Raw genomic sequence first — 55,183 nt, forward strand, 5'->3', positions numbered from 1 at the left:
GTGCGCCGGTGACGGCGGATGACGTGCTTTTCTCCTTCGAGCTGCTGCGGGCAAAGGGGCGGCCGAATCACCGCTCCTATTACGGCAAGGTCGCGAAAGCCGAGGTGACGGGGCCGCGCGCCATTCGCTTCACCTTCGGGGTGGTCGACCGTGAGCTGCCGCTGATCCTCGCGCTCATGCCGGTGCTGGCCCGCCATGCGGTCGATCCCGAGCGCTTCGAGCAGACCAGCTTCACCCCGCCGCTCGGGAGCGGCCCGTACAAGGCGGTCGAGGTCAAGCCCGGCGAAACCGTCATCCTGGCGCGCGTTCCGGACTATTGGGGCCGGGAGTTGCCGGTCAATCGCGGGAACTTCAATTTCGACAGCCTGCGCTACGACTTCTATCGCGACGTGAACGCCCAGTTCGAGGCCTTCAAGCGCGGGCTCTACGACATACGCTTCGAGACCGACCCGGGCCGCTGGAAGACCGGCTACGACATTCCCGCCGTGCGCGACGGGCGGATCGTCCGCGAGGAGATCGAGACCGGCATGCCGAAGCCCTATTCGGCGCTGATCTTCAACATGCGTCGCGACATCTTCACCGACGTGCGGGTGCGGCAGGCCATGGTCGAGCTGTTCGACTTCGAATGGGCCAACGAGAATCTCTATTTCGGCCTCTACCGCCGCAACGGCAGCTTCTATGACGGCTCCGAACTGTCCTCGCTCGGCCGCCCGGCCGATGCGCGCGAGCGCGAATTGCTGACGCGCTTCCCCGATGCGGTGCTGCCGGAGGTGATGGAGGGTACCTGGCATGCGCCCCGCTCCGACGGCTCGGGCCGCGACCGCGAGCGGCTGCGCCGGGCACTGGAACTGTTCGCCGCCGCCGGCTGGGACCTGAAGGGCGGCACCCTCACCTCGCGCGCCACGGGCAGGCCCTTCGCGCCGGAGCTCGTGGTGGGGACGAAGGACCAGGAGCGGCTCGCCCTCGCCTACCAGAACATGCTGCGTCGAGCCGGCGTGAAGCTGAACATAAGGCTGGTCGACAACGTGCAGTTCGAGGCCCGCAAGCAGACCTACGACTACGACATGGTGCCCTATATCTGGGACCAGTCGCTCTCGCCGGGCAACGAGCAGTCCTTCTATTTCGGCTCGGCCGCCGCCGACACGCCGGGCACGCGCAATTTCATGGGCCTGAAGAGCCCCGCCGCCGACGCGATGATCGAAGCGCTGCTCGCCGCGCGCGAACGGACGGATTTCGTCTCCGCCGTGCGGGCGCTCGACCGGGTCCTGATCTCCGCGCGCTTCTCCGTGCCGCTTTTCTACACGCCAGGCCAATGGGTGGCGCGCTGGCGCAAGGTGGAGCGGCCGGCGCGGGTGGCGCTTTCCGGAACGCTGGCCGAGAGCTGGTGGCAGGGGGCGGGCTGATCCCGCCGCGCCGCGAACGCCGTTAAGGAGAGCGCTACCACGGCCGGCGGAAACCTCGCCGTCGGGCACATGAAGGGCTGGACAGCGCGGCCGGAACGCGGTCCTTAGGGAAGAACGTGACGCGCCGGTCCGGTGGACCTGCTGCGCGCCACCCTGTCGATGTCGCCGAAAATCGCGTCCTGGAGCCGGACCATGCGTTACGCCGTCATTTCCGCCGTCGCTCTCGTGATCGCGGGCGCCCTGCCTGCGGCCGCGCAGGAATCGATCACGGTGCATCCGAGGGCCCAGCCGGGGAACGGTGGTGGCCTCGAGATCACCATTCCGCCGATCAACAACCCGAACTACCTCGATCCCGGCCCGATGCCGAACGATCCCGGCACCGACAAGAGCCAGGACTACATGAACCAGGCTGGCGGCGACTACATGAACGACGCCGGTCCGGGCTCGGACGTCGATGCCGACATCCTGCCGGACAGCGACGGCGCCTATGGCAGCCCGATCGAGTGACGATACCGGGCGCCGGGCGGCTCACGCCGCCTTGGCGCCCTGCTCGGCGATCTTCGCCAGCTCCTTGAGAATGGCCGCACTGCCCTTGAGCCGTGCATTCGGGCTCGGCCAGTCCTCCGAGAACACGACCTTTCCGTCCGGGCGCATCTTCGCGACGACGTGAGGCTTGCCGACATAGGCGATGAAGCCGGCCGGGTTCGGGAACAGCCCGTCGCGGAAGGTGAGCACCATGCCGCGCGGGCCGGCATCGACCTTCTCCACATTGGCGCGGCGGCAGAGCGCCTTGATCGACACCAGCTTGAGAAGCTGCTCGACCTCCTCGGGGAGCGGGCCGAAGCGGTCGACCAGCTCGGCGCCGACCGACTCGATCTCCGCGTCCGTCTCCAGATCGGCCAGCCGGCGGTAGAGGCTGAGGCGGACATGCAGGTCCGCGACATACTCCTCCGGGATCAGCACAGGCGTGCCGATGGAGATGGTGGGCGACCACTTGTCGGCGACCGGCGCGGTGATGCCGGCCTTGAGGTTGGCGATCGCCTCCTCCAGCATCTCCTGGTAGAGTTCGTAGCCGACTTCCTTGATGTGGCCGGACTGCTCGTCGCCGAGCAGGTTGCCGGCGCCGCGAATGTCGAGGTCGTGGCTGGCGAGCTGGAAACCGGCGCCCAGCGTGTCGAGCGACTGCAGCACCTTGAGCCGGCGGTCGGCCTGGGCCGTCACCTGCTTTTCCGCCGGCAGGGTGAAGATGGCGTAGGCGCGCGTCTTCGAGCGGCCGACGCGCCCGCGCAGCTGGTAGAGCTGGGCGAGGCCGAACATGTCGGCGCGGTGCACGATCAGCGTGTTGGCGGTCGGAATGTCGAGGCCGGATTCCACGATGGTGGTGGAGAGCAGCACGTCGAACTGGCCGTCATAGAAGGCGGACATGATCTCTTCGAGCTGCGTCGCCGCCATCTGGCCGTGCGCGACGGCGACCCGCACCTCCGGAACCTGCCGGTCGAGGAAGTCCTTGACCTCGGCGAGGTCCTCGATGCGCGGGCAGACGTAGAAGCTTTGGCCGCCGCGGTAGCGCTCGCGCAGCAGCGCCTCGCGCACGATCAGCGGGTCGAAGGGGGTGACGAAGCTGCGTACCGCGAGGCGGTCCACCGGCGGCGAGGCGATGATGGAGAGCTCGCGCACGCCGGTCATGGCGAGCTGAAGGGTGCGCGGGATCGGCGTCGCGGTGAGCGTGAGCACATGGACCTCGGCGCGCAGCTGCTTCAGCCGCTCCTTGTGGGAGACGCCGAAATGCTGCTCCTCGTCGATGATGACGAGGCCGAGATCCTTGAAGGAGATGGTCTTGCCGAGCAGGGCGTGGGTGCCGACGACGATGTCGACCGTGCCGTCGGCGAGGCCCTTCTTGGTCTCCGACAGCTCCTTGCCCGTCACCAGCCGGGAGGCCTGCCGCACCACGATGGGCAGGCCCTTGAAGCGCTCGGAGAAGGTTTTGAAATGCTGGCGGGCGAGCAGCGTCGTGGGCACCACCACCGCCACCTGCTTGCCGCTGAGCGCCACCGCGAAGGCGGCGCGCAGCGCGACCTCGGTCTTGCCGAAGCCGACATCGCCGCAGACGAGGCGGTCCATGGGGTGGCCGGAGCCGAGATCGTCGAACACCGCCTCGATGGCGGCTTCCTGGTCCTCGGTCTCCTCATAGGGGAAGCGGGCACGGAACTCGTCGTAGAGCCCGGCGGCCGGGACGAGGCGCGGCGCCTCCTGGAGCTGGCGCTGCGCGGCGACCTTGATGAGCTCGGCCGCCATCTCGCGGATGCGGCTCTTCATCCGCGCCTTGCGCGCCTGCCACCCGCCGCCGCCCAGCCGGTCGAGCTGCGCCTCGGTATCCTCCGAGCCGTAGCGCGAGAGCAGCTCGAGATTCTCCACCGGCAGGAAAAGCTTGGAGCCTTCCGCGTAGTGGATCTCGAGGCAGTCGTGCGGCGCGCCCATCGCCTCGATGGTCTTCAGGCCGATGAAGCGGCCAATGCCGTGATCGACATGCACCACGAGATCGCCGGCGGTGAGCGAGGTCAGCTCGGCGATGACGTCCTGCGGGCGCCGCGCCTTGCGCTTGGGCCGCACCAGACGGTCGCCGAGAATATCCTGCTCGCCGATGACGGCGAGCGTGTCGGTCTCGAAGCCGCCCTCGATGCCCAGAACGGCGAGGCCGATGGCGCCCTTCGGCAGGGTGTCAGCGGCGTCGCGTGAGCCGATGGTCTGGGTGCCCTTCAAGCCGTGATCGGCGAGGACCGTCGCGAGGCGGTCGCGCGAGCCGTCCGACCACGCGGCGAGGATGGTGCGCTTCTTCGTGGCGAGATCGCGCAGATAGTCGGCGGCGATCTCGAAGAGGTTCACCTCCGGGTCCGCGCGTTCCGGCGCGAAGGAGCGCGCGGGGCGGCCGTCGAGGTCGATGACGTCCTTCGATTCCGGCAGGGCGAAGCCGGAGACGGCGACATTCGCCGCCTTCTGACGCCGGCCCTGCCACTCCTCGGCGGTGAGATAGAGCGCGTCGGGCGGGAGCGGCTTGTACGGGGCGCCGCCGGAGGCGTGCTCCATGCCGTGCTTGCGGGCATCGTAATAGTCGGCGATCTGGTCGAGGCGCGAGGCGGCCGCCTCATCCCCCTGCGCCTCCATGACGATGGGCGCGTCCGGCGCGTAGTCGAACAGCGTATCCAGCCCATCATGGAACAGCGGCAGCCAGTGCTCCATGCCGGGATAGCGACGTCCCTCGCTGACCGCCTCGTAGAGCAGGTCGCCGCGCTGGGCCGCGCCGAAGGCGGCGACATAGGCCATACGGAAACGGCGCATCGACTCGGTGGTGAGCTGCAATTCGCTCATCGGCACGAGATCGAGCGCGCGCATCTGCATGGCCGTGCGCTGGGTCTCGGGATCGAAGGAGCGGATGGACTCCAGCGTGTCGCCGAAGAAGTCGAGCCGCACGGGGGCCGGAAGTCCTGGCGGGAACAGGTCGACGATGCCGCCGCGCACCGCGTATTCGCCGGTGTCGCGCACGGTGGAGGTGCGCTGGAAGCCATTGATCTCGGCCCAGCCGACCACCTCGTCGAGCGACAGCGCGTTGCCAGGGGCGGCCGAGAAGGACTGCGTGGCCACCAGATCGCGCCGGGGCACGCGCTGGAGCGCCGCGTTCACCGTGGTGAGCACGATGGTGCCCGCTTCGCGTCCTTTCACCCGCGCGAGGCGGGCCAGCGTCGTCATGCGCCGGGCGATGATCGACGCGTTCGGCGAGGCGCGGTCATAGGGCAGGCAATCCCACGCCGGGAAAGGCAGAACCTCGACGCCGGGCGCGAAGAAGCCGAGCGCGCGTTCGAGTTCCGCCATGCGTTCGGTATCGCGACAGACGACCATCAGCGTCGGCCAGGGGGCGTTCTCCTGCGCGGCGATGGCGCGCGCGAGATCGGCCACCACCAGCCCTTCCATGCCGGCGGGCACGTTGGCGAGCGTCAGAGTCCGGCCGGCAGAAAGGCGCGAGATGATGGCGGAATGCGGAGTCTTCATATTTCGGGAACGCCCTCACCCGACAGATGGAACTGCCGGAAGCGGTGAAAAATGGGTGTGTCGAATTCCGGGGCAGGCTCGCCGCTGTTGATCCAGCCGAACAGGTCGGGATCCTCAACCTCGATGAGCAGCTCGAAATCGGCCACTTCCTCTTCGCTCAGCGCGGCGAGATAGGCATCCGCGAAGCGGCCCATCAGAAGGTCCATCTCACGGGTGCCGCGATGCCAGGCGCGGTAGAGGATGCGGCGGCGGCGGGCATCGAGCCCGGCGCTCGAACGGGTGGTTCCGGTCATGTGGGTTCTGTGCCCCAAAGGCTCAAGGCCGTGGAAGGCCGAGTGTTTAGCGCGGCACGCGGCCGATGTCAGGTAGGCATTGGGCGATGTCACGCGATGGGTATGTGGGGCGAGGCTGAAGAACCTTTGCTCGGGCCCGGATCGGCGCTGCAGGCGGAGCGCAAAGCCGGAACGGCAATGCCGTCATCCCCGGGGCTTGGCCTGGGGATCCACGACTTGCCGCGCACGCCGGGCTGAACGGAAGTCGTGGATGGCCGGGTCAAGCCCGGCCATGACGAGCGGCCCGCTACGTTGCGCACGGGCGCGCCTTCGTCCACCTTCCCCGCACCATGCGGCCCGACATCCTCAATCCCTATTTCGCGTCCATCACCGGCCTGCCCGGCATCGGCCCCAAGCTCGCCCGGCCTTTCAACCGGCTGCTGGGGCATGAGGAAGGCGCGCGGGTGCTCGACCTGCTGATGCACCTGCCCTCCTCCACCATCGACCGGCGGGCGCGTCCCACCCTGTCGCAGGTGGTGCCGGACACGGTGGTGACGGTGGAAATCCATGTCGACCGGCACGTACCCACGCCGCGCGGCTCGCGGGCGCCCTATCGCGTCTACGCGCATGACGAGACCGGCGACCTCGTGTTGGCCTTCTTCAAGGCCGAGCGGAGCTGGATGGAGCGCCTGCTGCCGGTGGGGGAGACGCGCTGGGTGTCCGGCACGGTGACGCTCTATGACGGCATCCCGCAGATGGTGCATCCCGACCGCGTGGTGGACGCCGCCGGACTCGCCAAGCTGCCACCCATCGAGCCGATCTACCCGCTGGTGGAAGGGCTCGGCCATGGCCATGTGCGGCGCGCGGTCGAGGCCGCACTGGCGCAGACCGCCGAGCTGCCGGAATGGCAGGCGGAGGCGCCGGTAATCGGCTTCCATGCCGCGCTGCGTACCGTGCACCAGCCGCACGACACGCTTGACGCGAACCCCGCCGGCCCGGCGTGGCGGCGGCTCGCCTATGACGAATTGCTGGCCGGCCAGCTCGCGCTCGCCCTGCTGCGGGCGCGCACGGTGAAGCAGGCCGGACGCCCGAGCATCGGCGACGGCGCGCTGGCGCGGCGGATCGAGGCGGCCCTGCCCTTCTCGCTCACCGGCTCGCAGGTGGAGGCGCTCAAGGCCATCCGCGCCGACCTCGCTTCTTCCGACCGAATGCTGAGGCTGCTGCAGGGCGATGTCGGCTCGGGCAAGACCGTGGTGGCGCTGCTGGCGGCGGCGACCGTCATCGAGGCCGGGCGACAGGCGGCGCTGATGGCGCCGACCGAAATCCTCGCCCGCCAGCACCTGAAGACCATCGAACCGCTGGCGCGGCAGGCAGGGCTGCGGGTGGCGCTGCTGACCGGACGCGAGAAGGGGCGCGCCCGCGAGCAGCTTCTGGCCGCGTTGGCGAGCGGCGAGATCGACCTCGTTATCGGCACCCACGCGCTGTTCCAGGAGGGGGTGAGCTTCCGCGACCTCGCGCTCGCCGTCGTCGACGAGCAGCACCGCTTCGGCGTGCATCAGCGGCTCGCCCTGGCCTCCAAGGGCGAGGCGGTCGACGTGCTGGTGATGACCGCGACGCCCATTCCCCGCACGCTGGTGCTGACCTATTTCGGCGACATGGATTCGAGCGAGCTGCGCGAGAAGCCGGCCGGCCGCCAGCCGATCGACACCCGCGCCATCCCCTCTGACCGGCTCGACGAGGTGATCGCCCGCCTCGGCCGAGCGCTCGCCGAGGGGCGGCGAGCCTACTGGATCTGTCCGCTGGTGGAGGAATCGGAAAACTCCGATCTCGCGGCGGCCGAGGCCCGCTTCGCCGACCTGCAGGCCCATTTCGGCGCGCGCGTCGGCCTCGTGCACGGCAAGATGAAGGGGGCCGAGAAGGACGCCGCCATGGCCGCCTTCGCCGTGGGGCAGACGCAGCTCCTCGTGGCGACGACGGTCGTCGAGGTCGGGGTGGACGTGCCGGAGGCGAGCATCATCGTCATCGAGCACGCCGAGCGCTTCGGTCTCGCCCAGCTCCATCAGTTGCGCGGGCGCGTGGGGCGCGGCGACATCGCCTCGACCTGCCTGCTGGTCTACCGCCGCCCGCTGGGCGAGGTCGCTAGGCAGCGGCTGGAGGCGCTGCGCTCCTCCGAGGATGGCTTCTTCCTCGCCGAGCAGGACCTGAAGCTGCGCGGAGAAGGCGACGTGCTCGGCACTCGGCAGAGCGGCTTCCCGGGCTTCCGCCTCGCACGGCTGGAGATACATGGCGATCTTCTCGAGCGCGCGCGGGCCGAGGCGACAGCAACAGTTAAGAACGATTCTGATCTCGTTGGCCCGCGTGGCGCCGCGCTGCGCCTGCTCTTACATATTTTTGAACGCGACGTGGCGGTGAAACTCCTAAGCGCGGGATGAATATTGTATGAGTAGGATCGAATGACTTGATGGTGCGGCTATGCGAACCCCGATGATGGAGCGGCGGCCGAAACTTTATTCCCTTGCGGCACCCGGACGCTGGATCCTGTTCGTGCTCGCCTGGGTGTGCGTGGCTCTCGGCGTGATCGGCATCGTGACGCCTGTGATGCCCGGGACGGTGTTCCTCATTCTTGCCGCCTGGCTGTTCGCCCGCTCCTCGCCACGCTTCGAGAACTGGCTGCTGACCCATCCGCGGCTCGGCCCCTCCGTGGTGGCGTGGCGCGAGAACGGCGTGGTGCCGCGCTGGGCGCAGCTCGTGGCGACCGGCAGCATGGCGGGCAGCTTCGGGCTGTTGGTCGTCATCGGCCTCTCCGTGCCGGTGCTGGCGATCATCGGGGCGATCTTCGTCGCGGTCTCCGCCTATCTCCTGACCCGGCCGGTGACGTAATGGCCGCCGATGTTCCGACCGGCCTCATCCTGGCCGGTGGCCTGTCGCGCCGCATGGGCGGAGGCGACAAGGCTCTGCGCGTGCTTGGCGGCGAGACGATCCTCGCGCGGATCGCGCGACGGTTGCGCCCGCAGGTTGGCGCGCTGCTGCTGAACGCCAACGGTCCGGCCGCGCGCTTCGGGCTCGACCTGCCGGTGGTGCCGGACACCCTGCCCGATGCGCCGGGGCCGCTGGCCGGCATTCTCGCCGGGCTCGACCATGTGGCGCGGCACCGGCCGGAGGAGCGCTTCCTGCTGACCGTGCCGGCGGACTGCCCCTTCCTGCCCTCGGATCTCGCCCGGCGCCTTCTGTCGGCGGCTGTGGAGACCGGGGCGGCCTATGCGCGCTCGGGCGGACGGGCGCATCCGGTGGTCGGGCTGTGGCCGGTCGAGGCGCGGGGCGAACTACGCCGGCGGCTGGTCGAGGACGGCGAGCGCCGCATGGACCGCTGGACCGAGCGGCTGGGCGCCGCCGCGATCGACTGGCCGGCCGATCCGTTCGATCCGTTCTTCAACGTCAATACGCCCGACGACCTCGCCGAGGCGGAGCGCCTGGTCGCTGCCTATCCGGCGCTCTGACCGGCGTCGGGCCGCCACGCGATGCCGTCGATCGGCGCGGCGTGCTGGTCGACGAAATCGGCGATGGCCTCCACGTCGTCGAGCGCGAGCACCGGCAGCGGCAGGCCCGGCAGCGGCGTGTCGGAGGCGATGGCGACGACGAACGGGTCCTGCGGGTGGATGAAGGGCTTGCCGACCTCCGCGCGGTGAATCTCGATCTTGGGGTGATGGTCGCGCTTGAAGCCCTCGACCAGCACCAGATCGACCGGCGCCAGATGGCTCACCAGCTCCGGCAGGTCCGGCTCCGGCGCGCCGCGCAGCTCGTGCATCAGCGCCCAGCGATTGGCCGAGGAGACCAGCACCTCGGAAGCGCCGACGACGCGGTGGGTGTGGGAATCCTTGCCGGGCTTGTCGACGTCGAATTCGTGATGCGCGTGCTTGATGGTCGAGACGCGATGGCCACGCGCGACCAGTACCGGAATGAGCCGTGCCAGCAGCGTGGTCTTGCCCGCCCCGCTCCATCCCGCAAAGCCGATCAGCCGCATGCACGCCTCCCCTCGCTGTTTCCCTGAACTCGGGCTTCGGTGCCGTGGCGTCAAGCGGGCGGGCGCCATCGCCCGATCACGCTTTCCGCTTGCCGGCGGCGGGCGGCCGTCCTACTCGGGCGCGGGAGTTGTGCGATGGACCGCGAAACCGCCGCGCTGCGGCTCGACCTGAAGGGGCTGAAATGCCCCCTGCCGGCGCTGCACACGCGGCGGGCGCTGGAGCGTGCGGCGCCGGGAACGGTGATCCTCGTCGAGTGCACCGACCCGATGGCGGTGATCGACATTCCCCATCTCGTGCAGCAGGCCGGTCACGCGCTGGAGGCGCAGGACCGGGACGGCGCCGTGATCGCCTTCCGCATCCGCAAGAGCGGGTGAACGGCGGCTCAGGCGGCGTCGCGCCAGTCGAAGGGCAGCGGCGCCTCGCGGAAGGCGAAGCGGTCGAGATGGCGTGCCACCACGTCCTTCATCCGCTCCAGAACCTCGGCGTCGCCGGCCTCGATGCGCACGTCGAGCGCCTCGGGCGCGGCGTCCATGGTGGCGAGCGCGCCGTCCGGCAGCTTCACCTCGCCATGCTCCGGCGTGAAAGAAACCTCCAGCTTGTGCGCCCAGTGCTTGCAGAGCTGCTGGAGATAGCGGCTGGCATTGGCGGTCGGCACGCGGGCAGTGGTCGAGGGCATGGAGGTCTCCATCGGTCGGCAAAGGCGCCCGCTTTGGTACGCTGTAACCACGGAAGAGGAAACGGCGGTGCCGCTACGTCATCGCGTCACTTTTCCGCGCGCCGGCGGAAAAGCTTCCGTCGACGCGCGCAAGCTGGCGATCAGATCAGCGGCGGGATCGACGGATCGATCGGCACCTCGAAGAGATGCGGGCCGTCGCCGCCGAACGCCGCGGCCACCTTGGCCTTGAGCGCCGCGAGGTCGGTGATGCGCTCGGCCGTGCAGCCATAGCCCTTCGCCAGGGCGACGATATCGATGCCGGGAATGTCGAGGCCGGGCACGCCGGGGGTGTCCTCGAGCACCGCGAAGGATTTGAGGATGCCGTACTCGCCGTTGCGCAACACGATGAAGACGATCGGCAGCTTCTCGCGGGCGGCGGTCCACAGCGACTGCACCGAGTACTGGAACGAGCCGTCGCCGATGACCATGATCACCGGCCGCCTGCGGCCGGTGTCGCGCTCGCCGAGGGCGATGCCCACCGAGGCCGGCAGGTTCCAGCCGAGGCCGCCGCTGGCGAAGGTGAAGAAGGTCGCCGGCTCGGTGATCGGCCAGTGGCGGTGCAGGTCGGCGAGGTTGGACGGTGACTCCTCGACCAGCACGGCATGCGACGGCCGCACTTCGGCGAGCGCGGCGAACACCTCGGCGGCGGTCGGCACGGGACCTGTGGAGGCCTTCGGCTCGGCGGCCGGGTGCGGCGCCATGCGGTGCGAGAGCTTCGGGCGGCTCGCGCCGCTGGAGGCCCGGGCTTTCACCAGGTCGACCAGCGCCCGCGTCGCCAGCACGGCGTCGCCGACCAGACTGTCGCCCACCGGCGCGCGGGCCGTCTCGGCCGGATCGTCGCTGATATGCAGCAGCCGCAGCCCGGCGGGCAGATACTCGCCGGCGACATAGGGGTAATAGCGGAACACCGGCGCACCGATCACAATGGCGACGTCATGGCCCTTCAGCCGCTCGGAAAGCGGGCCGATGGCGAAGGGAAGGCCGCCGACATAGAGCGGATGGTCTTCCGGGAACGGTGCCCGCTCGCTCGCCGGTGCCGCCCAAACGGTCGCGTCGAGCTTCTCCGCCAGCGCGACGGCGGCGGACCAGCCGTGCCCGCGATCGATGGCGGCACCGAAGATGAGCGCGGGATTGGCCGCGCGCGAGAGCAGGTCGGCGAATTCCTCCAGCCGGCCGAGATCGGGAGCGATGCGACGGCTCACCGTGCGCACCACGGCCGGGCCGTCGAGCGGTTTGTCCCAGTCGTCGAGCGGCAGCGACAGGAATACCGGACCCGCCGGCGCCTGCACCGCGGTGGCGTAGGCGCGCATGAAGGCGGCGGGTACGTCCTCCGCACGCGCGGGCTCATAGGCCCACTTCACCCACGGGCGTGGAAGCTGGGTGGAGTCGACGTTGGTGAGCCAGGGCTCCATCAGCAGCATTTCGCGCGTCTGCTGGCCGGCGGTGACGATGAGCGGGGTCTTGTTGAGGCTGGCGGTGATCAGATTGCCCATCGCATTGCCGAGGCCGGCGGCGGTGTGGACGTTCACGATGGCCGGCTTGCCGGTCGCCTGCGCATAGCCGTCGGCAATGGCAATGGCGGAGGCTTCCTGCAGCGCGAGGTGATAGGTGAAATCCGCCGGGAAGTCCTTGAGGAAGGTTTCCTCGGTCGAGCCCGGATTGCCGAAGAAGGTCGTCAGTTCGAGTTTCCGCAGAAGATCGTAGGTAACCGAACGTACCGTTGCACTCATTGCGCCTGCGCCCTTGGCCGGAATGGCCGGAGACGGGGATACCATCACCCCGCGGGCGCAAACTGTACCGGGATCGGCGGTGGCCGCAATTAAGGCCAGATACCTAGTCGATCCCGCTCGGAAGTCTGACGGTGGTGAGCCCGCTGGGACTCGAACCCAGGACCCCATGATTAAAAGTCACGTGCTCTACCGGCTGAGCTACGGGCTCCCACGGGAGGGGCATTAAGGGTTTCGTCCGGCGATGGCAAGACGCCCTGCCCTTTCATGCTGCCGCTTTCGGTGGATGCGCGAATGGAGGGCCAAGGACTTTCGCATTGCATGGATGCAAGACCGTCCTGTCGATCATACCGCTTCCGGTGCCGCCGGGGGCGGACTAGCTTTGCGCCACGAATTCAGGCAGGGCCCACGGAGCGGCCCGGCGAACCGATGCAGGAGTCGATCCGATGGCCAAAGTTCTCGTTCTCTACTACTCGTCCTATGGGCATATCGAAGCCATGGCGGAAGCAGTCGCCGAAGGCGCGCGCGAAGCCGGTGCCGAGGTGACGGTCAAGCGCGTACCGGAGACGGTGCCGCTGGAAGTGGCTCAGAAGGCGGGCTTCAAGCTCGACCAGAAGGCCCCGATCGCCACGGTCGACGAGCTCAAGGATTACGACGCGATCGTCTTCGGTTCCGGCACGCGCTTCGGCACCGTGACCTCGCAGCTGCGCAGCTTCATCGACCAGACGGGCGGCCTGTGGTTCACGGGCGCGCTGGTCGGCAAGGTCGGCTCGGTGTTCACCTCTTCGGCGACCCAGCATGGCGGGCAGGAATCGACCATCCTCGGCTTCGTCCCGACCCTGCTGCATCACGGTATGGTCGTCGTCGGTCTGCCCTATGCCTTCCAGGGCCAGATGGGCGTCGACGAGATCAAGGGCGGCTCGCCCTATGGTGCGTCCACCATCACGGACGGCGACGGCAGCCGCCAGCCCTCCAAGGCCGAGCTCGACGGCGCCCGCTATCAGGGCAAGCACGTCGCGACCATCACCGCCAAGCTGCACGGCTGATCCGGCCGGACGACGTCATGCCCGGCCTTGTGCCGGGTATCCACGTCTTGACCGAGGGAAGTCGTGGATGGCCGGGCCAAGCCCGGCCATGACGCTTCCGGGGACGATTTCTGAGGGCCGAGCGGCGTTCAGAGCGCCGGTATGTCGCCGCGCGCCCAGCCTTCCTTCACTCCCGCCTTGAAGTCCTCGAACCGGCCTTCGGCGATGGCGGCACGGATGCCGGCCGTCAGGCTCTGGTAGTAGGCGAGGTTCACCCAGGTCAGCAGCATCGATCCCAGCATCTCGTCCGAGCGGATGAGGTGGTGGAGATAGGCGCGGCTGTAGTCGCGCGCCGCCGGGCAGTCGCTTTCCTCGTCCAGCGGCCGGGAATCCTCGGCATGGCGGGCGTTCTTCAGGTTGATCTTGCCGAAGCGGGTGAAGGCCTGGGCGTGCCGGCCGGCGCGGGTCGGCATCACGCAGTCGAACATGTCGACGCCGCGCGCCACGCTCTCGATGATATCGTCCGGCGTGCCGACACCCATCAGGTAGCGCGGCTTGTCGGCCGGCAGGATCGGGTTCACCACCTCCAGCATCCTCAGCATCACGTCTTGCGGCTCCCCAACCGCGAGGCCGCCGATGGAATAGCCGGGGAAGTCGATGTCGACGAGGCCGCGCGCGGATTCCTCGCGCAGTGCCGGATCGTCGCCGCCCTGCACGATGCCGAACAGCGCCCGCCCCTTCGGCTGGCTTTCGAACGCCTTCTTGGAGCGCTCCGCCCAGCGCAGCGACAGGCGCAGCGCGCGGGCGATCTCCTCCCGGCTCGCCGGCAGGCGCACGCATTCGTCGAGCTGCATCTGGATGTCGGAGCCGAGCAGGCCCTGGATCTCGACCGAACGCTCGGGCGTGAGCTCGTAATAGGAACCGTCGATGTGCGAGCGGAAGGTGACGCCGTTCTCGCTCATCTTGCGCAGCGCGGCCAGCGACATGACCTGGAAGCCGCCGGAATCGGTGAGGATCGGGTGCGGCCAGCGCATGAGTTCATGGAGGCCGCCGAGCTTCGCCACGCGCTCTGCGCCGGGGCGCAGCATCAGGTGATAGGTGTTGCCGAGCAGGATGTCGGCGCCGAGCTCGCGCACTTGGCTTGGATACATCCCCTTCACCGTGCCGGCGGTGCCGACCGGCATGAAGGCCGGCGTGCGGATGACGCCGCGCGGGGTGAGGACCTCGCCGAGACGTGCGGCGCCGTCGGTAGCCTTCAGGCGGTACTGGAATTCGGTCTGTTCGATCATGCGCGCGCTTTTGGCAGCAAAAGGCAGGCATCGCCATAGGAATAGAAGCGGTAGCCGTTCGCGATCGCGTGGGCGTAGGCGCGCTTCTGGCTCTCATGGCCGATGAAGGCCGCCACCAGCATCACCAGCGTCGAGCGCGGCAGGTGGAAGTTGGTGAGCATGCCGTCGATGAAGCGGAAGCGGTAGCCGGGCGTAATGAAGATGTCGGTCTCGCCACGCCAGGCGGCGAGCCGGCCATCGTCCGAAGCGGCGCTCTCGATGAGGCGGGTCGCCGTGGTGCCGACGGTGACGACGCGCCCGCCGCGCGCCTTCACGGTGTTGAGCGCCTCGGCCGTCGCGGCGGAGACCTCGCCCCATTCCGCATGCATGCGATGGTCGGTGGTGTCGTCCGCCTTGACTGGCAGGAAGGTGCCGGCGCCGACATGCAGGGTGACGCGATGGGTCTCGACGCCCCGCTCCTCCAGCCGGTGGATCAGATCCGGCGTGAAGTGCAGGCCGGCCGTGGGTGCGGCCACTGAGCCTTCATAAGCGGCGAACATCGTCTGGTAGTCGCTGCGGTCCTGTTCGTCGTCCGGCCGCTTGGCCGCGATGTAGGGCGGCAGCGGGATATGCCCGACGGCGGCGACGGCCTCGTCCAGAGCCGCGCCCGAAAGATCGAAGCGCAGCGTGACCTCGCCGCCCTCCCCCTTCTCTTCCACGGTGGCGTCGAGCGAGCCGAGGAGGCAGGTATTGCCCTCCCCGCCGAAGGCGATGCGGTCGCCCGGCGCGAGCCGCTTGCCGGGGCGCGCCAGCGCCAGCCAGGCATCGGGGGCGACGCGCTTGTGGAGCATGGCTTCGACCCGCACGCCTTCGCCCTGCGAGGCGGCCCGGCGGCGGATGCCGTCGAGGCGGGCGGGGACGACGCGGGTGTCGTTCACCACCAGCGCGTCGCCGGGCCGGAGCAGCGCCGGCAGGTCGAAGACGTGTGCGTCGGTCAGTTCGGGCGCGTCGCCGGGGCGCACGACCAGCATCCGCGCCGCGTCGCGCGGCGAGACCGGACGCAGCGCAATCCGCTCGGGGGGCAGCTCGAAATCGAACAGGTCGACACGCATGGCAACGGAAACGATGGCGGTTGAAAAGGTGGCCTAGAAAAAGCTGTCCCGGAGCGCGCTCGCGCGCGTCCGGGACAGCGTTGTGGATGGGCCGGCGATCAGGCGGAGACGGTCGCCTTGACGATCTTGTCCGGGTTCTGCACCGGCTCGCCGCGCTTGATCTTGTCGACGTTCTCCATGCCCTCGATCACCTCGCCCCAGACGGTGTACTGGCCGTCGAGGAAGCCGGCGTCGGCGAAGCAGATGAAGAACTGGCTGTCACCCGAATCCGGGTGCTGGGCGCGGGCCATCGACACGGTGCCGCGCACGTGGCGGCCCTTGTTGAACTCGGCCTTCAGGTTCTTGCCCGAGCCGCCGCGGCCGGTGCCGGTCGGATCGCCGGTCTGGGCCATGAAGCCCTCGATGACGCGGTGGAACGGCACGCCGTCATAGAAGCCCTGCTTCGCCAGCTCGGCGATGCGCGCGACATGGCCGGGCGCGAGGTCCGGGCGGAAGCGGATCTTGACCGGCCCCTGCGTGGTTTCGAGCAGCAGCGTGGTCTCGGCGGTGTCGGTCATTTTCTCTCTCCTTCAGAATGCGGGGCGGCGTGCGGTGCTCGCGCGCTCACTTGACGTCGGCGGCGACCTTCATCGAGACGATCTTGTCCGGGTTCTGCACCGGCTCGCCGCGCTTGATCTTGTCGACGTTCTCCATGCCGGAGACGACCTGCCCGATGACCGTGTACTGGCCGTTGAGGAAGGAAGCGTCACCGAAGGTGATGAAGAACTGCGAGTTGGCGCTGTTCGGGCTCGAGGCGCGGGCCATGCCCACCGTGCCGCGCTTGAAGGGCACGTTGGAGAACTCGGCCGGCAGGTTGGGATAGCGCGAGCCGCCTGTGCCGTTGCCGTACTGTCCGTCGCCGGTCTGGGCCATGAAGCCTTCGATGACGCGATGGAACGGCACGTTGTCGTAATAGCCCTCGCGCGCCAGCGTCTTGATGCGCTCGGCATGCTGCGGGGCGAGGTCGGCGCGCAGGGCGAAGACCACCGGTCCCTTGGTGGTCTGCATGATGATGGCGTTCTGCGGATCGACATTCGGCGGCAGCTTGGGGGCCTGCGCCGCCGCCGGCGAGACCGCCGCGACGGCCAGCGCGCCGACGAGGGCGAAGGCGGCAATAAGGCTTCGGATCATCGATGGAACTCCGTTGAGCGAAGGCGGACCGCGGCCCGCCGCTAGCCGTCGCGCCCGAGCCGGGCCCGGAGCCGGGCCAGCACGGCGGGCGGAACGAAGGCGGACACGTCGCCGCCCATGGCGGCGATCTGCCTGACCAGAGTGGCGGTGATGGGGCGGGCAATGGGCGATGCGGGAAGGAAGACGGTCTGCACCCGCGGTTTCAACACCGCATTCATGCCGGCCATCTGCATCTCGTAATCGAGATCGGTGCCGTCGCGCAGGCCGCGGATGAGCAGGCCCGCACCCTGCGCCTCGGCGGCGTCGACCACGAGATTGTCGAAGGTCACGCAGTCGAAGCGCGCGCCCTCGGCGGCGACGATCGGCTCGAAGACCTCGCGCAGCATCTCCAGCCGCTCGGGCGCGCTGAACAGCGGCGCCTTCCCGGGATGGATGCCGACACCGACCACGAGCCGGTCGACGAGACGGGCGGCGGCGCGCGCGACCTCGACATGGCCATTGGTCGGCGGATCGAACGAGCCGGGATAGAAGGCGGTGCGCGTGGCGCTCATGCGGAGCCTCTCGATGCGGGGCAAGGGTTAGCGGCCTCCCGCTGCGGACGCAAGCGATACGGTATATGCGGTGTGCCCGTCGCCCCCGCCCGCCCGCCGGCTCAGCGCTCCTCGCGGCCAATCCATTTGGTGACCTGAGGCGCGCGATAGGCGCGCAGCCGCGCCAGCAGGGCAGACGGTTCGTCTGCGACCAGCAGCATGTCGCGGTGCGCCGCGCGCATGAAGCCCTCGCCGACCACGTGGTCGAGGAAGCCGAGCAGCCGGTCGTAATAGCCGGCGATGTTGAGCAGTGCGCAAGGCTTCTCGTGGCTGCCGAGCTGTGCCCAGGTCCAGACCTCGAACAGTTCCTCCAGCGTGCCGACGCCTCCGGGCAGGGCGACGAAGCCGTCCGCGAGCTCGGCCATCAGCGCCTTGCGTTCGTGCATGGAGCCGACGACGCGCAGGTCCGCCAACCCCTTGTGGGCGACCTCGCGCTCAAGGATACCGCGCGGAATGACGCCGATGACCTCTCCACCGGCGGCGAGCGCCGCATCGGCCAGCCGGCCCATGAGCCCGACCGAGGCCCCGCCATAGACGAGGCCGATGCCCTCCCGCGCCAGCAGCGTGCCGAGGGCGACGGCGGCCTCGGCATAATCCGCCCGATGGCCGGCATTGGAGCCGAGAAAGACGCAGAGACGACGCATGGCGTGATCCTCAAAAAGCAACGGCGCCTCGATGGCGCCGTTCCCTCGCTGATTGGATGAGGACGGCGGGCCGATCAGTCCGCCGCTTCCTCGCCGAGGTCCTCGTCGTCCTCGCCTTCTTCCTCGTTCACGCGCTCGACCGAGACGACCTTCTCGTCGTCGGCGGTGTTGAACACGATCACGCCCTGGCTGCCGCGTCCGACGATGCGGATGCCGTTGACCGGGCAGCGGATGAGCTGGCCGCCATCTGTGACGAGCATGATCTGGTCGGCTTCCTCCACCGGGAAGGACGCGATCAGCGGCCCGTTGCGATCATTGACCGCCATGGCGACGATGCCCTTACCGCCGCGCCGCGTCGTGCGGTACTCGTAGGACGAGGTGCGCTTGCCGTAGCCGTTCTCCGACAAGGTGAGGATGAACTGCTCGGCCGCGCTCATTGTGACGTAACGCGCCTGATCGAAGCTGGCGGCGCCGGCCGCGGCCGACTCGCCCTCCTCCAGCGCCTCCTCGACCTCGGTGTCCGCCACGTCTGCGACGTCCTCGGCCTCGGCACCGTTTTGCGCGCGACGCACGGCATTGGCGCGCTTGATGTACTCGGTGCGCTCCTCGGCGGTGGCGTCGACATGGTGGATGATCGCCATCGAGATGAGGCGGTCGCCCTCCTCAAGCTGGATGCCGCGCACGCCCATGGAGTCGCGGCCCTTGAACACGCGCACTTCGGTGACGGGGAAACGGATGCACTGGCCATTGGCGCTGGTGAGCAGCACGTCGTCGGCCACGGTGCAGAGCTGGACGTCGGCGATCGCCTCGCCTTCCTCCAGCTTCATGGCGATCTTGCCGTTGCGGTTCACATTGGTGAAGTCCGACAGCTCGTTGCGCCGCACCGTGCCTCCGGTGGTCGCGAACATGATCTGTAGCCGGCTCCACGTTTCCTCGTCCGGCAGGGCCATGATGGAGGTAATGCGTTCGCCCTCGGTCAGCGGCAGGATATTGACCAGCGCCTTGCCGCGCGCCTGCGGCGCGGCGATCGGCAGGCGCCAGACCTTGAGCTTGTAGACCTGCCCCTTGGACGAGAAGAACAGCACCGGCGCGTGGGTGGAGGCGACGAAGAGGCGGGTGACGAAATCCTCGTCGCGGGTCTGCATCGCCGAGCGACCCTTGCCGCCACGCCGCTGCGCCCGGTAGGTGGAGAGCGGCACGCGCTTCACATAGCCCGCATGCGAGACCGTGACGACCATGTCCTCGCGGGCGATGAGATCCTCGTCCTCGAAATCGCCTTCCGCCTCGGTGATCTCGGTCTTCCGGTCGGTGCCGAATTCGGCTTTGACCGTAATGAGTTCGTCCTTGACGATGGCGCGGATGCGCTCGCGGCTGGCGAGAATGTCGAGATATTCGCGGATCTCCACCGCGATCTTGTCGAGCTCGTCCGCCACCTCGTCGCGGCCGAGAGCGGTGAGGCGCTGCAGGCGCAGGTCGAGGATCGCGCGGGCCTGCTCGGCCGACAGGCGATACGTGTTATCCGCCGCCAGCTTGTGGCGCGGATCGTCGATGAGCGCGATCAGCGGCGCGACGTCCATCGCCGGCCAGTCGCGGGTCATCAGCGCCTCGCGGGCGGTCGCCGGATCCGGCGAGGTGCGGATGGTGTGGATCACCTCGTCGATATTGGCGACGGCGATGGCGAGACCGACCAATACATGGGCCCGCTCGCGCGCCTTGCGCAGCAGGAATTTAGTGCGCCGGCTAACGACGTCCTCGCGGAAGGCGATGAAAGCGGTCAGCAGGTCGTGCAGCGTCATCAGCGCCGGCTTGCCGCCGTTCAGCGCCACCATGTTGGCGCCGAAGGAGGTCTGCAGCGCCGTCATGCGGTAGAGATTGTTGAGCACGACGTCCGCCTGGGCGTCGCGCTTGATCTCGAACACGACGCGCAGACCCTCGCGGGAGGATTCGTCGCGGATCTCGGCGATGCCTTCCAGCCGCTTCTCGCGCACCAGCTCGGCGATGCGCTCGATCATCGTCGCCTTGTTCACCTGGTAGGGAATCTCGGTGACGACGATGGCGTCGCGGTCCTTGCGCAGCTCCTCGATGGTGGCGCGGGAGCGCATCACGATGGAGCCACGGCCGGTCAGATAGGCCTGGCGGATGCCGCTGCGGCCGAGGATGAGCGCGCCGGTCGGGAAGTCCGGGCCCTGGATGTAGTCCAGCAGCTTCTCGACATCGAGCGCCGGGTCGTCGATCAGCGCCAGGCAGGCATCCACCACCTCGCCGAGATTGTGCGGCGGGATGTTGGTGGCCATGCCGACGGCGATGCCGCCGGCGCCGTTGACCAGCAGGTTCGGGAAGCGGGCCGGGAGCACGGTCGGCTCCTGCTCGCGCCCGTCATAGTTGTCCTGGAAATCGACGGTGTCCTTGTCGAGGTCGTCCAGCAGCGTCATCGCCGGCTTGGCGAGGCGTACCTCGGTGTAGCGCTCGGCCGCCGGCGGGTCGCCGTCGATGGAGCCGAAGTTCCCCTGCCCGTCCACGAGCATCAGGCGCATGGAGAAGTCCTGCGCCAGACGCACCAGCGCGTCGTAGATCGCCTGGTTGCCGTGCGGATGGTACTTACCCATCGTGTCGCCGGTGACGCGGGCGGATTTGTTGTACGGCCGATCCGGCGTGTAGTTGTTCTCGCGCATGGAGAACAGGATGCGGCGATGCACCGGCTTCAGGCCATCGCGCACGTCCGGCAGGGCGCGGGAGACGATCACGCTCATCGCGTAATCGAGATAGCTGCGCGACAGTTCTTCGGTGATCGAGACGGGCCGGATATCCGAAGGGCCGCCGCCCTCCGGCTTGATCGTATCGGAATCGGACAAGGAAACGACTTTCCGTGGTTGCGGAACAGGTGCACCTGTGTAGCCGATTCCGGCCGGAAGCGCCAGTCGGACGACTTTTTCGGCGCCCTTAAAATCCGTTTAAAATCAAAGGATTGCGGGTAAGTTTCCACAGCGTCGCCGGATCGTGGCGGAAGCATGGCGCCGGCGCCTCGCAAAGGGGCGGAAAAGCATGGTCCGCGCGCCCGCTGGCGGGCCAGCACCGGGTCGGAGGAAAGCCCCCTTGGCAGCCTTGGCGCGGCGCGGTCTTATAGGGTGCGGACGGGCTTTCGGGGGCGGGCAGGATCGTGCTGGACTACGTTTTCTCGGCCGCGGTGACGATGCTGGTCGTCATCGACCCCATCGGCCTCGCGCCGCTGTTCCTTGCCGTGACCACCGATCTGACGGGCGAGGAGCGCCGGCTGGTGGCGTGGCGGTCCTCGGCCATCGCGCTCGCCATCCTCGTCGTCTTTGGCCTTGTCGGCGCGCCGCTGCTGGCGGCGCTGGGCATCACCCTGCCCGCCTTCCGCATGGCCGGCGGGCTGCTGCTGTTCACGATCTCCTTCGAGATGGTGTTCGGGCGCCGCACGGAGCGCAAGTTCGATGCTTCCGAGGTGGCCCAGCGCGAGAAGCTGCTGCGCACGCTGGCGGTGTTCCCGCTCGCCATACCGCTGATGGCGGGCCCCGGCGCCATTACCGCCATGCTGCTGCTCGCCGGCGAGGCGAAGGGCGATCCGGTGCGGCTGCTGGCGCTGTTCGTGATCACCCTGCTGGTGGTGGCGAGCTGTCTCGCGGTCTTCCGCGCGGCGGAGCGGATGGACCGCCTGCTCGGCGTCACCGGCAACGTCATCCTCTCGCGCCTGCTCGGCATCGTGCTGGCGGCGCTGGCGGTGCAGTTCGTGATCGACGGAATCCGCGCCGCCTTCCTCGCCTGATCGGCCGGCTCAATTGCCGAACAGCACCTGATGCATGATGCGGCCCGGCCAGAGGGTGAACAGCCCGGCCAGCACCAACCCGCCGAGGAACAGGCCCTGCATGCCCGCCGCGTGACGGGCGACGTCGTGGCGATGCGCGCGGAACAGCGCGCACGGCAGCGCCCAGACGACGTAGAGCGAGAGAAGATGGATGGGCCCGAACGGCCCGAACCAGCGCATCTCGTGGATCCAGAAGGACGAGAGCGCGACCGTCGCCATCAGCGCCGCCCACAGCCAACCGAGGCCGCGGTGCGGCAGCGTACCCTTGGGTGCGGCGAGTTGAACCGCTCCCAACGCCAGCGCCGCGAGGGCGGCGAAGGCATGGATGCGGATCGCCAGCGAGGCGTCGAGCAGCGGGGCGAGGGTCACGGGGCCCTGCGCGTCAGTCCCGGAACGTCAGAACGGGATCTCGTCGTCGAGGTCGCCGCCGCCACCTCCGCCGAACTTGCCGCCGCTGCTGCCACCACCCACGGCCGCCGCCGGCTTGCGGTCGCCGCCGAAGGAGCGCCCACCACCCGAGCCACCACCGAAGTTCCCGCCACCGGAGCCGAAATCGCTGCCGCCGGCGCCGTACTCGTCACCCCCTTCGGAGGATCCGCCGCTACGGCTGTCGAGAATGGTCAGCTCGCCGCGGAACGGACGCAGCACGACCTCGGTGAAGTAGCGCTCGGCGCCCGACTGGTCGGTGGCCTTGCGGGTTTCGAGCTGGCCCTCGATGTAAACCTTGGTGCCCTTGCGCAGATACTGTTCGGCCACGCGCAGCAGGTTTTCATTGAAGATCACCACGCTGTGCCACTCGGTGCGCTCCTTGCGCTCGCCGGTCGCCTTGTCGCGCCAGGTCTCGGAGGTGGCGATGCGCAGGTTGCAGACCCGTCCGCCATTCTGGAACGTGCGCACCTCCGGATCGCGGCCGAGATTGCCGATCAGGATCACCTTGTTGACGCTGCCCGCCATCTTGTCCTCCGAAACAGTGGGACGCCCGCCGTGGCGTGCGCTTGCATAAGGGAACGCATCTTAAACCAGCAGCCCCCGGCCCGCGCCCTGCGCCGGGACCCTTGTCCACACCTTGCGCCGCGCGGCCTTCCACCCCGTACGCCCGGGAGAAAACGCCGGAACATCCAGTACAGCGATCGTTCTTGTTATGTTCCTAGCATTATGATTAGGGTGGTGCAAGTGAACGAGTCGCGCATTGCACAGCGCGGGAGCGAGACTATGTTAGCTTTGCGTTCTCAAGGGAGCTTAGTCCCATCATGACCCAGTTGCGCAACCGTCCGCGCGCCCGCGCCATCGCCATCCGCGCCGAGGAAGCCCGTCAGGCGCTCGTCCGCCGCGCCATTCTCGCCGTAGCCGGCGGGATGATCGCGGCGGCCGGTCTCGCGGCGGCGCTGCACGGCGTCGGGGGCTGACCCCTCGCCGGGACGGGCGCCGCCCCGGAAGATGCACCACCCGGCGTAGCCGCCCGTTAAAAACACCGGCGAGAAGAGTTCGGAATGAAGGACCGCGTGGATTTGCCGCGCCGCGACGCCCGTTCGATCACGATACGTGGCGCGCGCGAGCACAATCTGAAGAATGTCGACCTCGAGATCCCGCGCGACAGCCTGGTGGTGTTCACCGGGCTTTCCGGTTCGGGCAAGTCGTCGCTCGCCTTCGATACCATCTATGCCGAGGGGCAGCGACGCTATGTCGAGAGCCTGTCGGCCTATGCGCGGCAATTCCTGGAGATGATGCAGAAGCCGGACGTCGACCAGATCGACGGCCTGTCGCCGGCCATCTCCATCGAGCAGAAGACCACCTCGAAGAATCCGCGCTCGACCGTCGGCACGGTGACCGAGATCTACGACTATATGCGCCTGCTCTGGGCGCGTGTCGGCGTGCCCTATTCGCCCGCTACCGGGCTGCCGATCGAGAGCCAGACGGTCAGCCAGATGGTGGACCGCGTGCTGGCCCTGCCGGAGAAGACGCGGCTCTATCTGCTTGCCCCCGTGGTGCGCGGGCGAAAGGGCGAATACCGCAAGGAGCTCGCGGAATTCCAGAAGAAGGGCTTCCAGCGCGTCAAGGTGGACGGCGAGTTCTACGAGATCGCCGACGCCCCCGCGCTCGACAAGAAGTTCAAGCACGACATCGACGTGGTGGTGGACCGCCTCGTCGTGCGGCCGGACATCGCCAGCCGCCTCGCGGATTCCTTCGAGACCGCGCTCGGCCTTGCCGACGGCATCGCCGTGATCGAGTTCGCGGACGAGAAGGAGGAGAACGGCGAGCCGCGCCGCATCGTCTTCTCGGAGAAGTTCGCCTGCCCGGTCTCCGGCTTCACCATCCCCGAGATCGAGCCGCGGCTGTTCTCCTTCAACAACCCGTTCGGCGCCTGCCCGGTCTGCGATGGCCTCGGCCATGAAAGCAAGATCGACCCGGACCTCGTGGTGCCGGAGAAAACGCGCACGCTCAAGCAGGGCGCCATCGCGCCATGGGCGAAGTCGACTTCGCCCTATTACGGCCAGACGCTGGATGCGTTGGCCCGCCACTACGGCTTCAAGCTTACGTTGGCGTGGTCGGAGCTGCCGGAGAAAGTGCGGGACGTGATCCTGCATGGCTCGGGCGCGGAGACCATCCGCTTCGTCTATGACGACGGCATGCGTGCCTATGAGACGGTGAAGACCTTCGAGGGCATCGTCACCAACCTGGAGCGCCGCTGGCGCGAGACCGAGAGCGACTGGGCGCGCGAGGAGATCGGCAAGTATTTTTCCGCCGTGCCCTGCGCTGCCTGCAACGGTTACCGGCTCAAGCCCGAGGCGCTTGCGGTGAAGATCGCCGGCCGGCACATCGGGCAGGCGGCGGAGCTTTCGGTGCGGCATGCCCTCGACTGGTTCGCCGCCCTGCCCGGCCAGCTCACCGAGAAGCAGAACGAGATCGCGGTACGCATCCTCAAGGAGATCCGCGAGCGGCTTGCCTTCCTGCTCGATGTCGGTCTCGATTATCTCACGCTCGCCCGGGCGTCCGGCACGCTGTCGGGCGGCGAGAGCCAGCGCATCCGCCTCGCCTCGCAGATCGGCTCAGGGCTGACCGGCGTGCTCTACGTGCTGGACGAGCCGTCCATCGGCCTGCACCAGCGCGACAATGAGCGGCTGCTCGGTACGCTGAAGCGGTTGCGCGACCTCGGCAACACGGTGGTGGTGGTCGAGCATGATGAGGATGCCATCCTCGCCGCGGACTATGTGGTCGATGTCGGTCCCGGCGCCGGCGTGCATGGTGGGCGGATCGTCGCCCAGGGCACGCCGCCGGAGATCCTCGCTAACCCGAACTCCCTCACCGGCAAGTACCTGACCGGCGAGATGACCGTGCCGGTGCCCAAGCGGCGCAAGCCGAACCCGAAGCGGATGCTTCGCGTGGTCAATGCGCGGGGCAACAACCTGAAGAACGTCACGGCATCGATCCCGCTGGGCCTGTTCACGGCCGTCACCGGCGTGTCGGGTGGCGGCAAGTCGACCCTGTTGATCGACACGCTCTACAAGGCGGTGGCGCGCCGGCTGAACGGTGCCTCCGAACCGCCGGCTCCCCATGACGGCATCGAGGGGCTGGAACATCTCGACAAGGTGATCGACATCGACCAGTCGCCGATCGGGCGCACCCCGCGCTCGAACCCGGCGACCTATACCGGCGCCTTCACGCCGATCCGCGAATGGTTCTCCGGCCTGCCGGAGGCGAAGGCGCGCGGCTACGGGCCGGGGCGCTTCTCCTTCAACGTGAAGGGCGGGCGCTGCGAGGCTTGCCAGGGCGACGGCGTCATCAAGATCGAGATGCACTTCCTGCCCGACGTCTACGTCACCTGCGACGTCTGCAAGGGCAAGCGCTACAACCGCGAGACGCTGGAAGTCACCTTCAAGAACAAGTCCATCGCCGACGTGCTCGACATGACGGTCGACGAAGGGGCGGAGTTCTTCAAGGCGGTGCCGGCGGTGCGCGAGAAGCTGGAGACGCTCTCGCGTGTCGGCCTCGGCTACATCCATGTCGGCCAGCAGGCGAACACACTGTCGGGCGGCGAGGCGCAGCGCGTGAAGCTCTCCAAGGAGCTGTCGCGCCGGGCTACCGGGCGCACGCTCTACATCCTCGACGAGCCGACCACCGGCCTGCATTTCCACGACGTCGCCAAGCTGCTGGAAGTGCTGCACGAACTGGTCGAGCAGGGCAACACGGTGGTGGTGATCGAGCACAATCTCGAGGTCATCAAGACCGCCGACTGGGTGATCGACCTCGGCCCGGAAGGCGGCGACGGCGGCGGCGAGATCGTCGCGGCGGGGCCGCCGGAAGTGATCGCCAGGAGCGAGCGCAGCCATACCGGCCGCTTCCTCGCGGAGGTACTGGAGCGCCGGCCGATGAAACCTCGCAGCGCGGCGGAGTAGCGCGGGGGCGCGTCCGTCTCCATCCCCTGAAGCGTCATCCCGGAACGGTCGTCAGGCCGTATCCGGGATCGCGTGCAGAATGGAGAGCGATCCCAGATACACGTCGGCTTCGGCCGGGCTGACGTCGAGACTGGGAAGAACCCCAGAGCCTGACCCGTAATCTGCGACCGGAGTGCTTGGAGACACGTCATGGCCGGGCTTGACCCGGCCATCCACGCCTTGAGCCCCGGCGCACCGGCAAAGTCGTAGATCCCCGGGCCAAGCCTGGGGATGACGGTCAAAGATGTCGCCTGCCGCTTCTGAGAGCCAGGCGGAGTCGACTCCTTAGGGTGAGTATGTATCGCTCAAGGAGCGCTAGGCATCCTGCCGCAATCGCACGAGATTCACCGTCACGGCGATCAGCACGATCGTCGCGCCGAACTGGTGCGCCAGCGCGATGTCGATCGGTACCTGATAGATCAGCGTCAGGATGCCGAGTGTGGCCTGCGCCGCCACAAGGCCGAGGATGAGCAGGGCGCGACGGGCGACCATGCCGCCCACCCGCCGCGCGCTGAGCCAATGGCCGAGCGCCAGCGCGAACAGCGCGTAAGCCACCAGACGGTGGTTGAACTGCACGGTGAGGACGTTCTCGAAGAAATTCCGCCACGCCGGCTGCTGAACGAAGAGATTGGCCATCGGCGGGACCAGATGGCCGTCCATCAGCGGCCAGGTCGTATAGGTCAGCCCGGCGTCGAGGCCGGCGACGAGGCCGCCGAGGAAGATCTGCAGAAGCACGGCGCCGAACAGGATGCGGGCATAGCCGCGCAGCCAGTCCGATGACGCTCGCCGCTCGGCCGCCGGCTTGAGCGAGGTCGCGACCGCCGCCGTGGCGGCGAGGATGATGCAGGCGAGCGTCAGATGGGTGGCGAGGCGGTACTGGCTGACATCGACCCGGTTCACCAGCCCCGAGGCGACCATCCACCAGCCGACGGCGCCTTGCAGGCCGCCGAGCACGAACAGGCCGGAGAGCTTCCAGCCGAGCGCGCGGTCGACCAGCCCGCGCCAGAGAAAGAACAGGAAGGGCAGCAGGAACACGAAGCCGATGAGGCGGCCGAGCAGCCGATGCCCCCACTCCCACCAGAAGATGTACTTGAACTCCTCGAGGCTCATGCCCCGGTTGATCTGCTGGTATTGCGGGATCTGCCGGTACTTGTCGAACTCGGCCTGCCACGCTTCCGCGCTCAGCGGCGGCAGCGTGCCGGTCACCGGCTTCCACTCGGTGATGGAAAGACCGGATTCGGTGAGCCGCGTGGCGCCGCCCACGACCACCATCAGCACGATCAGCGCCGCGACGAACCACAGCCAGAGTCGGACCGGCCGCAATCGGTCGGCGGCGAGCGGCGCCGCGGCACCATCCTGCGATGTGGCGAGTTGATCGAGGGCCATTGCACGCGCTCCCTGCAATGACGGCCGCCAGCCCCACCGGCCGTCCCGCGCCGGGCGACTTCCTCCCGGGCGCCGCGAGCGATATAGAGGCGGGCGCCCGGGCGCAACGGGACTCTTTGTCCCGCGCGCAAGCGCCGTCCAGACGGAGTACGAGCATGACCGATCAGCGCCCTGGCATGTCCGCCCGCCTGCGCAAGTTCATCGGCACGGTGCTGATGGTGGTGCTGGTAGTGTGCTGGTCGCTCGGCGCCATGGCATTGGCGCAGGGGCGCGTCACCACCCTGCCCGGCTTCTGGCAGTTCGTCGCCTATGCGCTGCTGGGGATCGGCTGGATCGTGCCGGCGGCCTGGTTGATCCGCTGGATGCAGAAGCACGACCGCAAGCCGGACACGCTCTGAGAATCGGCGTTACGCGGCGCGTGGCAGGCTGCCGGCCTCGGTCTCCGGCGTGAAGGTCACCATGGCGATATCGCCGAACCCCTGAGCTGCCAGCGCATCGAAGGCCTGCACCGCATCGGTGGCCATGGCGCCGGGGTGCGTCACCAGTATCGTCGTCGGGTCGAGCGCGGCGATACGCTCGGCGCCTTCCGTCCGCCCGAGCGGCGGCGCGGCGACGACGACGTGGTCATAGGTCTGCTTGAGGGCGGTGAGGATCAGCGGCAGCCGGTCGGAGGCGACGAGGCCGCTCGCCTCGCGCGCGCCGCGTCCGGGCGGGATGACGTGGCAGCGCGAGCCGTTCTCGCGGTGAATCGCGTCGGAGAAGCTGGCGACGCCGAACAGCAGGTCGGTGAGGCCCGGTGCGCGGGGATCGGCCGCCAGCGCATCCAGCGGCTCAGCGGCGACATCGAGGCAGACGATGACCACGCGCCGTTCGGCCGCGCCGGACAGCGACCGGCCGAGCGAGATGGCGCAGCGGGCGATACCTTCATCCGCCGTTGCGCCGGTCACGATGACGAGGCGAGCCGCCTCACCGCGCAGCTCGACGAGGCGCGAGAGGTCCGCGAGCTCCCGCTCGCGCGAGAAGCGCCGGAACGGCCTCGGGCTCTCCGTCTCGTCCGCATAGTCGCCAGTCGCGGCGCCGATCCATGGCAGATGCTGCATCGTCTGCGGCGCCAGTTCCGGCATGGGCACGGCACCGATCTCCTGCCCACCAGTGGAGGCACGCCGGCGGGCGAACGCCTGAAAGCCGAGGACGAGCAGGAAGGTGCCGATGCCGGTGGCGAGGCTGGAGATCAGCGGGGTTGGCCAGCGCGCCGATGTCGAGGGCACCGCCGAGGCGATGATTCGCACCGGCGCCGGAGACGGCGCGGCCGTCGCGCCGTTCGGGTCCATGCTGAACGGACCGCGAGTCTCGCGCAGCTCGAGGTAGTTTCTGGCGAAGGCGTTGGCGACATCGGCGGAAAGACGCGGGTCGGGCGAGACAAAATCGACGGCGATCTGACCATTCCCCGCGTCGCGCACGCTCAGGCCACGTTCGATCGTGCGCAGTGCCAGCGCCTCGCGCGAGGCGGGCATGGGCTCGGGCGGCGCGGCGAAGCCGGCGAGACTTACCGCGCCGGACAGCGCATTGGCCGGCTCACCCAGCGGATTGGCGAGTCGCGCCGCGAGGTTGTGGCTTTCGATGACCTGCCGGGCGAACTCACGCGAGGAGAGCACCTGCACGCCGTCCCGACCTGCGGCGAAGCTGCGATGATCGCTCCACACACGGGCCTGCGCCGTGTAACGCGGCGTTGCGATCTGGCTGGTCGCGCCGGCAACGAGCAAGGCGGCGATGGCGGGTCCGAACAGGAGACGGCGCAGATGCCGCAGCGTGCCGGCTGTCCGAATCGCATCTCCCGGCTCCACGTTCGCCTCATCGGGCGACGGCGCCACCGTGTTCACGGAGATGTCGTTCGGATCCATCATGGTGCCCATTAGGCACCGTCATGGTTTCCACCGTGTTAAAACGGAAAGAGATGGAATGGTCGGAGCGAGAGGATTTGAACCTCCGACCCCTAGTCCCCCAGACTAGTGCGCTAACCGGGCTGCGCTACGCTCCGACGCCGTGAGGCGCCGTCTCTGTAGCCATTTGCCGGTCATGATGCAAGCCGGCCGGCGTCTTTCGGGCTCTGCTTTTCCTCGTCCTTCGTATCGGGCTCGGGGCCGACCGTCTGTTCTACGGAGGCGCTCAGCCGCTGGAACAGACCGAGCGAGACCAGCGTCACGCAGCCGGCGAGCACGAGAAGCGCGGCGTATTTCACCTCCGTCACATCATCGCGCGCGGTTTCGAAGATCAGCACGAGCGCTTCGAGGAAGATCGCGATGATGATGGTGGAGATGAATTTGGTGAGCCCGCGCCGGGCATCGCCCGCTGACCGCCGCTCGCGGCCGGCTGGCACCTCTTCCTCAAAGAAATACTTCGCCACGTCGAACAGGGCGATGGCGACGATGAGATAGCCCACCACGCCCAGCAGAGATTCGTGGAGTACCGCCGTCCCCGCCAGACTGTCGCGCAGGACCACATAGGGGGCGTAGACCAGCAGGACGGCGGCGACGGCCATGAGGGCGCAGGCGGCGATGGCGAAGACGATGCGGATGAAGAGACTCATGCAGGGCTCCACACCGGATTGCCGCTGTAAGTAGAGCGGGCCCACACAGCGGCAAGGGCGCCTCGTATCAGGCCGGGGTGTGGATTCGGCAGGGCCGCCCTATGATGGGGCGACACGGGGACGCGGAGGAGCCATCGCCATGAATCATCACGCGCATGGCCATCATCCATCGGTCGACCCTCCCGCCGATGCCGGGCCGCTCGCCGTACCGACGTCGGAGGAAATGCTGGCAAGGCTCGAAGCGCGCCGCTCGGCGCCGCTGCGCGGCCTCGTCGAGCCGGGACCGACGCCGGAGGAACTGGAGCGCTTGTTGCGGCTCTCCACGCGGGTGCCGGATCACGGAAGGCTCGTTCCCTGGCGCTTCATCGTCGTCGAGGGAGATGCCCGCCGCGTGCTGGGCGAAAGGCTCGATGCCCTCTATGCCCGGCAGAATCCCGGCCTGCCGGCGGCCAAGGCGGATATGTGGACGCTCTACATGATGCGCGCGCCGCTGACGGTCGTGCTGGTCAGCCGGCCCGATGCCGCGGCCAAGGTGCCGGAGTGGAATCAGATGCTTTCGGCCGGGGCGGCGGGCATGGCGCTCACCGTTGCCGCCTCGGCGCTCGGCTTCGCCACGCAATGGCTGCTGAAATGGCCCGGCCGCGACCCGGAGGCCGCCGCCCTCCTCGGTCTGACGGCGCAGGAGAAGGTGGCCGGCTTCATCCATGTGGGCAGGCCGGTGCAGGCAAACGAGGACCGGCCGCGGCCGGCCCTTGACGAGGTCGTGCGCTTCTGGTCGCCGGAGCCGGCGTCTCCCGATCAGTCGATGTCGAACGACACGCCCTGAGCGAGCGGCAAGGCGCGCGAGTAATTGATGGTGTTGGTGGCGCGCCGCATATAGGCTTTCCACGCGTCGGAGCCGGATTCGCGACCGCCGCCGGTCTCCTTCTCGCCGCCGAACGCGCCGCCGATCTCGGCGCCGGACGGACCGATATTGACGTTGGCGATGCCGCAGTCAGAGCCCTCCGCCGACAGGAAGGTCTCGGCCTCGCGCAAGTCGTTGGTGAAGATCGACGACGACAGGCCCTGCGGCACGGCGTTGTGCAGCTTGATCGCCTCGGGCAGACCGGCGCAGCGCAGCACATAGAGAATCGGCGCGAAGGTCTCGTGCTTCACGATGTCGATCTGCGAATCGATCTCCACCAGTGCCGGGCGGACGTAGTAGGCGTCCGGCCATTCCGCCGCGAGCACGCGCTCGCCGCCATGGATCCGCGCTCCCGCGGCACGGGCCTCGGCAAGGGCCTTCTGCATGCCCTCATAGGCGGTGGCGTCGATCAGCGGCCCGATGAGCGTGCCGGCCTCGCGCGGATCGCCGATGCCGACCGAGCCGTAGGCCCTGGCGAGACGCGGGATCAGCGTCTCGTAGACGCCCTCGTTCACGATGAGGCGGCGCAGCGTGGTGCAGCGCTGCCCGGCGGTGCCCATCGCGGCGAAGGCGATGCCGCGCAGCGCGAGATCGAGGTCCGCCGAAGGGCAGACGATGGCGGCGTTGTTGCCGCCGAGTTCGAGGATCGACCGGCCGAAGCGGCGTGCGACGCGCTCGCCGACGATGCGGCCCATGCGGGTCGAGCCGGTGGCCGAGATGACCGGCACGCGGGTGTCGTCGGTCAGCGCCGCGCCGACTTCGGCGCCGCCGACCAGAAGCTGCGACAGGCCTTCCGGCGCGCCGCCGAAGGCGACAGCGGCCCGCTCGAACAGGGCCTGCACCGCGAGAGCGGTCAGCGGGGTCTTCTCGGAGGGCTTCCACAGCACGCTGTCGCCGCAGACGAGCGCCAGGGCGGCATTCCACGACCACACGGCCACGGGGAAATTGAAGGCGGTGATGATGCCGACGGGCCCGACCGGGTGCCAGCTTTCCATCATTCGGTGGCCGGGCCGCTCGGACGCGATGGTGAGGCCGTAGAGCTGGCGGGAGAGGCCGACGGCGAAGTCGCAGATGTCGATCATCTCCTGCACCTCGCCGAGGCCCTCGGAGACGATCTTGCCGGCTTCCAGCGTCACCAGCCGGCCGAGCTCGGCCTTGTGGGCGCGCAGTTCCTCGCCCAGCAGGCGAACGAGCTCGCCCCGGCGCGGTGCCGGGACGGTGCGCCACGCCTCGAAGGCGGCGATGGAGCGGTCGACGGCGTGGGCGACGTCCCTGGCGCTGGCCTCGGCGGCATGGGCGACCACCTCGCCGGTGATCGGCGAGCGCACGGGACGGGTGCCGTTCCGCCAGCTCGAATCCGGCACGCCGAGGGTCCGCAGCACATGCGCGACCTCCTCCGTGACCGGCTGCTGAGCCTTGCGGATATCCTTGGTCGCCATGGTGACGCTCCCTGTCGAGGCCTGTCGTTTCGCCGCGCTCCTTAGCACCGCCGGACGCGGTGAATCCATCGCAGCTTTCGGCCGAGAATAGGGCCGGCGGAAGCGTTCCAGCAATTGCCGCCATCTCCCGCAGCGGTTCGTTCGATGCGAAAAATCAAGCGTTTGGCATGGAGGCTAGAATTTTGTGCGATTGTCGAAATATCACGATTCATCTTGGGGATTGGACCAAGTCGATCGTGACTATGCCTGTGTTGTTTCTTATGCTGTACGCTACGACACGTTCGGCCGATCCCATTATAGCCATATTGTCGTGATCCTCCGGCCATAATTCCTTTCCATGCACAATCCTCGGATGCAATTGGAGAAGGACGAGGGTATTGACGGCTTGGGGAATGGGACGGATCGCCGGCGCGGCAGTCGCGGCGGGGGTTATCTTTATCGCCGGCGGCAATGCCGCGCTTGCTGACAAGAAAAGCAATTATGCGACGTCGGGAACGGCGTCCTATTACGGGTATGGCGGCCGCACCGCGAATGGCGAGCGGCACAACGCGCAGGCACTAACGGCCGCGCATCGCAGCCTGCCCTTCAACACCAAGGTCCGCGTCACCAACAAGATCAACGGCCGTTCGGTGGTGGTGCGGATCAACGATCGCGGTCCCTTCGTGAGGGGCCGGATCATCGACGTGTCGACGGCCGCAGCAGAGGAACTCGGGTTCCGCCGGCGGGGCGTCACCAAGGTCGATATCGCCGTCATTGATTGAGACGGGGATGATGGGCGCGGCCGGCAGGTGCGCCCGTTCTTCGGCACTACCCGCTGCGCTCAGCCCTGAGCGCGCGCGGTATCGAGTATGCGCCGGCAGTCCTGAAGCTCGTAGAGCGCGGCCTGGAGCCGCTGGACGTCGTCGCGGCTCAGCTTCGCCCGGACGGGGATCTCGTTTTCCTGTGCCCCGTCCGCGCGCAGCGGCGCCCGGCTGACCGGCGACGGCTCGGCGGGCCGCGGCGCGACAGGCGCCGGACGGGAACGCTCGGGCACATAGTCCACATCATCGGCATAATCGTCCGCATCCGGCTCCGGCGCGACCGCGCGGAACGGAAAGGCCGCGCGCCCTTCCGGGCGGGGCTCGGCGGGCCGCGACTCGGCAAGGCGCGCCGGCTCGCGCGGCGGCAGACGGCGCGGGTCGGGCATGTCGGTCCGGTCCTGTTCGGCTTCGGGCCTCGGAGGCGCCGCACGCAGGGGGGGCTCGCTGCGCGGCGGAGGCATGCGCGGCGGCTCCGCTCGCGGAGGATCCATGCGCGGGGGCTCGACTCGGGGCTGCAGTTCCTGCCGCGACGGCTTGCTCTGCGGCGCCATGTCGGGCAGCAGCGGCAGTTCCAGAAGATCCGGCTCGTTTTCGGGCCGGCGCTTGCCGCGACGCGGCGACGGCTCCTCGACCGGCTCGCGCTGGCGCGTGGGAAGAAGGTTCAGGATGCCGCTGAGCGGCCCGGAACGCGGCGGCTCGGCCTCGCGAGCGCGGCCGGGATGGCCGGCGTCGACGGTGGCGTGGCGCCCTGCCCGTTCCTCGCGCTCGTCCAGCTCGGCGGCCGCGCGGGCTTCCGCCTCGGCGTCGCGCCAGATGGCCTGCACATAGCGCGGGCCTTCCTCCTTGAGGATGCGCTGGACGCCGCGGATCGTGTAGCCCTCCCCGTAGAGCAGGTGGCGCACGCCGCGCAGCAGCTCGACATCGTCCGGGCGATAATAGCGCCGCCCGCCGCCGCGCTTCAGCGGGCGGATCTGCGGGAAGCGGGTTTCCCAGAAACGCAGGACGTGCTGAGGCAGATCGAGATCTTCAGCGACCTCGCTGATCGTGCGGAAGGCGTCCGGGCCTTTCTCCACGCTCATCTGCTCCTGCCGCAGGCTCACGATTCGAGCGAGGCGGCGTTGATCTGCTGCTTCAGAATGTTGGACGGCTTGAAGACCATCACACGGCGCGGCGCGATCGGCACTTCCTCGCCGGTCTTCGGGTTGCGGCCGACGCGCTCGCCCTTCTGGCGCACCACGAAGGAGCCGAAGGAGGACAGCTTCACCGTCTCTCCCCGGGCCACGCAATCGGCGATCTCGGACAGAACCGTTTCGACGAGCGCCGCCGACTCGGTGCGCGAAAGCCCGACACGCTGATATACCGCCTCGCACAAATCGGCGCGCGTGATGGTGCGACCCGCCATTGCTGTCTTCCCTGTTCCGTCGGCCCTGTCTTTTCTTGAAGCGCCAAACTAGGCGCCGTCACTGCCGCCGGTCAACGGCGCATAGCGCTCCGGGAGCGCATTACCAGCGAACGAGCGCCGAACCCCAGGTGAATCCGCCGCCCATCGCCTCCAGCAGCACGAGATCGCCACGCTTGATGCGGCCATCGGCGTGCGCCGTCGCCAGCGCGAGGGGAATCGACGCGGCGGAGGTGTTGCCGTGCTTGTCGACGGTGATCACAACCTTTTCGGGCGCGATGCCGAGCTTGACGGCGCTCGCATCGATGATGCGCCGGTTAGCCTGATGCGGCACGAACCAGTCGATGGTTTCGGCGCTCTCGCCCGTCGCGGAAAAGGCATCGACGATCACGTCGGTGATCATGCCGACGGCATGGCGGAAGACCTCCCGGCCCTCCATGCGCAGATAGCCCACGCTGCGGGTCGAGGAGACGCCGCCGTCGACATAGAGCTTGTTCTTGTAGCGGCCGTCGGAGCGCAGATGCGTGGTCAGCAGGCCGCGGCCATCCTCGCCGTCCCGCACCGCTTCCAGCACCAGCGCACCGGCGCCGTCGCCGAACAGGACGCAGGTGGTGCGATCGGACCAGTCGAGGATTCGCGAGAAGGTCTCGGCGCCGATGACGAGGCAGCGCCGGTAGGCGCCGGACTTGAGGAAATTGTCAGCGGTCGCGAGTGCGTAGACGAAACCGGAGCACACGGCCTGGATGTCGAAGGCCGCGCCATGGGTGATGCCAAGGCCGGCCTGCACGCTGACGGCCGTCGCCGGGAAGGTGTTGTCGGGCGTCGAGGTGGCCAGCACGATCAGGTCGATGTCGCCCGGCTCCAACCCGGCATCTGCCAGGGCGGCCTGCGCAGCCTTCAGGGCCAGATCCGACGTCACCTCGCCTTCGGCGGCGATATGGCGCGTGCGGATGCCCGTGCGCTGGACGATCCATTCGTCGGAGGTGTCGACCATCTGCACGAGGTCGGCATTGGTCAGGCAGCGGGCGGGCAGATAGGCGCCGACACCGCGCACCACGGAACGGATAGCACTCACGATGAAACCTGTAACTCGCCGGAGACGGTGGCTTCCGCCGGGCCGGTCGCGGCGACCTGGGGACGATCATTCATTCCCGCTTCGATACGGGACAGGAGCTGGTAGCGAACCATGTCGTAGCCGATATCGACGGCCGAGGCGAAACCCTCGGCGTCGGTGCCGCCATGGCTCTTGATGACGACGCCGTTGAGGCCGAGGAAGACGCCGCCGTTCGACTTGCGGGGATCGAGCTTCTCGCGCAGGGCGCGGAAGGCTCCGCGCGCCAGCAGATAGCCGATCTTCGCCATGAAGCTGCGGTTGATCGCACTCCGCAGGAACTCCGCCACCTGCTTGGCGGTGCCCTCGGCGGTCTTGAGCGCGATGTTGCCGGAAAAGCCTTCGGTTACGACGACGTCGACCGTGCCGCGCCCGATATCGTCGCCCTCGACGAAGCCGTGATAGGAGAGCCCCGGGTGGCCGGTCCCGCGCAGCGCGGCGGCCGCTTCCTTCACTTCCTCGACGCCCTTGATCTCCTCGACGCCGACATTGAGCAGGCCGACGGTCGGGCGCTCGATATCGAAGACGATGCGCGCCATGGCCGCACCCATCACCGCCATGTCGACGAGATGCTGCGCCGTTGCGCCGATCGAGGCGCCGACGTCCAGCACCACGCTTTCCCCGCGCGTGGTGGGCCACAGGCAGGCGATCGCCGGGCGGGAGATGCCGGCCATGGTCTTGAGATTGACCTTGGCCATTGCCATGAGAGCGCCGGTGTTACCGGCCGAGACGGCGCAATCCGCCTCCCCCAGCCTCACCGCGTCGATGGCCCGCCACATGGAGGAGACACGGCGGCCATGCCGCAGCGCCTGGCTGGGCTTGTCGTCCATGCGCACCACGACATCGGTGTGGATCACCGTGCTCGCTGCGGCGAGGCGCGGGTGCTGCTTGAGGATGTCGTTGATCCGGCCGGCATCGCCGAACAGCAGGTAGCTGATGTCCGGGTGTCGCGTCAGCGCGATCTCGGCGCCGGGCAGAACCACGTCGGGGCCGTGATCACCGCCCATGACGTCGAGCGCTATTCGGACGGTCGAGGACATCTAGCGGCGCGGTCTCATTCGGCGTTGGGGCGGCGGGACAATGCCGCTCTTGTGCAGACGGCATGCCCCAGATGAACGCGCATGACAATAGCGTCCTGCATTTTCTCGGTCATGGCGGGACTAATTGGAGTCCTCGTCATCCTTGCCCCGCAGCCGCCCGAGAGCGGCAAAGGGAGAGGTTTCCTCGGGTCCCGGCTCGGCCGGCCCCTTGAACTCTGCGCCCGGCTTGCGGGGGTAAGGATCGAGGCCGAGAGCGAGGAATTCCGCCACCACGGCCCCGGCGTCGATGGTGCCGTCGACCAGCGGATCGGGAAGATCGAGTTCGGTAACGTCGATTTCGGCTCCCGGCCGGATCTCGGGAATCTGGTCCTCCGGCGCGAAGCGCAGATCGATTTCCTCCGACACCGGAGAATCGAAGTCCTCGAGCGTCACCACGCAGGTCTGCGTCACCACCGCGTCGACGTGGCCGGTGACGTGCACGGTTCCCCCCCGCTCCGGCCGGAGCGTCACCTCGGCCTTCACGGCCGGAATGCCGGGAATGCCGAAATCCTTCGCCAGCGCGGCGCGCGTCGCCGCGTCCGGCGCGATCTTCAATGTCAGTCCGTCCTCGGGGAGGCTGGCCACGAGAAGGGGATGGGTAAGAGGCAAGGCATCCGTCATGACGGGGCAGTCTCCGTGGAAGGGTTCCGGACCGGGGAAGGCGCCGGAAAGTCGCCGGACGCGAAGGTCTCGAAGGGAATGGCCTTCAGCGCCCCGGCAGCGTCGATCATATAGGTCGCGAGCGCCTTCGCCTGCAGGTCCGCCTCGGGACGGGACGCATAGACGTTGCGCAGCACGGCTTCGCCGAGCGCATCGGCTTGACGGGCGTCGAGAGGCGCCTCGTAGGCGCCGACGCGGCCGTAGAAGGCTTCGGCGACACGCTTCATCTTCTTCGGCACGGTGAGGTCGCCGACGCCCATCTCGCGCAGGTTGGAATCCATGTCGACGCAGAAGACGTCGAACACCTTCTGGCCGAGGGACCGGCGTTCCCCGTCCTCGTCCTTCAGGCGATGAAAAAGCAGGAAGGCATGGACGAGGATCATCTCGAAGCGGCCTTCGATGGTGTCCGGGACATCATAATCGGTATAGAAGGCCGGATTGCGGGCCTGCGCCACGATCGCGCCATAGAGCCGCTGAATGGTCTCGCCTCCGTCATTCCGGCGGAAGAAACGCAGAATCATGGACGGTTCCTGCCTCGCTGACGTCGCCGCGCCCCTTGGCGGACCGGCACTGGCGGGGTAGCGCGGGCCGATGGCGCTGGCAACCCCGCACGGGTCTTGCTGACGCTACGGCGGGGTGCCCGGTTGCCTCAGGCCCCTGCCCTGTGCTTTCTGCCGTATCACGTCGGAAGAGACGGGTCCGTCTGGACGGCGAATGGTTGGAGTTGAGTGGATGGCATCGACGCGCGTGACGCAGAAGGGGGCGCCCGGCGCCCGTCTTTCCGCCTTGGCTGCGCTGGCGGCGACAGGGGTCGTGGCGGTCGGGCTCGCGGGTTGCTCCGGCGGCATGCCGATGGCCACGGCCAATATGGGCCTCTCGCGCTCGCCCACCGGCTTCGTCTCCGAGCAGCAGCGTGGCTATGTGATCACCGAGGGGGCGCTCGAGCAAATTCCCATCGGGTCGAGCCAGGAGCAGGTCCTGCTGGTGCTGGGCACTCCTTCGACTGTCGCCACCGTGGACGGCGAGGTGTTCTATTACATCTCGCAGAAGGCCAAGAAGGTGATGTTCATGCGGCCGGAGATCGTCGACCAGCGCGTGCTCGCGGTCTATTTCGACCCGAAGGACAAGCGCGTCACCCGCATCGCGGACTACGGCCTGAAGGACGGCAAGGTGTTCGACTTCATCAGCCGCTCCACGCCGACCGGCGGACAGGAAGTCTCGCTCATCGGCCAGATTTTCAACGCCACCAACTTCCGGCCGGGGATGTAGGATCGCCCTACGCTTCGCGCAGGATGCGTCATGGCCGGGCCCGTCCCGGCCATTCGCTTTTCTGGCGGTGGCGGGCAGCGCGTTTCAGCCGAAGCGGTGCGGCGAGAACGGAGCGGGATCCGTGCAGGGCGTCTCCCCGTCCATCATCTCCGCCAGCAGCCGGCCGGTGATCGGCCCGAGCGTGAAACCCAGATGCTGGTGGCCGATGGCGAGCCACATGCCGTTCTGGCCGGGTGCCGCCCCGATCACTGGCAGCATGTCCGGGAAAGCCGGGCGGGAACCCATCCACGGCTCCGGCTCGGCGCGCGCAGCGAGGGGGAAGAGCTGGCGCGCCAGCGTCTCCGTGCGATCGAGCTGCACGGGCGTCTTCGGCGCGTCGCGGCGGGCGAATTCCACGCCCGTCGTCAGGCGAATGCCGCCGACCATCGGTGTGATGACGTAGCCGCCTTCCTCATCGAGCACCGGCCGCGACAGCGCCGCGCCGTCCGCGGCGTGATAATGCATGTGGTAGCCGCGCTTGACCTGCAGCGGCAGGCGCAGGCCGAAGGGGCGCAGCACGTCCATCGCCCACGGGCCGAGCGCCACCACCACCTCCGGCGCCTCGACACCCCCCTCCTCCGTCGTCACCGACCAGCCCGAGCCGAGACGTGCGAGGGTGCGCGCGTCGCCGCGGCGCACATGCCCGCCCAATGCCGCGAAATGGGCGGCATAAGCTTGGGTGACGCCTCCGGGGCTGGAGACCGAGTGCGGGTCCGACCAGATCACCGCGCCGCGGAACACCGGGCGCAGCGACGGTTCCATCGCCAGGGCCTCGTCGACGCCGATCTCGCGCGCGCTGAGGCCGTATTGGCGGGCCAGCGGAAACTCGCTGCGTTCGTTCTCAAGCCCGGCCTCTGTGCGGTAGAGCTTGAGCCAGCCGCCTTCGCGGAAGAAATGCCCGGCTCCGCTCGCCCCGGCGAGGCGCTCATGCTCGGCGAGGCTGTGGGCCAGCAGGGTCTCGATGGTGCGGGCATAGTCGAGGATGCGCGCGGGCGCGGAAGCGCGCCAGTAGGCGAACAGCCACGGCACGAGGCCGGGCAGCGCGTTCCAGTGGTAATGCGCCGCGGGATTGCGGCCGAGAGCGACGTCGGCCAGCGCGGATATCCTGCGGGGAAAGGCGACGGGATAGATCGAGGCCCGCTCGACCAGCCCGGCATTGCCGTAGGAGGTCTCCTCTCCCGGCCCTCTCCGGTCGACCAGGACGACCGACCGTCCGCGCATCGCGAGATTGAGGGCGATGGAGGTACCGACGATGCCGGCACCGAGCACGATCGTGTCGGTCTTCATGAAGGGGGCTTTCGGGAGACGGGGAAGGCGCGCAAGGGCGGCGCGCCGGAGCGCGCCGCCCGCTCCGTCCTCAGTTGATGGGGAACGGGAAGTACTTGGCGTTGATCTTCTGGTAGGTCCCGTCCGCCTGGATCTCCTTGATCGCCTTGTTGAGCATCTCGCGAAGCTCGGTGTCCTCCTTGCGGACGGCGATGCCGGTGCCCTGCGGGTTCACGTCCTTGAGGTCCGGGCCGACGAACTTGCAGCACTTGCCGGCGTCGGTCTTCTCCAGCCACTCATAGCCCACGAACTTGTCGACGAGGACGGCGTCGAGACGGCCGGCGGCGAGGTCGGCATTGGCCTCGTCCTGGGTCGGGTAGAGCTTGGCCTCGGTGCCCTTGTACTTGTCCTCGAGATAGGTCGCGCTGGTCGTGGACGACTGGGCGCCGACGACCTTGCCCTTCAGGGCCTCGGGCGTGATCTCGGTGATCTTGGTGTCCTTCGGCGCCATGAAGTTTCCGGGCGTCAGGTAGTAGGGGATGGTGAAATCCACCTTTTCCTTGCGCTCGTCGGTGATCGACATGGAGGCGACGATGGCGTCGTATTTCTTGGCGAGCAGCGCCGGGATGATGCCGTCCCAGTCCTGCGCCACGAAGGTGCATTCGACCTTCATCTTCTCGCACAGCGCGTTGGCGATATCGATATCGAAACCGATAAGCTTGCCGGTCGTGTCGACCGAATTGAAGGGCGGATAGGCACCCTCGGTGCCGATGCGCACCTTCTTGATCTCGGCCTGCGCGGCGCCCGTGCCGATGGCAAGGGCGGCGGCTGCGATCAGAATCTTGGCGATTTTCATTTTGGCGGTTCCCGATGTCAGGCACCGGATGCTCCGATGCCTTCCCCAAGAGGCTAGGTCGGAGCCTCGGCACAGGCAATCGGGGAATCGCCTAGCCTTTGGTGCAGTCTCAGAAGTGGCTGAAGCTGCCCTTCGCGAAGGTCATCGCCGCTCCATTGGAGGCGCGTACCGTCAGCCCCTGCCCGGCCTGTGTGCGGCCAATGACCGAGACGCCGATGCCGGCCGCCGTCGCGAAGGTGGTGAAGGCGTCCAGTTCCTCGTCCGGCATGACCGCGAGGATTTCGTAGTCGTCGCCGCCGGTCAGCACGGTCTCGATCAGGGCCGGCTCGGCCTCGATGGCCGCGCGCGCGGCGGGGCTGAGCGGGATGCGATCGACCTCGATCTCGCCGGCGACGCCGGAGGCGGCCAGCATTTTGGTCAGGTCGCCCACGAGTCCATCCGACACATCCATGGCCGCACTGGCCCGGCCTCGCAGAGCACGGGCGAGCGCAAGGCGCGGCCGTGGAAGGAGATAGCGCTCCTTCAGGAAGGCAGCGGCCTTTTCTCCGAGGCCGGCAAACCCCGCCCGCGATGGGTCGAGCCGCAGGGCAAGGCCCAGTGCCGCGTCGCCGATGGTGCCGCTCACCACAATGGCCTGATCGGGCTTTGCGGTTGCCCGGCGCACCATCTGCCCGGCCGGCACAACGCCGAAGGCCGTGATGGACACGATGAAGGGCCCCGGCGTGCGCACGGTGTCGCCCCCGAGCAGCGGCGCGCCGTAGAGGGACGCGTCGGCACCGATACCACGCGCGAAGGCGGTGAGTGCGGCGGCATCCATTTCGGGAGGGATGGCGAAGGCGAGCAGTACGCCGAGGGGTTCGGCGCCCTTGGCGGCGAGATCGGACAGGTTCACCCGCATCGCCTTGCGGGCGATGGCTTCCGGCGGATCGTCGGCGAAGAAGTGCACGCCGGCGACCAGCGCGTCCTTGGTCAGGACGAGTTCGTGGCCCGGCGGGACAGAGAGCAGCGCGGCATCGTCCTTGAGGCCGAGCGCGCCGGGGTGGGTCGCGATCGGCTCGAACAGCCGGGCGATCAGCAGGTCTTCACCCGAAGCCTTTGCATCGCCGGAGCCACCCGCCGTCATCCCGCCTCCCTAGCCGGTGAACTCGGCCGGCCGCTTCTCACGCGCCAGCCCGTCCAGCACGGCGTTGACCATGCCGGTTTCCTCGCGGTCGAGGAAGGCGGCGGCCACGTTCACATATTCCGCCACGACGACGCGGGCGGGAATATCGGAGCGTTCGGTTAGTTCATAGGCGCCCGCGCGCAGCACGGCGCGCAACACCGCCTCGATGCGCTTGAGGGGCCAGCCCTTCACCAGCGCCGCGTCGAGTACCGGATCGATGGCGCGCTGCTCGCGCACCACGCCGCCGACGATGTCGCGGAACAGATTGAGGTCGGCAGCCGCGATCTCGTCGCCCTCGATCTCCTGCCCGATCCAATGGCTCTCGAACTGGGCGAGGATTTCCGATAGCGGCGTCCCAGCCAGATCCATCTGGTAGAGCGCCTGGACGGCGTTGAGCCGTGCCGCGCTCTTGCGCAGCGGCTTGTGATTGACGGGTTTGGCGCTCGTCATGATGCCTTATCCACGCGCCGTTTGAGGCGCAGCAGGGCGAAAGCCGCCTCGACCGTGCCGCCGCCCTTGTTGCCTTCCGACACGCGGGCGCGGGCCCAGGCCTGCTCGTCGTTCTCGACGGTGAGGATACCGTTGCCGAGCGGCAGCTTGCGGGCGACCGCGAGATCCATGAGCGCGCGCGAGGATTCTCCCGCGACGATCTCGAAATGATAGGTCTCGCCCCGCACCACGCAGCCCAGCGCGACGGCCGCGTCATAGGGGGTGCCGGCGGCGGCGGCGGCGTCAAGCGCAATGGCGATGGCGGTCGGAATCTCCAGCGCGCCGGGCATGGAGATCACGTCCGCCGTGGCGCCGGCGGCGGCGACCGCCTGCCGGGCGCCCGCCAGAAGCTCGTCGGCGATGTCGTCATAGAAGCGCGCCTCGACAATGAGGACGCGCGCGCCGGTCAGCGGCACGGCGGCAGCGGCATCATCGGATGCACGCGGCGGGCGGGGGCTCGCCATGGAAGGAACCTCATGAACTCTGCTCGGGCCGACGACGTACAGCCGTCAACGGAACTCCGCAAGACGCGCAGCATAACGGGCCATCATGTCGACTTCGATATTGACAAGACCGCCCGCGCGGACGTCGCCCCATGTCGTATGGGTGAGCGTGTGGGGGATGAGAAGGCAGGAGAAGCGTGTGCCGTCGACATCGTTGACGGTAAGCGAGGTGCCGTCGAGCGTCACCGAGCCCTTCACGGCGATGAAGGGAGCCAGCGCTTCCGGCGCCTCGAAGGTGAAGCGGGTCGTCTCGCCGAGATCCTCGCGCTCGACGACGCGGGCGATGCCGTCGACATGTCCCTGCACGATGTGCCCGCCGAGCTCGTCGCCGATCTTCAGCGCGCGCTCGAGATTGAGCCGGCGGCCTTCGGTCCAGCCGCTCGCCGTGGTCACGGCCAGCGTCTCGGGTGCGGCCTCGACCTCGAAGGCATCGGGCTGCGTCGCCACCACGGTGAGGCACACGCCGGAGCAGGCGATGGAGGCGCCGAGCTCGATGGACGCGGTGTCGTAGCGGGTGGCGATGGTCAGCCGCCGCACGTCGTTGCGGGGCTCCACGGCGCGCAGGGTGCCGATGTCGGTGACGATGCCGGTGAACATTAACGACGCCTCATGATGCGCAGGCGATCCTCGCCATGCCGCTCGCTTTCACAGACCGTCAGATAGTCATCGAGGGCGGAAAGCGGCAGGCCCTCCAGCGCATCGAGCGCCTCGTCGCCAAGCCGTACCGGCGCCTCGAAGACGTTGGCCTCGTCGACCAGCCGCTCGCGCAGGAAGGCCGCCGCGATGCGTGGGCCAGCCTCCACCATGACACGGGTGATACCGCGCAGCGCCAGCAGCTTCAGCGTCTCGTTGAGGTCGAGCCCGCCATCGGGACGGCGGCGCACGCGCATCACTTCGATGCCCATCGCCACCAGCATGGCCTCGGGCGCGTCCGGCGCGTCCTCCGCCGCGACGACCCAGAGCGGGGCGACGGAGAGGCTGCGGGCGAGCGCGCTGGTCGGAGGCAGGCGGAGCGACGCATCGAGCACGATGCGGAGTGGCGAGCGGTCCTGCATGCCGGGCAGACGGCAGGTCAGCAAAGGATCGTCGGCGAGCACGGTGCCGATGCCGGTGAGCACGGCGTCATGCAGCGAGCGCATCATGTGCACCCGCCCGCGCGCCACCTCGCCCGTGATCGCCGCCGGGCGCCGGCCGGCCAGCCCGACCTTGCCGTCCGCCGACACGGCGAGCTTGAGCATGATGTGCGGCCGCCCCTCGGTGACGCGGCGGATGTGGCCGGCATGGGCGATGTGCGCCTCGGCCGCGCCGACGCCGACTTCCACCTCGATGCCCGCCTCGCGAAGAATGGAGAAGCCGCGCCCGGCGACGCGGAAATCCGGGTCCTCGATGGCCGCCACCACGCGGGATATTCCCGCCGCGCGCACCGCGTCGACACAGGGCGGCGTGCCGCCGTGATGGGAGCACGGTTCCAGCGTCACGTAGAGGGTTGCGCCGCGCGCGCCCTCCCCGGCCTGTTCCAGAGCCTGAGGCTCGGCGTGCGGGCGCCCGCCCTTCGCGGTCCAGCCGCGGCCGAGCACGACGGGGCCTTGCGGCGTCTCGCGCACGACGAGCGCGCCAACGGCGGGGTTCGGCCAGGTGTGGCCCATTTCCCGACGGCCGGCGCTCAGCGCGGCGGCCATCAGGGCTTCGTCATAAGAGGTCTTGGTCATGGCAGGAACATGCCGTCCCGGCAGGAGGCGTGGGGAGCGGCATCAATCATCGAGCCCTGCACCGCCGGCGCGGCGGACGGGCCTCAGATCGTCATCATCGGAGAGGCCATCGGAAGGCCGGGTCTCGAGCTCGCCGAGAACGGCCTCGAAATCCTTGGCCTCGCGGAAATTGCGATAGACCGAGGCGAAGCGGACATAGGCGATGTCGTCGAGCTGCTTGAGGCTTTCCATCACCCGCTCGCCGATCATCTCGGAGGTGATCTCGCTCTCGCCCATGCTTTCCAGCCGCCGGACGAGGCCGGAGACGAGGCGCTCGACCCGCTCGGGATCGACGGGGCGCTTGCGCAGCGCCACCTCGATCGAGCGGGCGAGCTTGTCGCGGTCGAAGGGAACGCGGCGGCCGGAGCGCTTGAGGACGGTCAGCTCACGCAGCTGCACGCGCTCGAAGGTGGTGAAGCGGCCGCCGCAATCCGGGCAGATGCGGCGGCGGCGTATGGCGGCGCTGTCCTCGGTGGGACGGGAGTCCTTGACCTGGGTGTCGAGGCTTCCGCAGTAGGGACAGCGCATCGTGGGCCTCAGCTATAGATCGGGAAGCGGGCGAGAAGCTCGGCGACCTTGCCGCGCACCGCCGCTTCGACGAGGCTATCCTCGTCCGTGCCCTTCTGCGAGAGCACGTCGAGAACTTCCGCGATCATATCGCCGATCTGCTGGAATTCCGCGACACCGAAGCCGCGGGTGGTGCCTGCCGGCGTACCGAGGCGCACGCCCGACGTCACCATCGGCTTCTCGGGATCGAACGGGATGCCGTTCTTGTTGCAGGTGATGTGGGCCCGGCCGAGCGCGATCTCGGAGACCTTGCCGGTCAGCTTCTTCGGCCGCAGGTCGACCAGCATCAGGTGCGTGTCGGTGCCGCCCGAGACGATCTCGAAGCCGTGGCCCTTGAGATTTTCCGCAAGCGCCTTCGCGTTTTCGACGACGTTCTTCGCGTAGACCTTGAACTCCGGCTGCAACGCCTCGCCGAAGGCCACGGCCTTCGCCGCGATGACGTGCATCAGCGGGCCACCCTGGATGCCGGGGAAGATGGCGGAGTTGAACTTCTTCGCCAGATCCTCGTCATTGGTCAGGATCATACCACCGCGCGGGCCGCGCAGGGTCTTGTGGGTCGTGGTGGTGGTCACATGCGCATGCGGTACCGGATTGGGGTGCGCGCCGCCCGCGACGAGGCCGGCGAAGTGCGCCATGTCGACCATCAGATACGCACCGACCGAATCGGCGATGGCGCGCATCTTCGCGAAGTCGATGTGACGCGGATAGGCCGAGCCGCCTGCGACGATCACCTTCGGCTTGTGCTCGTCGGCGAGCTTGGCGACCTCTTCATAGTCGATGCGCTGGTCGTCGCGGCGCACGCTGTAGGGCACCGGCTTGAACCACTTGCCCGACAGGCTCACCGGCGCACCGTGGGTCAGATGACCGCCGGCGGCGAGGTTGAGGCCGAGGAAGGTGTCGCCCGGCTGCATGAGGGCGAAGAACACGGCGGTGTTCGCCTGCGCCCCCGAATGGGGCTGCACATTGGCGAAACCGGCGCCGAAGAGCTTCTTGGCGCGGTCGATGGCGAGCTGCTCGGCCACGTCCACGAACTGGCAGCCACCGTAGTAGCGACGACCCGGATAGCCCTCGGCGTACTTGTTCGTCAGCACCGAACCCTGCGCCTCGAGAACGGCGCGCGAGACGATGTTCTCCGAAGCGATCAGCTCGATCTCGTCGCGCTGGCGACCGAGTTCGGCGGTGATCGCGCCGGCGAGCTCCGGATCGGTCTCGGCAAGCGACGCCGAGAAGAAGCGGCTGATGGTGTTGCTGGAAGAAGCGTGAGCTTCGGACGACATAGACCGGCCTCCCTGGGCGGTGGCGATGCCTCCCGGCCGACCTCGTGCCGGCCGCGAAATCGAGGCGGGTCGCTTAGCACAGCACCCGGAACGTTTCAAAGCACGCCTGCCGCAGAGGCGCCTTGCATCCACGCGGCAGCTCGCGCCGAACCGTGCGACACGGGGTGGCCAGCGGATGGCATTCCCCACTGGCGTTGCTTATCGTTGGGCTCCCGGCCCCGCGACTGTTTCCGGACGCTTTGACCATGAAGATCATCCATTCGCCGCGACATCTCGGCCATGCCGGCCATGTCGAACTCACGCACGGCCAGATCGTGCCGGCCTTCGAGAAGCCCGAGCGAGTCGCGATGATCATGAAGGCGCTCGGCGAGCGCCGGCTCGGGCTGTTCGTCGAGCCGACCGCGCACGGCCTCGACCCGGTTCGACGGGTGCACGACGCGGCCTATGTGCGTTTTCTTGCCACGGCGTGGGAGTTGTGGACCGCGAGCGGGCGCGACAATCCGGCGCTGCCGAGCTTCTGGCGGGCGCCCGGCATGCGCGACATCGAGCCGGACTACGTCGACGGCAAGTTCGGCTTCTTCTCCTTCGACGGCGGCTGCTGCATCGTTCCGGGCACTTGGGACGCCGTGCAGGCCGGCGCCGACCTCGCGCTCACCGGCGCCGATCTGATCTCGGCCGGCGAGCGGATGGCCTTCGCCCTCTGCCGCCCGCCCGGCCATCACGCCCAGCAGGCGACGATGGGCGGCTACTGCTTCGTCAACAATGCCGCCGTCGCGGCGCAGGGCCTGCGCGACCGGGGCGCTGCGCGGGTGGCCGTCCTCGACGTGGACTATCACCACGGCAACGGCACGCAGTCGATCTTCTACGACCGCGCCGACGTGCTCGTGTGCAACATCCACTCCGATCCGCGACAGGCCTATCCGTACTTCCTGGGCTATGTGGACGAAATCGGCGCCGGCGCCGGCGAGGGTTTCAACGCCAATTATCCGCTTCCCAAAGGCACCGACTATGCGGCGTGGAGCGTGGCGCTGGAAGCGGCCTGCGCACGCATCGAAGCCCATGCGCCGGACGCGCTGGTCGTCTCGCTGGGCGTCGACACCTTCAAGGGCGATCCGATCTCGGCCTTCCAGCTCGACAGCCCGGATTATCTCAGGATCGGCGCGCGGATCGCCCGGCTTGGAAAGCCGACGCTGTTCGTGATGGAGGGCGGCTATGCCGTCGATGCCATCGGCACCAATGTGGCCAATACGCTGGAAGGCTTCCTGCAAGGTTGAACCGGGCTCAGCCCTCGACCCGGTTCCGCCCGCCGCGCTTGGCGCGATAGAGCATCTCGTCCGCGCGCTCCATCACCTCGTCCAGCGGCTCGTTGGGCCCCGCCTCCGCCACGCCGAAGCTGGCGGTAAGCGTCGCACCGGCAAGGGCACCGATGTGCAGCTCCGCAATCCGCGCCCGCAGCCTCTCGGCCAGCAGGCGCGCGTCCTCATGGCCGCTTTGGGGAAGCAGGATCACGAATTCCTCGCCGCCGATGCGGCCCGCAATGTCCTCGCGCCGCAGTTCCTCGGCGATCAGCCGGCCGACGGCGCGGATCACCTCGTCACCGGCGGCGTGGCCGTGGCCGTCATTGATCGATTTGAAGCGGTCGATATCGCAGAAGATCACGCTCGCAGGTGCCCCGTGCAGACGCACGAGGCGCCGGTCGGCCTCCTCCTCGAAGCCCCGGCGGTTGAGCAGGGGCGTGAGGCTGTCGCCGTTCCGCTCCCGCCGCAGGTCGTCGAAAATGTCCAGCGCCACGGCCAGCAGGAAGGTGAGGCAGAGCAGCAGCGCCAGGATGACCAGCGCGAAACCGAGCGCCGAATAGAACAGCGAGCGGCCGAAATTCTCCGGCGTGATCAGGCCCGCCGGCACGTCGACCCGCATCGTCATCACCGTGCGCGGCAGGAAATGCAGCCCGGTGAGCAGCACGACCCAGAACAGCACCCGGTCGATGGGCTTCCAGACCGGCGCCGCGAGAAGACGCAGCGCGGCGAAGCACAGCATCGCCCCCGCGCCGAGATTCTGCACGTAGATGCGGGTGGAGAGGCTGTCGTCGACGTAGAAGAAATAGGCGACCAGCGACAGGATGACCGCCGAGATGCCGAGGAGCCAGCGGCGGTTTCCGACCACGCCGACGCGCGTCAGCATGGCATCGACGAACAGGCTGAGGGCGAGCTGGTAGAGCACCGCCGACGTCATCGTATTGAGGCCGATCCGGGGCATGGCCGGGATCGTCATCTGGGCCGTGACCGCGAGCGCATACGACGCCGACGCACCGGCCATCATGAGGATGTACGGCCGATTGCGCTGGTTGAGCCAGAGCACGACGAACACCGTCGCGAAGACGAGGCCGATGGCCGGGTTCAGCAGGATGAATAGACGCAGCGGAGTCACGATCGCGGCTCTGATGGACAGCGGGAGCGCCCTGCATGCCGCTGTATCAGATTGCTGCGCCGCAGACGAACGCCGAGTCGTGCCGCAGGCGAGGCAGCGCTAGAGGCGGTACAGGATCTGGTCGGTCCAGAAGCGCTCCAGCCGGTTCAGCGCCTTGTTGAGCATCTGGAACTCGCCCGGGCCGATGCCGCCGATCTGTTCGATCGTGGCGATGTGCTTGAGATGCAGCCCCTCGACCACGGCGCGCACTTCCTCGCCCTTCTCGGTGAGCTTGATGCGCACGGCGCGGCGATCGATGCGCGAGCGGCGGTGATCGAGATAGCCCATCTCGACCAGCTTCTTGAGATTGTAGGAGACGTTGGCGCCGAGATAGTAGCCGCGCGTGCGCAACTCGCCGGCCGTGAGCTCGGAATCGCCGATGTTGAACAGCAACAGCGCCTGCACCGCGTTCACGTCGTCGCGGCCGCGCCGGTCGAACTCGTCCTTCACCACGTCGAGCAGGCGCCGGTGCAGCCGCTCGACCAGCGTGACGGCCTCGCGATAGAGCGGGCGCAGTTCGTCCCGCCGGACGTCGTCCGCGCGGGTTTCCTCGGCATCGGTGAACGGAACGACGTTGGCCGCCTGACCTGCTCGCATCATCACACCCCGGTGTCTTTCTGGGGATTGGCTCCCTCTGATCAAGAACCGGAGTGTGGGATCGCGCCGCTAAGATCGGTTTAAGCGAAAGGCTGAATCCTTCGTCACCGCAATGCGTTAACGAAAGGTTGCCGTCAGCCCTCGCTCTCGCGCGTCGCCTTGTAGGTGAGGAAGGCATAGGCCGCGACCAGCACTGTCTCCAGCGCGGCGACGAACATCAGCCGGCCGACGCCTTCCGGCGCGGAGGCGTTGATGAGGATCTGCACCATCGCCGTCACCAGCCAGAGCACGACGCCCCACGACGCGCCGAGCCAGAGCCCGACCGCCGCGACGGGATTCATGATCGCCGCCCAGATGACCGCCGACTGCGCCGCCAGCGAGAGCATCTCGAAGCGGCTGGTATCGCCATCCCATACGCCGCAGATCAGCGTCCAGCTATAGACGGTCTTCAGCATGAGGAAGCCCGCCAGCCCGCGCAGATAGACAAGCACGCGCCATTGCCAGGGCGGCATCTGCGCGCCGGCGGGGCCAAGCGTGGCGTCGATGGGGTCGTAGGGCGAACTCATGCCGCTTCCATACTCCAAAACGCGCTCAGGCAAGCAGCAAATCGTCGGGAAGCGGCGCGTCGAACATGGCGGCGATGGCGGCCGGATCGACATCCTCCAGCCGGGAGGGGCGCCAGACCGGCTTCTGGTCCTTGTCGATCAGCAGGGCACGTACGCCCTCGTAGAAGTCGTGCTGGTCGAGCAGATGGGTGACGAGCCGGAACTCCAGCTTGAAGCAGCCGGCAAGGTCGGTGCCGGGGCCGCGCTGCATCTGCTGGAAGGCGATGTGCACGCTGGTGGGCGAGGCGCGGCGAAGGGTGTCGCGCTGGGCGCGTGCGAATTCGGCGACCGGCCCCTCGCCCTCCCCGACCTTCTCCAGCGCGATCAGGATCGCCTCCACCGAGCCGCCCGCGAAGATGCGGTCGATGTGCGGGTAGAGCGCCTGCAGGGCCGGAGGCGGCGGGGCGACGGCGAAGCGGGACAGCGTGCCGTCCATCGCCTCGCCCGCCGCGAGGGCCTCGACAAGCTCCGGCCAGCGGGCGGTCGGGATGTGGTGGGTATAAAGACCGAGCGCCATGGCATCGGGCATGCCGATGCGCGCGCCGGTCATCGCGAGCCAGGTACCGCTCCAGCCGGGAAGGCGCGGCAGCACGAAGGTGCCGCCGACATCCGGGAACAGGCCGATGGCGACTTCCGGCATGGCGAAGCCGAGATTCTCGCCGGCGACGCGGTAGCGCCCATGGCCGGACATGCCGAAGCCGCCGCCGAAGCACAAACCGTCGACCAGCGAGACGAAGGGCTTGGGATAGCGGGCGATGAGGTAATCGAGCCTGTACTCATCCCGCCAGTAGTCGCGCGCCTCCTCCTTGCGTCCGGCGCGGCCGAGGGACGCCATCGCCCGCACGTCGCCGCCGACACAGAAGGCGCGGTCATGCGCCGAGCGCAGCACCACATGGGCGACCCGATCGTCGCCGGTCCACGCATCAAGCTGGGCGAGCATGGCGCGCGCCATGGGATGGTCGAGCGCGTTCAGCGCCCGAGGGCGGTCGAGCGTGATGATGCCGGCCGCGCCGCGCACCTCGAACCTGATACCGATATCTGTCGTCACGTCGCCGGCCTCGCTTCGGTTTCCGCATCGCCACTTAAGCCGTTCGGCACGCCGGGAAAAGCCGGCCGTCCGGCTAAGAGGTAACGGGGCGCGTCAACATGCCCTGCGACGTGTTGACGGGCTTATACGCAATCGCCCGGCTGAACAGGTCGCGCTTCGTCTCATATGAAGCTATAAGCATTCGAAACTGCCGCTTCGAGGTCCGAGCGACCCAACCAGCCTTTGCGAGCATGTCCATGACCATTCCCTTCGCCCGTCCGCGCCCTGTCTATCCCGAGCCCGCCGGCCGGCCGGACGTGTCGTCGAAGCTCGATCTGGTGCAGCGCCCCCGGCGCAACCGGAAGTCGGAATGGGCGCGCCAGCTCATGCGGGAGAACACGCTCACCGTCGCGGATCTGATCTGGCCGATCTTCGTGATGGACGGCGATGGCGAGCGCACCCCGGTCGGCTCGATGCCGGGCGTGGAGCGACTCACCGTGGACGAGGCGGTGCGCGAGGCGGAGCGGGCCGCGAATCTCGGCATTCCCGCCCTCGCTCTCTTCCCCTACACCGATCCGACTCTGCGGACGGTCGACGGACGCGAGGCGCTCAACCGCGACAACCTTGTCTGCCGGGCCCTGCGCGCCATCAAGTCCGCCGTGCCGCAGATCGGCCTCATCACCGACGTCGCGCTCGATCCCTATACGAGCCACGGCCATGACGGGCTGCTCGACGCGGACGGACGCATCCTCAACGACGAGACGGTCGCCGTGCTGGTCGAGCAGGCGCTGGTGCAGGCCGATGCCGGCGCCGATGTGATCGCGCCCTCCGACATGATGGACGGGCGGGTCGGCGCCATCCGCCGGGCGCTCGACGCCACCGGCCATCTCGACGCGCAGATCCTCGCCTACAGCGCGAAATACGCTTCCGCCTTCTACGGCCCCTTCCGCGACGCGGTCGGCTCGTCCGGCTGCCTCAAGGGCGACAAGCGCACCTACCAGATGGACCCCGCCAACGGCGTCGAGGCGCTTCGCGAAGCCGCGCTCGACATCGAGGAAGGCGCGGACATGCTGATGGTGAAGCCCGGCCTGCCCTATCTCGACATCGTCTACCGGCTGAAGGAGAGCTTCGGCCTGCCGACCTTCGCCTATCAGGTGTCTGGCGAATACGCGATGATCGAAGCGGCCGCGCGCAATGGCTGGCTCGACGGCGAAAAGGCGATGATGGAGAGCCTGATGGCCTTCAAGCGGGCCGGCGCCGACGGTGTGCTGACCTATTTCGCGCCCCGCGTCGCCGAGAAGCTCGCCCGCGAGGCCTGAGCGCCTCGCGGCACCCGCCATGCCGGTTCCCATCGCCCGAACCGGCTCCGTTGCTCGTCTCGCGCTTTTCCTCGGCCTGCTGCTCCTGCCGGGCTGCGGCTCCGTCATCGACGCCGATCAGGCGCGCATCTGCCGCGCGGTCGCGCCGCTGTTGCACGACGAGGAGACCACGATCGCCGAGAGCTCGCTCAATCCGGTGGCCGGCTCCGCCACGGGGCTCCGGTTGAGCTATCGGGCGCGAGGCCCGCTGGGCAGCGGTCCGCACTGGCTGATCTGCAGCTTCGCGTCGCAGACCGGGGCCGGGCGGTTCGATCTCGTGGCTGTCGATACCGACCGCGGCCCGGTGGGGGGCATCAAGCTCCACATCCTCAAGCGCTGGGGCCTTTCGGATGTCGCTGAGGCCAGCCGCCCTGCCCTGTTCGCCCTCGGCAAGCGTGAGGCCTACTGGCTCCAGCAAGCTCTGGGCGGCGTCCTGATGGCCAGCGTCTACGGGCTCATCGCTACGGGATTTGCGCTGGTCCACGGCCTCTACGGACGCATCAACCTCGCTTTTGGCGAAATCGCCATCGGGGTGGCGGGCGTCCACGCCCGGCTCGGCCCGGGAACGCTGGCCCTTGCGCTCGTCTTCGGCGTGGCGGCGGCCGCGTTGCTGAGCTGGATCGTCGGGCGGGCGGTATTCGTGCCCATCGCGAGGCGAACGAGCTCCCCGCAGCCGGTGCTGATCGCCACCATCGCCGTCGCCATCACGCTGTCGGAGGCTTTCCGCATCACTTCCGGCAGCCGCGAGAACTGGCTGCCGGCCCTGCTCAACCGGCCGATCTACATCGCCGGGCAGGACGGTTTTGTCGCCACGGCGACGCCGGCACAGTTCCTCGCCACAGGGCTCGCGCTGACGGGCGTGTCAACGCTGCTCGGCCTCATCGCCTTCTCGCCCTATGGGCGCAACTGGCGCGCCTACGCGCAGGACCCGCTCATGACGGCGCTGCTCGGCGTGCGGGTGCCGCTTCTGGTCGGCACCACTTTCGCGCTCGCCGGCGCCTGCGCCGGGCTGGCAGGCGCGGCGATGGTGATCGCCTACGGTACGATTTCGCCCGGCGATGGACTGGCGATTACGCTCAAAGCCTTGATTTCGGCAATTATTGGCGGCATTGGCTCGGTGCCGGGCGCTTTTCTCGGCGCCGCCCTTGTCGCCGGCGTCGAAATCGTGTGGTCCTCGGCCTTCGACATCGCGTATCGCGACGTGGTGATCTATTCCCTCCTGGCGGCTTTCCTCCTGTTGCGGCCGGGTGGGCTCCTCAATCGTGCGGCAGCTTCGCCGCGAGAATTCTGAGTGGTTCGATGACTTTGCCCGTCTCTCCCGCCGACGTCGCCACCGCACGCAAGGTGCTGGACGGCGCGGTGCTGCGCACGCCCACGCTGCCGGCGCCGCGCCTTTCGGCGATTACGGGCGCCCATGTCTTCGTCAAATACGAAAACCTCCAGGTCACGGCGAGCTTCAAGGAGCGAGGCGCGCTGGTGAAGCTCTCCAGCCTGACCCCGGAGGAGCGGGCCGCCGGCGTCGTCGCCATGTCGGCCGGCAACCATGCCCAGGCGGTCGCCTATCACGCGGCCCGGCTCGGCATCCGCGCCACCATCGTCATGCCCAAGCACACGCCGATCGTGAAGGTCGCCGCGACCGAGGCGCACGGCGCCCGCGTGGTGCTGCACGGCGAGTCGGTGGGCGACGCCAGCGAGGAAGCCGACCGCATCGCCCGCGAGGAAAACCTTGTCTGGGTCCACCCTTATGACGACGCCCATGTCATCGCCGGCCAGGGTTCCATCGCCGCCGAAATGCTGGAGGACGCCCCCGATCTCGACGCGCTGCTGGTGCCGGTCGGCGGCGGCGGGCTCATCTCGGGCATGGCGGTCGCCGCCCGCCATCTGCGGCCGGACATCGAGATCGTCGGCGTCGAGACGCGCCTCTACCCGTCGATGTGGAACGCGCTGCATCAACAGGGCCTGCCCTGCGAGGGCGCGACGCTGGCGGAAGGCATCGCGGTGAAGCAGGCGGGTACGCTGACCCGCGAGATCGTCTCCGCCCTCGTCTCCGACGTGGTGCTGGTGAGCGAGCCGACCATCGAGCGGGCGGTCAACCTGTTCCTGACCCAGCAGAAGACGTTGGCCGAGGGCGCCGGCGCGGCGGGCCTCGCGGCGCTGCTCGCCGAGCCCGACCGCTATCGCGGACGCAAGGTCGGCCTAGTGGTCTCGGGTGGCAACATTGACCCGCGCATCGTCGCCTCGATCATGATGCGCGAGCTGGAGCGCGAGGAACGCATCGTCTCCTTCCGCTTTTCCATGCTCGACCGCCCCGGCGAACTCGGCATCATCGCCAGCCTGCTCG

The 55,183-nt window shown here is 68.4% G+C and carries 54 protein-coding genes, 2 tRNA genes and 1 pseudogene (2 of these 57 cut by a window edge); 18 read left to right on the forward strand and 39 right to left on the reverse strand.

The window, feature by feature from the left end; genetic code table 11:
• Positions 1 to 1,403: the 3' portion of an extracellular solute-binding protein gene (locus tag FO470_RS13735; protein ID WP_144343719.1), read on the forward strand. Its footprint begins 298 nt before the window's first position; 1,403 of the gene's 1,701 nt are visible here — the last part of the coding sequence; the start codon falls outside the window, past its left edge; its stop codon occupies positions 1,401 to 1,403.
• Between the two features lie 192 nt (positions 1,404 to 1,595).
• Entirely contained in the window at positions 1,596 to 1,910 is a 315-nt protein-coding gene (locus tag FO470_RS13740; RefSeq protein WP_144343531.1) for a hypothetical protein, read from the forward strand.
• A 21-nt stretch (positions 1,911 to 1,931) separates the two neighbouring features.
• Here the strand turns inward: FO470_RS13740 and mfd are convergent, their stop codons facing one another.
• A complete protein-coding gene (gene mfd, locus FO470_RS13745) occupies positions 1,932 to 5,447 on the reverse strand; it encodes a transcription-repair coupling factor (protein ID WP_144343532.1) in 3,516 nt (1,171 codons plus the stop codon).
• Positions 5,444 to 5,740, reverse strand: coding sequence for an FAD assembly factor SdhE (locus FO470_RS13750; protein WP_144343533.1), 297 nt, complete (start codon positions 5,738 to 5,740; stop codon positions 5,444 to 5,446). Before FO470_RS13750 ends, mfd begins: the two co-directional genes overlap by 4 nt.
• A gap of 329 nt (positions 5,741 to 6,069) precedes the next feature.
• Between FO470_RS13750 and recG the strand changes: the two genes are divergently transcribed.
• From recG to mobA, 3 genes are read left to right on the forward strand one after another with little or no spacing between them, the layout of a single operon-like run.
• On the forward strand, positions 6,070 to 8,151 hold the full coding sequence (recG, locus tag FO470_RS13755) for an ATP-dependent DNA helicase RecG (protein ID WP_144343534.1): 2,082 nt from the start codon (positions 6,070 to 6,072) through the stop codon (positions 8,149 to 8,151).
• A 40-nt stretch (positions 8,152 to 8,191) separates the two neighbouring features.
• Positions 8,192 to 8,599 (forward strand): YbaN family protein, encoded by a 408-nt coding sequence (locus FO470_RS13760; RefSeq protein WP_246659589.1) that lies wholly within the window; start codon positions 8,192 to 8,194, stop codon positions 8,597 to 8,599.
• Positions 8,599 to 9,216, forward strand: coding sequence for a molybdenum cofactor guanylyltransferase MobA (mobA, locus tag FO470_RS13765; RefSeq protein WP_144343535.1), 618 nt, complete (start codon positions 8,599 to 8,601; stop codon positions 9,214 to 9,216). Before FO470_RS13760 ends, mobA begins: the two co-directional genes overlap by 1 nt.
• Here the strand turns inward: mobA and mobB are convergent.
• The gene (mobB, locus tag FO470_RS13770; RefSeq protein WP_144343536.1) at positions 9,201 to 9,740 is read right to left on the reverse strand and encodes a molybdopterin-guanine dinucleotide biosynthesis protein B; all 540 of its coding nucleotides are present in this window, start codon (positions 9,738 to 9,740) and stop codon (positions 9,201 to 9,203) included. The genes mobA and mobB overlap by 16 nt on opposite strands.
• A 135-nt stretch (positions 9,741 to 9,875) precedes the next feature.
• Between mobB and FO470_RS13775 the strand changes: the two genes are divergently transcribed.
• A complete protein-coding gene (locus FO470_RS13775; RefSeq protein WP_144343537.1) occupies positions 9,876 to 10,115 on the forward strand; it encodes a sulfurtransferase TusA family protein in 240 nt (79 codons plus the stop codon).
• 8 nt (positions 10,116 to 10,123) lie between these two features.
• On the opposite strand, the gene FO470_RS13780 is transcribed toward FO470_RS13775, so the two are convergent.
• The 3 genes from FO470_RS13780 to FO470_RS13790 all read right to left on the reverse strand — a co-directional run bounded on the left by FO470_RS13780 (position 10,124) and on the right by FO470_RS13790 (position 12,394).
• Positions 10,124 to 10,417, reverse strand: a complete 294-nt coding sequence (locus tag FO470_RS13780) for a DUF2218 domain-containing protein (RefSeq protein WP_144343538.1) — start codon at positions 10,415 to 10,417, stop codon at positions 10,124 to 10,126.
• Between the two features lie 140 nt (positions 10,418 to 10,557).
• Positions 10,558 to 12,186 (reverse strand): benzoylformate decarboxylase, encoded by a 1,629-nt coding sequence (gene mdlC / locus FO470_RS13785; protein WP_144343539.1) that lies wholly within the window; start codon positions 12,184 to 12,186, stop codon positions 10,558 to 10,560.
• Positions 12,187 to 12,318: 132 nt separating this feature from the next.
• Positions 12,319 to 12,394, reverse strand: a tRNA-Lys gene (locus tag FO470_RS13790).
• A gap of 235 nt (positions 12,395 to 12,629) precedes the next feature.
• On the opposite strand from FO470_RS13790, the gene wrbA reads away from it, so the two are divergent.
• Entirely contained in the window at positions 12,630 to 13,229 is a 600-nt protein-coding gene (gene wrbA, locus FO470_RS13795; RefSeq protein WP_144343540.1) for an NAD(P)H:quinone oxidoreductase, read from the forward strand.
• Between the two features lie 128 nt (positions 13,230 to 13,357).
• Here wrbA and tgt read toward each other — a convergent pair whose 3' ends face one another.
• The 7 genes from tgt to gyrA form a co-directional block, all read right to left on the reverse strand.
• The gene (gene tgt / locus FO470_RS13800) at positions 13,358 to 14,497 is read right to left on the reverse strand and encodes a tRNA guanosine(34) transglycosylase Tgt (RefSeq protein WP_144343541.1); all 1,140 of its coding nucleotides are present in this window, start codon (positions 14,495 to 14,497) and stop codon (positions 13,358 to 13,360) included.
• On the reverse strand, positions 14,494 to 15,588 hold the full coding sequence (gene queA, locus FO470_RS13805; RefSeq protein ID WP_144343542.1) for a tRNA preQ1(34) S-adenosylmethionine ribosyltransferase-isomerase QueA: 1,095 nt from the start codon (positions 15,586 to 15,588) through the stop codon (positions 14,494 to 14,496). The genes tgt and queA overlap by 4 nt, the downstream gene beginning before the upstream one ends.
• A gap of 98 nt (positions 15,589 to 15,686) precedes the next feature.
• Positions 15,687 to 16,145, reverse strand: coding sequence for a peptidylprolyl isomerase (locus FO470_RS13810; RefSeq protein WP_144343543.1), 459 nt, complete (start codon positions 16,143 to 16,145; stop codon positions 15,687 to 15,689).
• A gap of 46 nt (positions 16,146 to 16,191) precedes the next feature.
• On the reverse strand, positions 16,192 to 16,758 hold the full coding sequence (locus tag FO470_RS13815; protein ID WP_144343544.1) for a peptidylprolyl isomerase: 567 nt from the start codon (positions 16,756 to 16,758) through the stop codon (positions 16,192 to 16,194).
• A 41-nt stretch (positions 16,759 to 16,799) separates the two neighbouring features.
• Entirely contained in the window at positions 16,800 to 17,309 is a 510-nt protein-coding gene (gene coaD / locus FO470_RS13820; protein ID WP_144343545.1) for a pantetheine-phosphate adenylyltransferase, read from the reverse strand.
• A 101-nt stretch (positions 17,310 to 17,410) separates the two neighbouring features.
• Positions 17,411 to 17,992 carry an LOG family protein gene (locus FO470_RS13825; protein WP_144343546.1) on the reverse strand — a complete coding sequence of 194 codons (582 nt, stop codon included), beginning with the start codon at positions 17,990 to 17,992 and terminating at the stop codon, positions 17,411 to 17,413.
• A 74-nt stretch (positions 17,993 to 18,066) separates the two neighbouring features.
• Positions 18,067 to 20,844, reverse strand: coding sequence for a DNA gyrase subunit A (gene gyrA, locus FO470_RS13830; protein ID WP_186291959.1), 2,778 nt, complete (start codon positions 20,842 to 20,844; stop codon positions 18,067 to 18,069).
• 305 nt (positions 20,845 to 21,149) lie between these two features.
• Here gyrA and FO470_RS13835 point away from each other — a divergent pair, with 305 nt between their 5' ends.
• Positions 21,150 to 21,776: a MarC family protein gene (locus FO470_RS13835; protein ID WP_144343547.1), complete on the forward strand. Its 627-nt coding sequence runs from the start codon at positions 21,150 to 21,152 to the stop codon at positions 21,774 to 21,776.
• A 9-nt stretch (positions 21,777 to 21,785) separates the two neighbouring features.
• Here the strand turns inward: FO470_RS13835 and FO470_RS13840 are convergent, their stop codons facing one another.
• Together FO470_RS13840 and ssb are read right to left on the reverse strand one after the other, a co-directional pair.
• Positions 21,786 to 22,184, reverse strand: a complete 399-nt coding sequence (locus tag FO470_RS13840) for a DUF2306 domain-containing protein (protein ID WP_144343548.1) — start codon at positions 22,182 to 22,184, stop codon at positions 21,786 to 21,788.
• A 27-nt stretch (positions 22,185 to 22,211) separates the two neighbouring features.
• On the reverse strand, positions 22,212 to 22,769 hold the full coding sequence (ssb, locus tag FO470_RS13845) for a single-stranded DNA-binding protein (protein WP_144343549.1): 558 nt from the start codon (positions 22,767 to 22,769) through the stop codon (positions 22,212 to 22,214).
• Between the two features lie 296 nt (positions 22,770 to 23,065).
• On the opposite strand from ssb, the gene FO470_RS19555 reads away from it, so the two are divergent.
• Together FO470_RS19555 and uvrA are read left to right on the forward strand one after the other, a co-directional pair.
• Positions 23,066 to 23,221: a hypothetical protein gene (locus tag FO470_RS19555; protein WP_186291960.1), complete on the forward strand. Its 156-nt coding sequence runs from the start codon at positions 23,066 to 23,068 to the stop codon at positions 23,219 to 23,221.
• An 84-nt stretch (positions 23,222 to 23,305) separates the two neighbouring features.
• Complete coding sequence (uvrA, locus tag FO470_RS13850) at positions 23,306 to 26,209, forward strand: excinuclease ABC subunit UvrA (RefSeq protein WP_144343550.1); 2,904 nt, start codon at positions 23,306 to 23,308, stop codon at positions 26,207 to 26,209.
• Between the two features lie 354 nt (positions 26,210 to 26,563).
• Here uvrA and FO470_RS13855 read toward each other — a convergent pair whose 3' ends face one another.
• Positions 26,564 to 27,634 (reverse strand): COX15/CtaA family protein, encoded by a 1,071-nt coding sequence (locus FO470_RS13855; RefSeq protein WP_144343551.1) that lies wholly within the window; start codon positions 27,632 to 27,634, stop codon positions 26,564 to 26,566.
• Between the two features lie 155 nt (positions 27,635 to 27,789).
• Here FO470_RS13855 and FO470_RS13860 point away from each other — a divergent pair, with 155 nt between their 5' ends.
• Positions 27,790 to 28,032, forward strand: coding sequence for a DUF2842 domain-containing protein (locus FO470_RS13860; RefSeq protein ID WP_144343552.1), 243 nt, complete (start codon positions 27,790 to 27,792; stop codon positions 28,030 to 28,032).
• A 9-nt stretch (positions 28,033 to 28,041) separates the two neighbouring features.
• Here FO470_RS13860 and FO470_RS13865 read toward each other — a convergent pair whose 3' ends face one another.
• The 3 genes from FO470_RS13865 to FO470_RS13875 all read right to left on the reverse strand — a co-directional run bounded on the left by FO470_RS13865 (position 28,042) and on the right by FO470_RS13875 (position 30,221).
• Complete coding sequence (locus FO470_RS13865) at positions 28,042 to 29,547, reverse strand: lipopolysaccharide biosynthesis protein (protein WP_246659590.1); 1,506 nt, start codon at positions 29,545 to 29,547, stop codon at positions 28,042 to 28,044.
• A 47-nt stretch (positions 29,548 to 29,594) separates the two neighbouring features.
• Positions 29,595 to 29,672, reverse strand: a tRNA-Pro gene (locus tag FO470_RS13870).
• 36 nt (positions 29,673 to 29,708) lie between these two features.
• Positions 29,709 to 30,221: a GNAT family acetyltransferase gene (locus FO470_RS13875; protein ID WP_144343553.1), complete on the reverse strand. Its 513-nt coding sequence runs from the start codon at positions 30,219 to 30,221 to the stop codon at positions 29,709 to 29,711.
• Positions 30,222 to 30,360: 139 nt separating this feature from the next.
• Here FO470_RS13875 and FO470_RS13880 point away from each other — a divergent pair, with 139 nt between their 5' ends.
• A complete protein-coding gene (locus FO470_RS13880; protein WP_144343554.1) occupies positions 30,361 to 31,047 on the forward strand; it encodes a nitroreductase family protein in 687 nt (228 codons plus the stop codon).
• Here the strand turns inward: FO470_RS13880 and amaB are convergent.
• A complete protein-coding gene (gene amaB / locus FO470_RS13885) occupies positions 31,020 to 32,564 on the reverse strand; it encodes an L-piperidine-6-carboxylate dehydrogenase (protein WP_144343555.1) in 1,545 nt (514 codons plus the stop codon). The two genes, FO470_RS13880 and amaB, sit on opposite strands and share 28 nt — an antisense overlap.
• A gap of 392 nt (positions 32,565 to 32,956) precedes the next feature.
• On the opposite strand from amaB, the gene FO470_RS13890 reads away from it, so the two are divergent.
• Entirely contained in the window at positions 32,957 to 33,325 is a 369-nt protein-coding gene (locus tag FO470_RS13890; protein ID WP_144343556.1) for a septal ring lytic transglycosylase RlpA family protein, read from the forward strand.
• 856 nt (positions 33,326 to 34,181) lie between these two features.
• On the opposite strand, the pseudogene FO470_RS19710 reads toward FO470_RS13890, so the two are convergent.
• From FO470_RS19710 to FO470_RS13920, 6 genes and pseudogenes are all read right to left on the reverse strand, one after another.
• A pseudogene (locus FO470_RS19710) lies at positions 34,182 to 34,437 on the reverse strand (MerR family transcriptional regulator); the annotation flags it as partial.
• A 23-nt stretch (positions 34,438 to 34,460) separates the two neighbouring features.
• Positions 34,461 to 34,766, reverse strand: coding sequence for an integration host factor subunit alpha (locus FO470_RS13900; RefSeq protein WP_144343558.1), 306 nt, complete (start codon positions 34,764 to 34,766; stop codon positions 34,461 to 34,463).
• Between the two features lie 100 nt (positions 34,767 to 34,866).
• Positions 34,867 to 35,838, reverse strand: coding sequence for a beta-ketoacyl-ACP synthase III (locus FO470_RS13905; protein WP_144343559.1), 972 nt, complete (start codon positions 35,836 to 35,838; stop codon positions 34,867 to 34,869).
• Positions 35,835 to 36,914 carry a phosphate acyltransferase PlsX gene (plsX, locus tag FO470_RS13910; RefSeq protein WP_144343560.1) on the reverse strand — a complete coding sequence of 360 codons (1,080 nt, stop codon included), beginning with the start codon at positions 36,912 to 36,914 and terminating at the stop codon, positions 35,835 to 35,837. Before plsX ends, FO470_RS13905 begins: the two co-directional genes overlap by 4 nt.
• Before the next feature lie 120 nt (positions 36,915 to 37,034).
• Complete coding sequence (locus FO470_RS13915; protein WP_144343561.1) at positions 37,035 to 37,574, reverse strand: YceD family protein; 540 nt, start codon at positions 37,572 to 37,574, stop codon at positions 37,035 to 37,037.
• A complete protein-coding gene (locus FO470_RS13920; protein WP_144343562.1) occupies positions 37,571 to 38,134 on the reverse strand; it encodes a ubiquinol-cytochrome C chaperone family protein in 564 nt (187 codons plus the stop codon). Before FO470_RS13920 ends, FO470_RS13915 begins: the two co-directional genes overlap by 4 nt.
• A gap of 211 nt (positions 38,135 to 38,345) precedes the next feature.
• Here FO470_RS13920 and FO470_RS13925 point away from each other — a divergent pair, with 211 nt between their 5' ends.
• Complete coding sequence (locus FO470_RS13925; protein ID WP_144343563.1) at positions 38,346 to 38,882, forward strand: outer membrane protein assembly factor BamE; 537 nt, start codon at positions 38,346 to 38,348, stop codon at positions 38,880 to 38,882.
• A gap of 84 nt (positions 38,883 to 38,966) precedes the next feature.
• Here FO470_RS13925 and FO470_RS13930 read toward each other — a convergent pair whose 3' ends face one another.
• The 9 genes from FO470_RS13930 to glyA all read right to left on the reverse strand — a co-directional run bounded on the left by FO470_RS13930 (position 38,967) and on the right by glyA (position 46,789).
• Positions 38,967 to 40,208 carry an NAD(P)/FAD-dependent oxidoreductase gene (locus FO470_RS13930; RefSeq protein ID WP_144343564.1) on the reverse strand — a complete coding sequence of 414 codons (1,242 nt, stop codon included), beginning with the start codon at positions 40,206 to 40,208 and terminating at the stop codon, positions 38,967 to 38,969.
• Positions 40,209 to 40,278: 70 nt separating this feature from the next.
• Positions 40,279 to 41,043 (reverse strand): ABC transporter substrate-binding protein, encoded by a 765-nt coding sequence (locus FO470_RS13935; protein WP_144343565.1) that lies wholly within the window; start codon positions 41,041 to 41,043, stop codon positions 40,279 to 40,281.
• Positions 41,044 to 41,152: 109 nt separating this feature from the next.
• Positions 41,153 to 42,166: a thiamine-phosphate kinase gene (gene thiL, locus FO470_RS13940; RefSeq protein ID WP_144343566.1), complete on the reverse strand. Its 1,014-nt coding sequence runs from the start codon at positions 42,164 to 42,166 to the stop codon at positions 41,153 to 41,155.
• A 9-nt stretch (positions 42,167 to 42,175) separates the two neighbouring features.
• A complete protein-coding gene (gene nusB / locus FO470_RS13945; protein ID WP_144343567.1) occupies positions 42,176 to 42,655 on the reverse strand; it encodes a transcription antitermination factor NusB in 480 nt (159 codons plus the stop codon).
• A complete protein-coding gene (gene ribH / locus FO470_RS13950) occupies positions 42,652 to 43,158 on the reverse strand; it encodes a 6,7-dimethyl-8-ribityllumazine synthase (protein WP_144343568.1) in 507 nt (168 codons plus the stop codon). Before ribH ends, nusB begins: the two co-directional genes overlap by 4 nt.
• Positions 43,159 to 43,203: 45 nt before the next feature.
• The gene (locus FO470_RS13955; RefSeq protein ID WP_144343569.1) at positions 43,204 to 43,794 is read right to left on the reverse strand and encodes a riboflavin synthase; all 591 of its coding nucleotides are present in this window, start codon (positions 43,792 to 43,794) and stop codon (positions 43,204 to 43,206) included.
• A complete protein-coding gene (ribD, locus tag FO470_RS13960) occupies positions 43,794 to 44,906 on the reverse strand; it encodes a bifunctional diaminohydroxyphosphoribosylaminopyrimidine deaminase/5-amino-6-(5-phosphoribosylamino)uracil reductase RibD (RefSeq protein ID WP_144343570.1) in 1,113 nt (370 codons plus the stop codon). The genes FO470_RS13955 and ribD overlap by 1 nt, the downstream gene beginning before the upstream one ends.
• A 42-nt stretch (positions 44,907 to 44,948) precedes the next feature.
• Positions 44,949 to 45,473 carry a transcriptional regulator NrdR gene (gene nrdR, locus FO470_RS13965; protein ID WP_144343571.1) on the reverse strand — a complete coding sequence of 175 codons (525 nt, stop codon included), beginning with the start codon at positions 45,471 to 45,473 and terminating at the stop codon, positions 44,949 to 44,951.
• 8 nt (positions 45,474 to 45,481) lie between these two features.
• Positions 45,482 to 46,789 carry a serine hydroxymethyltransferase gene (gene glyA / locus FO470_RS13970; RefSeq protein WP_144343572.1) on the reverse strand — a complete coding sequence of 436 codons (1,308 nt, stop codon included), beginning with the start codon at positions 46,787 to 46,789 and terminating at the stop codon, positions 45,482 to 45,484.
• Positions 46,790 to 47,034: 245 nt separating this feature from the next.
• Between glyA and FO470_RS13975 the strand changes: the two genes are divergently transcribed.
• Positions 47,035 to 48,063: a histone deacetylase family protein gene (locus FO470_RS13975; protein WP_144343573.1), complete on the forward strand. Its 1,029-nt coding sequence runs from the start codon at positions 47,035 to 47,037 to the stop codon at positions 48,061 to 48,063.
• A 7-nt stretch (positions 48,064 to 48,070) separates the two neighbouring features.
• Here FO470_RS13975 and FO470_RS13980 read toward each other — a convergent pair whose 3' ends face one another.
• The 4 genes from FO470_RS13980 to FO470_RS13995 form a co-directional block, all read right to left on the reverse strand.
• Complete coding sequence (locus FO470_RS13980; protein WP_144343574.1) at positions 48,071 to 49,216, reverse strand: GGDEF domain-containing protein; 1,146 nt, start codon at positions 49,214 to 49,216, stop codon at positions 48,071 to 48,073.
• Positions 49,217 to 49,315: 99 nt separating this feature from the next.
• A complete protein-coding gene (ldtR, locus tag FO470_RS13985; protein ID WP_244616880.1) occupies positions 49,316 to 49,852 on the reverse strand; it encodes a transcriptional regulator LdtR in 537 nt (178 codons plus the stop codon).
• A gap of 134 nt (positions 49,853 to 49,986) precedes the next feature.
• Positions 49,987 to 50,418 carry a DUF6163 family protein gene (locus tag FO470_RS13990; RefSeq protein ID WP_144343575.1) on the reverse strand — a complete coding sequence of 144 codons (432 nt, stop codon included), beginning with the start codon at positions 50,416 to 50,418 and terminating at the stop codon, positions 49,987 to 49,989.
• Positions 50,419 to 50,443: 25 nt separating this feature from the next.
• Positions 50,444 to 51,505, reverse strand: a complete 1,062-nt coding sequence (locus FO470_RS13995) for an enoyl-CoA hydratase/isomerase family protein (RefSeq protein ID WP_144343576.1) — start codon at positions 51,503 to 51,505, stop codon at positions 50,444 to 50,446.
• A gap of 236 nt (positions 51,506 to 51,741) precedes the next feature.
• Here FO470_RS13995 and hemB point away from each other — a divergent pair, with 236 nt between their 5' ends.
• The 3 genes in view from hemB to FO470_RS14010 are tightly spaced (at most 19 nt apart) and all read left to right on the forward strand, a layout consistent with a single transcriptional unit that may run on beyond the window.
• Positions 51,742 to 52,803: a porphobilinogen synthase gene (gene hemB / locus FO470_RS14000; protein WP_144343577.1), complete on the forward strand. Its 1,062-nt coding sequence runs from the start codon at positions 51,742 to 51,744 to the stop codon at positions 52,801 to 52,803.
• 19 nt (positions 52,804 to 52,822) lie between these two features.
• Complete coding sequence (locus FO470_RS14005) at positions 52,823 to 54,133, forward strand: branched-chain amino acid ABC transporter permease (RefSeq protein ID WP_144343578.1); 1,311 nt, start codon at positions 52,823 to 52,825, stop codon at positions 54,131 to 54,133.
• 8 nt (positions 54,134 to 54,141) lie between these two features.
• Positions 54,142 to 55,183: the 5' portion of a threonine ammonia-lyase gene (locus tag FO470_RS14010; RefSeq protein ID WP_144343579.1), read on the forward strand. Its footprint extends 185 nt past the window's final position; the window shows 1,042 of its 1,227 coding nt (coding positions 1–1,042); it begins with the start codon at positions 54,142 to 54,144; the stop codon falls past the right edge of the window.

This window comes from Ancylobacter moscoviensis (assembly GCF_007559435.1).
Classification (GTDB): Bacteria; Pseudomonadota; Alphaproteobacteria; order Rhizobiales; family Xanthobacteraceae; genus Ancylobacter; species Ancylobacter moscoviensis.

Coding starts and splice junctions, on each gene's coding strand:
- FO470_RS13760 (WP_246659589.1), top strand. CDS start 8,192: ATGCGAACCCCGATGATGGAGCGGCGGCCGAAACTTTATTCCCTTGCG.
- ribD (WP_144343570.1), bottom strand. CDS start 44,906: ATGACCAAGACCTCTTATGACGAAGCCCTGATGGCCGCCGCGCTGAGC.
- ribH (WP_144343568.1), bottom strand. CDS start 43,158: ATGGCGAGCCCCCGCCCGCCGCGTGCATCCGATGATGCCGCTGCCGCC.
- FO470_RS13740 (WP_144343531.1), top strand. CDS start 1,596: ATGCGTTACGCCGTCATTTCCGCCGTCGCTCTCGTGATCGCGGGCGCC.
- FO470_RS13925 (WP_144343563.1), top strand. CDS start 38,346: ATGGCATCGACGCGCGTGACGCAGAAGGGGGCGCCCGGCGCCCGTCTT.
- amaB (WP_144343555.1), bottom strand. CDS start 32,564: ATGGCGACCAAGGATATCCGCAAGGCTCAGCAGCCGGTCACGGAGGAG.
- FO470_RS13855 (WP_144343551.1), bottom strand. CDS start 27,634: ATGGCCCTCGATCAACTCGCCACATCGCAGGATGGTGCCGCGGCGCCG.
- FO470_RS13875 (WP_144343553.1), bottom strand. CDS start 30,221: ATGAGTCTCTTCATCCGCATCGTCTTCGCCATCGCCGCCTGCGCCCTC.
- FO470_RS13825 (WP_144343546.1), bottom strand. CDS start 17,992: ATGCGTCGTCTCTGCGTCTTTCTCGGCTCCAATGCCGGCCATCGGGCG.
- thiL (WP_144343566.1), bottom strand. CDS start 42,166: ATGACGGCGGGTGGCTCCGGCGATGCAAAGGCTTCGGGTGAAGACCTG.
- FO470_RS13780 (WP_144343538.1), bottom strand. CDS start 10,417: ATGCCCTCGACCACTGCCCGCGTGCCGACCGCCAATGCCAGCCGCTAT.
- hemB (WP_144343577.1), top strand. CDS start 51,742: ATGACCATTCCCTTCGCCCGTCCGCGCCCTGTCTATCCCGAGCCCGCC.
- plsX (WP_144343560.1), bottom strand. CDS start 36,914: ATGTCCTCGACCGTCCGAATAGCGCTCGACGTCATGGGCGGTGATCAC.
- FO470_RS13975 (WP_144343573.1), top strand. CDS start 47,035: ATGAAGATCATCCATTCGCCGCGACATCTCGGCCATGCCGGCCATGTC.
- FO470_RS13880 (WP_144343554.1), top strand. CDS start 30,361: ATGAATCATCACGCGCATGGCCATCATCCATCGGTCGACCCTCCCGCC.
- FO470_RS13920 (WP_144343562.1), bottom strand. CDS start 38,134: ATGATTCTGCGTTTCTTCCGCCGGAATGACGGAGGCGAGACCATTCAG.
- FO470_RS13930 (WP_144343564.1), bottom strand. CDS start 40,208: ATGAAGACCGACACGATCGTGCTCGGTGCCGGCATCGTCGGTACCTCC.
- FO470_RS13810 (WP_144343543.1), bottom strand. CDS start 16,145: ATGACCGACACCGCCGAGACCACGCTGCTGCTCGAAACCACGCAGGGG.
- tgt (WP_144343541.1), bottom strand. CDS start 14,497: ATGATCGAACAGACCGAATTCCAGTACCGCCTGAAGGCTACCGACGGC.
- FO470_RS13915 (WP_144343561.1), bottom strand. CDS start 37,574: ATGACGGATGCCTTGCCTCTTACCCATCCCCTTCTCGTGGCCAGCCTC.
- ssb (WP_144343549.1), bottom strand. CDS start 22,769: ATGGCGGGCAGCGTCAACAAGGTGATCCTGATCGGCAATCTCGGCCGC.
- wrbA (WP_144343540.1), top strand. CDS start 12,630: ATGGCCAAAGTTCTCGTTCTCTACTACTCGTCCTATGGGCATATCGAA.
- FO470_RS13865 (WP_246659590.1), bottom strand. CDS start 29,547: ATGGGCACCATGATGGATCCGAACGACATCTCCGTGAACACGGTGGCG.
- mobB (WP_144343536.1), bottom strand. CDS start 9,740: ATGCGGCTGATCGGCTTTGCGGGATGGAGCGGGGCGGGCAAGACCACG.
- coaD (WP_144343545.1), bottom strand. CDS start 17,309: ATGAGCGCCACGCGCACCGCCTTCTATCCCGGCTCGTTCGATCCGCCG.
- ldtR (WP_244616880.1), bottom strand. CDS start 49,852: ATGCGAGCAGGTCAGGCGGCCAACGTCGTTCCGTTCACCGATGCCGAG.
- FO470_RS13935 (WP_144343565.1), bottom strand. CDS start 41,043: ATGAAAATCGCCAAGATTCTGATCGCAGCCGCCGCCCTTGCCATCGGC.
- queA (WP_144343542.1), bottom strand. CDS start 15,588: ATGCGTGTCGACCTGTTCGATTTCGAGCTGCCCCCCGAGCGGATTGCG.
- FO470_RS19555 (WP_186291960.1), top strand. CDS start 23,066: ATGACCCAGTTGCGCAACCGTCCGCGCGCCCGCGCCATCGCCATCCGC.
- FO470_RS13900 (WP_144343558.1), bottom strand. CDS start 34,766: ATGGCGGGTCGCACCATCACGCGCGCCGATTTGTGCGAGGCGGTATAT.
- FO470_RS13815 (WP_144343544.1), bottom strand. CDS start 16,758: ATGATCCGAAGCCTTATTGCCGCCTTCGCCCTCGTCGGCGCGCTGGCC.
- FO470_RS14005 (WP_144343578.1), top strand. CDS start 52,823: ATGCCGGTTCCCATCGCCCGAACCGGCTCCGTTGCTCGTCTCGCGCTT.
- FO470_RS13990 (WP_144343575.1), bottom strand. CDS start 50,418: ATGAGTTCGCCCTACGACCCCATCGACGCCACGCTTGGCCCCGCCGGC.
- FO470_RS13775 (WP_144343537.1), top strand. CDS start 9,876: ATGGACCGCGAAACCGCCGCGCTGCGGCTCGACCTGAAGGGGCTGAAA.
- nrdR (WP_144343571.1), bottom strand. CDS start 45,473: ATGCGCTGTCCCTACTGCGGAAGCCTCGACACCCAGGTCAAGGACTCC.
- FO470_RS13955 (WP_144343569.1), bottom strand. CDS start 43,794: ATGTTCACCGGCATCGTCACCGACATCGGCACCCTGCGCGCCGTGGAG.
- recG (WP_144343534.1), top strand. CDS start 6,070: ATGCGGCCCGACATCCTCAATCCCTATTTCGCGTCCATCACCGGCCTG.
- mfd (WP_144343532.1), bottom strand. CDS start 5,447: ATGAAGACTCCGCATTCCGCCATCATCTCGCGCCTTTCTGCCGGCCGG.
- glyA (WP_144343572.1), bottom strand. CDS start 46,789: ATGTCGTCCGAAGCTCACGCTTCTTCCAGCAACACCATCAGCCGCTTC.
- uvrA (WP_144343550.1), top strand. CDS start 23,306: ATGAAGGACCGCGTGGATTTGCCGCGCCGCGACGCCCGTTCGATCACG.
- mobA (WP_144343535.1), top strand. CDS start 8,599: ATGGCCGCCGATGTTCCGACCGGCCTCATCCTGGCCGGTGGCCTGTCG.
- nusB (WP_144343567.1), bottom strand. CDS start 42,655: ATGACGAGCGCCAAACCCGTCAATCACAAGCCGCTGCGCAAGAGCGCG.
- FO470_RS13860 (WP_144343552.1), top strand. CDS start 27,790: ATGACCGATCAGCGCCCTGGCATGTCCGCCCGCCTGCGCAAGTTCATC.
- FO470_RS13750 (WP_144343533.1), bottom strand. CDS start 5,740: ATGACCGGAACCACCCGTTCGAGCGCCGGGCTCGATGCCCGCCGCCGC.
- mdlC (WP_144343539.1), bottom strand. CDS start 12,186: ATGAGTGCAACGGTACGTTCGGTTACCTACGATCTTCTGCGGAAACTC.
- FO470_RS13890 (WP_144343556.1), top strand. CDS start 32,957: ATGGGACGGATCGCCGGCGCGGCAGTCGCGGCGGGGGTTATCTTTATC.